This window comes from Streptomyces sp. NPDC000134, from assembly GCF_042899225.1.
In the GTDB taxonomy this organism is placed as follows: domain Bacteria; phylum Actinomycetota; class Actinomycetes; order Streptomycetales; family Streptomycetaceae; genus Streptomyces.
Genome location: NZ_JBIAZN010000030.1, coordinates 1 through 57671, shown reverse-complemented (window position 1 = coordinate 57671; position 57671 = coordinate 1). Strand labels below are relative to the sequence as shown.

General features: G+C 74.1%; 42 protein-coding genes and 1 other RNA gene (1 of these 43 running past the window's edge). 27 read left to right on the top strand and 16 right to left on the bottom strand.

The genetic code is table 11. The features are described 5' to 3' along the window. The 3 genes from galE to ACFY32_RS31850 all read right to left on the bottom strand — a co-directional run. Positions 1-804, bottom strand: the 5' portion of a protein-coding gene (gene galE, locus ACFY32_RS31860; protein ID WP_359202912.1) for a UDP-glucose 4-epimerase GalE. The gene continues 177 nt to the left of window position 1, outside the view; 804 of the gene's 981 nt are visible here — the first part of the coding sequence; the start codon lies at positions 802-804; the stop codon falls past the left edge of the window. A 119-nt stretch (positions 805-923) separates the two neighbouring features. Continuing rightward, the gene (locus tag ACFY32_RS31855; RefSeq protein WP_390676130.1) at positions 924-2567 is read right to left on the bottom strand and encodes a glycosyltransferase; all 1644 of its coding nucleotides are present in this window, start codon (positions 2565-2567) and stop codon (positions 924-926) included. A 111-nt stretch (positions 2568-2678) separates the two neighbouring features. Then, a complete protein-coding gene (locus tag ACFY32_RS31850; RefSeq protein WP_359202906.1) occupies positions 2679-3128 on the bottom strand; it encodes a MarR family transcriptional regulator in 450 nt (149 codons plus the stop codon). A 116-nt stretch (positions 3129-3244) separates the two neighbouring features. Between ACFY32_RS31850 and ACFY32_RS31845 the strand changes: the two genes are divergently transcribed. Continuing rightward, positions 3245-3658, top strand: coding sequence for an organic hydroperoxide resistance protein (locus tag ACFY32_RS31845; RefSeq protein ID WP_359202903.1), 414 nt, complete (start codon positions 3245-3247; stop codon positions 3656-3658). A gap of 74 nt (positions 3659-3732) precedes the next feature. On the opposite strand, the gene ACFY32_RS31840 is transcribed toward ACFY32_RS31845, so the two are convergent. From ACFY32_RS31840 to ACFY32_RS31800, 9 genes are all read right to left on the bottom strand, one after another. After that, a complete protein-coding gene (locus tag ACFY32_RS31840) occupies positions 3733-5304 on the bottom strand; it encodes a hypothetical protein (protein ID WP_390676129.1) in 1572 nt (523 codons plus the stop codon). 81 nt (positions 5305-5385) lie between these two features. Further along, on the bottom strand, positions 5386-6813 hold the full coding sequence (locus ACFY32_RS31835) for a hypothetical protein (RefSeq protein WP_390676128.1): 1428 nt from the start codon (positions 6811-6813) through the stop codon (positions 5386-5388). Further along, positions 6810-9029, bottom strand: a complete 2220-nt coding sequence (locus ACFY32_RS31830; RefSeq protein WP_390676127.1) for a CDP-glycerol glycerophosphotransferase family protein — start codon at positions 9027-9029, stop codon at positions 6810-6812. Before ACFY32_RS31830 ends, ACFY32_RS31835 begins: the two co-directional genes overlap by 4 nt. 7 nt (positions 9030-9036) lie before the next feature. After that, positions 9037-11247: a CDP-glycerol glycerophosphotransferase family protein gene (locus ACFY32_RS31825; RefSeq protein WP_390676126.1), complete on the bottom strand. Its 2211-nt coding sequence runs from the start codon at positions 11245-11247 to the stop codon at positions 9037-9039. Between the two features lie 161 nt (positions 11248-11408). Then, positions 11409-13925, bottom strand: a complete 2517-nt coding sequence (locus tag ACFY32_RS31820; protein WP_390676125.1) for a CDP-glycerol glycerophosphotransferase family protein — start codon at positions 13923-13925, stop codon at positions 11409-11411. Positions 13926-14070: 145 nt separating this feature from the next. Continuing rightward, positions 14071-14955, bottom strand: a complete 885-nt coding sequence (locus tag ACFY32_RS31815; RefSeq protein WP_390676124.1) for a carbohydrate ABC transporter permease — start codon at positions 14953-14955, stop codon at positions 14071-14073. Further along, the gene (locus ACFY32_RS31810) at positions 14952-16298 is read right to left on the bottom strand and encodes a carbohydrate ABC transporter permease (RefSeq protein WP_390676123.1); all 1347 of its coding nucleotides are present in this window, start codon (positions 16296-16298) and stop codon (positions 14952-14954) included. Before ACFY32_RS31810 ends, ACFY32_RS31815 begins: the two co-directional genes overlap by 4 nt. Before the next feature lie 4 nt (positions 16299-16302). Beyond that, positions 16303-17661, bottom strand: coding sequence for an ABC transporter substrate-binding protein (locus ACFY32_RS31805; RefSeq protein ID WP_390676122.1), 1359 nt, complete (start codon positions 17659-17661; stop codon positions 16303-16305). A 252-nt stretch (positions 17662-17913) separates the two neighbouring features. Continuing rightward, a complete protein-coding gene (locus tag ACFY32_RS31800) occupies positions 17914-21828 on the bottom strand; it encodes an FHA domain-containing protein (protein ID WP_390676135.1) in 3915 nt (1304 codons plus the stop codon). A 429-nt stretch (positions 21829-22257) separates the two neighbouring features. Between ACFY32_RS31800 and ACFY32_RS31795 the strand changes: the two genes are divergently transcribed. The 4 genes from ACFY32_RS31795 (at position 22258) to ACFY32_RS31780 (ending at position 27691) form a co-directional block, all read left to right on the top strand. Beyond that, a complete protein-coding gene (locus ACFY32_RS31795) occupies positions 22258-23928 on the top strand; it encodes a serine/threonine-protein kinase (RefSeq protein WP_359202879.1) in 1671 nt (556 codons plus the stop codon). Positions 23929-24123: 195 nt separating this feature from the next. Continuing rightward, a complete protein-coding gene (locus tag ACFY32_RS31790) occupies positions 24124-25368 on the top strand; it encodes a serine/threonine-protein kinase (protein ID WP_390676121.1) in 1245 nt (414 codons plus the stop codon). A 56-nt stretch (positions 25369-25424) separates the two neighbouring features. After that, a complete protein-coding gene (gene prfB, locus ACFY32_RS31785) occupies positions 25425-26531 on the top strand; it encodes a peptide chain release factor 2 (protein ID WP_359202873.1) in 1107 nt (368 codons plus the stop codon). Positions 26532-26806: 275 nt separating this feature from the next. Then, a complete protein-coding gene (locus ACFY32_RS31780; protein WP_390676120.1) occupies positions 26807-27691 on the top strand; it encodes a hypothetical protein in 885 nt (294 codons plus the stop codon). Positions 27692-27778: 87 nt separating this feature from the next. On the opposite strand, the gene ACFY32_RS31775 is transcribed toward ACFY32_RS31780, so the two are convergent. Beyond that, entirely contained in the window at positions 27779-27970 is a 192-nt protein-coding gene (locus ACFY32_RS31775; RefSeq protein ID WP_359202867.1) for a hypothetical protein, read from the bottom strand. 224 nt (positions 27971-28194) lie between these two features. Here ACFY32_RS31775 and ftsE point away from each other — a divergent pair, with 224 nt between their 5' ends. The 5 genes from ftsE (at position 28195) to ssrA (ending at position 32253) form a co-directional block, all read left to right on the top strand. Then, positions 28195-28884, top strand: a complete 690-nt coding sequence (gene ftsE / locus ACFY32_RS31770; RefSeq protein ID WP_359202864.1) for a cell division ATP-binding protein FtsE — start codon at positions 28195-28197, stop codon at positions 28882-28884. A gap of 45 nt (positions 28885-28929) precedes the next feature. Continuing rightward, a complete protein-coding gene (gene ftsX, locus ACFY32_RS31765; RefSeq protein WP_359202861.1) occupies positions 28930-29847 on the top strand; it encodes a permease-like cell division protein FtsX in 918 nt (305 codons plus the stop codon). A gap of 68 nt (positions 29848-29915) precedes the next feature. Next, positions 29916-31100, top strand: coding sequence for a S41 family peptidase (locus tag ACFY32_RS31760; protein WP_359202858.1), 1185 nt, complete (start codon positions 29916-29918; stop codon positions 31098-31100). A gap of 113 nt (positions 31101-31213) precedes the next feature. Beyond that, entirely contained in the window at positions 31214-31753 is a 540-nt protein-coding gene (gene smpB / locus ACFY32_RS31755; RefSeq protein WP_359202855.1) for an SsrA-binding protein SmpB, read from the top strand. A gap of 100 nt (positions 31754-31853) precedes the next feature. Continuing rightward, positions 31854-32253, top strand: a transfer-messenger RNA (tmRNA) gene (gene ssrA, locus ACFY32_RS31750). Between the two features lie 46 nt (positions 32254-32299). On the opposite strand, the gene ACFY32_RS31745 is transcribed toward ssrA, so the two are convergent. Both ACFY32_RS31745 and ACFY32_RS31740 read right to left on the bottom strand, forming a co-directional pair. Further along, a complete protein-coding gene (locus ACFY32_RS31745; RefSeq protein WP_359202852.1) occupies positions 32300-33331 on the bottom strand; it encodes a LacI family DNA-binding transcriptional regulator in 1032 nt (343 codons plus the stop codon). Between the two features lie 102 nt (positions 33332-33433). Continuing rightward, positions 33434-34786 carry an MFS transporter gene (locus tag ACFY32_RS31740; protein ID WP_390676119.1) on the bottom strand — a complete coding sequence of 451 codons (1353 nt, stop codon included), beginning with the start codon at positions 34784-34786 and terminating at the stop codon, positions 33434-33436. 83 nt (positions 34787-34869) lie between these two features. Between ACFY32_RS31740 and ACFY32_RS31735 the strand changes: the two genes are divergently transcribed. From ACFY32_RS31735 to ACFY32_RS31700, 8 genes are all read left to right on the top strand, one after another. After that, the gene (locus ACFY32_RS31735) at positions 34870-35835 is read left to right on the top strand and encodes a LysR family transcriptional regulator (protein ID WP_359202846.1); all 966 of its coding nucleotides are present in this window, start codon (positions 34870-34872) and stop codon (positions 35833-35835) included. A 43-nt stretch (positions 35836-35878) separates the two neighbouring features. After that, on the top strand, positions 35879-36040 hold the full coding sequence (locus ACFY32_RS31730; protein ID WP_359202958.1) for a hypothetical protein: 162 nt from the start codon (positions 35879-35881) through the stop codon (positions 36038-36040). Between the two features lie 135 nt (positions 36041-36175). Further along, positions 36176-37561, top strand: coding sequence for a nitrate/nitrite transporter (locus ACFY32_RS31725; RefSeq protein WP_359202843.1), 1386 nt, complete (start codon positions 36176-36178; stop codon positions 37559-37561). Between the two features lie 98 nt (positions 37562-37659). Beyond that, a complete protein-coding gene (locus ACFY32_RS31720; RefSeq protein WP_359202840.1) occupies positions 37660-38811 on the top strand; it encodes a uroporphyrinogen-III synthase in 1152 nt (383 codons plus the stop codon). A gap of 118 nt (positions 38812-38929) precedes the next feature. After that, complete coding sequence (locus ACFY32_RS31715) at positions 38930-39523, top strand: CGNR zinc finger domain-containing protein (RefSeq protein ID WP_359202837.1); 594 nt, start codon at positions 38930-38932, stop codon at positions 39521-39523. Between the two features lie 107 nt (positions 39524-39630). Next, the gene (locus tag ACFY32_RS31710) at positions 39631-41943 is read left to right on the top strand and encodes a HelD family protein (protein ID WP_390676118.1); all 2313 of its coding nucleotides are present in this window, start codon (positions 39631-39633) and stop codon (positions 41941-41943) included. 404 nt (positions 41944-42347) lie between these two features. Then, positions 42348-43766, top strand: a complete 1419-nt coding sequence (locus tag ACFY32_RS31705) for an NAD-dependent malic enzyme (RefSeq protein WP_359202831.1) — start codon at positions 42348-42350, stop codon at positions 43764-43766. A 349-nt stretch (positions 43767-44115) separates the two neighbouring features. After that, positions 44116-44397 (top strand): HU family DNA-binding protein, encoded by a 282-nt coding sequence (locus ACFY32_RS31700; RefSeq protein ID WP_004987462.1) that lies wholly within the window; start codon positions 44116-44118, stop codon positions 44395-44397. A 151-nt stretch (positions 44398-44548) separates the two neighbouring features. Here the strand turns inward: ACFY32_RS31700 and murA are convergent, their stop codons facing one another. Next, positions 44549-45895, bottom strand: coding sequence for a UDP-N-acetylglucosamine 1-carboxyvinyltransferase (gene murA, locus ACFY32_RS31695; RefSeq protein ID WP_359202827.1), 1347 nt, complete (start codon positions 45893-45895; stop codon positions 44549-44551). Positions 45896-46148: 253 nt separating this feature from the next. Here murA and ACFY32_RS31690 point away from each other — a divergent pair, with 253 nt between their 5' ends. From ACFY32_RS31690 to ACFY32_RS31650, 9 genes are all read left to right on the top strand, one after another. Then, positions 46149-46721, top strand: a complete 573-nt coding sequence (locus tag ACFY32_RS31690) for a YqgE/AlgH family protein (RefSeq protein WP_359202824.1) — start codon at positions 46149-46151, stop codon at positions 46719-46721. 30 nt (positions 46722-46751) lie between these two features. Next, entirely contained in the window at positions 46752-47036 is a 285-nt protein-coding gene (locus ACFY32_RS31685) for a DUF3039 domain-containing protein (RefSeq protein ID WP_359202821.1), read from the top strand. Positions 47037-47218: 182 nt separating this feature from the next. Beyond that, positions 47219-48517: an extracellular solute-binding protein gene (locus ACFY32_RS31680; RefSeq protein ID WP_359202818.1), complete on the top strand. Its 1299-nt coding sequence runs from the start codon at positions 47219-47221 to the stop codon at positions 48515-48517. Next, positions 48514-49404 carry a carbohydrate ABC transporter permease gene (locus ACFY32_RS31675; protein ID WP_390676117.1) on the top strand — a complete coding sequence of 297 codons (891 nt, stop codon included), beginning with the start codon at positions 48514-48516 and terminating at the stop codon, positions 49402-49404. Before ACFY32_RS31680 ends, ACFY32_RS31675 begins: the two co-directional genes overlap by 4 nt. Further along, the gene (locus ACFY32_RS31670) at positions 49401-50225 is read left to right on the top strand and encodes a carbohydrate ABC transporter permease (RefSeq protein ID WP_359202812.1); all 825 of its coding nucleotides are present in this window, start codon (positions 49401-49403) and stop codon (positions 50223-50225) included. Before ACFY32_RS31675 ends, ACFY32_RS31670 begins: the two co-directional genes overlap by 4 nt. A 1-nt stretch (position 50226) precedes the next feature. Beyond that, entirely contained in the window at positions 50227-51855 is a 1629-nt protein-coding gene (locus ACFY32_RS31665; RefSeq protein WP_390676116.1) for a beta-N-acetylhexosaminidase, read from the top strand. Between the two features lie 259 nt (positions 51856-52114). Next, a complete protein-coding gene (locus tag ACFY32_RS31660) occupies positions 52115-53008 on the top strand; it encodes an FAD binding domain-containing protein (RefSeq protein WP_359202806.1) in 894 nt (297 codons plus the stop codon). Next, positions 53005-55194: a 2Fe-2S iron-sulfur cluster-binding protein gene (locus ACFY32_RS31655; protein WP_390676115.1), complete on the top strand. Its 2190-nt coding sequence runs from the start codon at positions 53005-53007 to the stop codon at positions 55192-55194. The genes ACFY32_RS31660 and ACFY32_RS31655 overlap by 4 nt, the downstream gene beginning before the upstream one ends. After that, a complete protein-coding gene (locus tag ACFY32_RS31650) occupies positions 55191-57500 on the top strand; it encodes a xanthine dehydrogenase family protein molybdopterin-binding subunit (protein ID WP_390676114.1) in 2310 nt (769 codons plus the stop codon). The genes ACFY32_RS31655 and ACFY32_RS31650 overlap by 4 nt, the downstream gene beginning before the upstream one ends. Positions 57501-57671: the final 171 nt, after the last annotated feature.

Here is a 57671-nt window from a genome sequence, read left to right as displayed (position 1 = left end):
GCCGGTGACGGCGTTGACGAGGTCGATCATCTCGCGGACGGAGACGCCCTCGCCGCGCCCGATGTTGAGGGTGAGGGCGGCACCCGGCGAGGAGCGCAGCGCGCGGGCGGCGGCGACATGGGCGTCGGCCAGGTCCAGGACGTGGATGTAGTCCCGTACGCAGGTGCCGTCGGGGGTCGGGTAGTCGTCGCCGAAGACGCGCGGGGGAGCGCCCGCCGTCAGGGACGCGAAGACCATGGGGACCAGGTTGGAGACGCCGGTGTCGGCCAGTTCGGGGGCGCCCGCGCCGGCCACGTTGAAGTAGCGCAGCGACGCCGTGGACAGTCCCGTCGCCCGGCCGGTGGCGCGGACCAGCCACTCGCCGGCGAGCTTGGTCTCGCCGTAGGGCGACAGCGGGACGCAGGGCGTCTCCTCGGTGACCGGGTCCGCGTCCGGCGTCCCGTACACCGCCGCCGAGGACGAGAAGACGAACGAGGGCACCCCGGCCGCCGTGACGGCCTCCAGCAGGACGCGCAGGCCCTCGACGTTCTCCCGGTAGTAGTGCAGCGGCAGCTCGACCGACTCGCCGACCTGCTTCTTCGCCGCCAGGTGGACGACGCCGGTGACGCCGTGGCCGGTGAGGGCGCGCCGGACCCGTTCGCCGTCCAGGGTGGAGCCCACCACCAGGGGGACGCCGTCGGGCACGCGCTCGGCGACGCCGGTGGACAGGTCGTCGTACACCACCGCCTGCTCGCCCGCCTCGGTCATCGCCCGTACGACGTGCGCTCCGATGTAACCGGCGCCGCCGGTGATCAGCCAGGTCATGGTGGCCGTCCCCTCGTCAGTTGCCCAGGACCTCGGTGCGGTGACGGTCCCTGTGGTCCTGGTGGTGCGGTGGTGGTCCAGTGGTCCCGGTGGTGCGGTGGTGGTGCGGTGGTCGGCCTTCAGTGAAGCAGGCGCCGGAGTCTGCCGCGGACGACGGAGGCGACGCCCCGCGGGCCGGGCGCGAGCCGCAGCGCCAGTGCGCCGGAGTGCGTGGCGTAGGGCTGTACCAGCAGTACGCCGTGCCGGACGCTCGGCAGGGCGCGGCGGCGCGGCGGTGCGCCGTCCATGCGGGCGTGCGCCGTGACCTCGCGGCGCCCGCCGTCCCGGAAGAGCAGCCGGAGGCGCAGGTCCCAGGTGCCGGGGCCCAGGGCGGCGAGGGCGGTCAGGTCGACGGCGACCTCGGCGCACCACACGGGCGGAGCGCCCGGTGCCGGGCCTCGCACGGGCGGGCAGCCCGGTGCCGGACCCCGGAGCACCGCCTCGCACCCGTCCCCGCGGCGGCCGTCCTCCCGCCGCAGCCACTCCGTCTCCACCGCCCGCGGGCCGGCCGCGGCCACCCGGCCGTACAGCTCGTGCAGGCGCAGCCGGAGGCGGGTGCCGCCCGCGCGGGGGCGCAGCTCCGCGTCGACGGCGAGCGGGAGCAGATGCACCGGCCGGGTCAGCAGCGGTTCCAGGGTGACCTGCGGAAGGTCGTCCGACCAGACGGGCGTGCCGTCGGGCGCGCGGGCGTACGGCGGCAGGAGGCGGGCCGGTCGGGCCGCCAGTTCCCGCAGCCGGGGCAGGTCGCGCGGCTCGGCGGCGGCCAGGACGACGCGGCCGATCAGCCGGCCCGGCGCGGCCGGTGAGCGCGCCCAGTCGGCGGCGTCGTACCCGGCGAGGTACGCCCGCGTGTGCGCCCACCACGCGCGCCGGTGGTGCGGGTCCCGCAGCCCCAGCTCGCGGACGTACATGCGCAGCTCGTGGTCGAGGAACTTGGCGCGCGCCTCCCGGGCCAGCCTCTTCTGCCCGGCGGCCAGGAGGATGTCGTGGGCGGTCCGGCACGCGTGCGTGCGGGCCCGCCAGTTGTCGAGTCCGGCCCGGTCCAGGGAGATCGACAGCTTCCCGGCGGTCCGGCGCACGTGCCAGACGTAGACCGGGTCCGGTACGAGGGCGATGCGCGGGCCGGCCGCGAGGACCAGCGCGGTGAACACGAAGTCCTCGTAGGGGAAGCGGCCCTCGGGGAAGCGGATGCCGTGGGCGCGCAGGAAGCCGGTGCGGTAGAGCTTGTTGACGCACAGGGTGTCGTGCACCAGGCGCGGGCGCCGCGCGGGGTGCGGGACGACGGCGCGCGCCGCGTAGAGGGGCGCCTGCCATGGGACCTCCCGGCCCGAGGGCAGCTCACGGCGTACGCACAGGCCGCCCGCGACCTCCGCGCGCTCCCCGGTCGCCGCCGCCAGCAGCGCGTCCACCGCGCCCGGCGGCAGCACGTCGTCGCTGTCCAGGAACATCACGTACGGCGAGGTCACCGCGTCCAGGCCGGTGTTGCGCGGGGTGCCGCAGCCGCCGCTGTTGGCCGTGCGCCGGAGCACCGTCAGCCGGGGTTCCCGGGCGGCGAGGCGGTCGAGGAGGTCCGCGCTGCCGTCGCCCGAGCAGTCGTCCACGGCGACCACCTCGCGGACGGCGGGACCCTGGGCCAGCGCCGAGCGCACGGCCTCGGTCACATGGGCCGCGTCCTCGTACCCGATCACGACGATGCCGACCTGGGGTGCGCGGTGACGGTTCATCACGCGGGATCGTAAGCCGTACGAATGCCGCATCACACGATGAACGCGCACGGTGTCGATAAAAACCCGTACATCACACGAATCGGCGCCCCGGCGGGGCGGCCGGGAGGCTCAAGGGGTCGCCGAGTCCAGCGCGGTGGTGAGCCGGTCCAGGCGGGCGCGCAGGTCCTGGATCTCGTCCAGGTCGAAGCCGGTCGCGGCGGCGATCCGGCGGGGCACCTCCGCCGCCCGCTCGCGCAGCGCGAGTCCCTCCCCGGTGGGCCGCACCCGCACCGACCGCTCGTCGTGCGCGCTGCGCTCCCGGCTGACCAGGCCGGCCGCCTCCAGCCGCTTGAGCAGCGGCGACAGCGTGCCGGAGTCCAGCCGCAGATGCTCGCCGAGCCGCTTCACCGGCAGCTCGCCGTGCTCCCAGAGCACCAGCATCACCAGGTACTGCGGGTAGGTCAGCCCGAGGTCCTTGAGGATCACGCGGTAGACGCCGCCGAAGGCGCGCGAGGCGGCGTTCAGCGAGAAGCAGATCTGCTGGTCGAGGCGGAGCCAGTCCGCTGCGGGCGTGGTCATGGCTCCAGGGTAGCCGCAGACGCGCCGAGGCAATTCAATTGCGCGCAACTCAATTGCGTGCTCTACTGGAGTCCGTCAGGTCGTCAGGACACTCCTCCCCACCAGGACGGTTTCCCATGAACCCGCTCTACACCGCCGCAGCCACCGCCACCCACGGCCGCGAGGGCCGTGCCGTCACCTCCGACGGCAAGCTGGACCTGGAACTCAGCGCCCCCGTCGAGCTGGGCGGCAATGGGCAGGGCACCAACCCCGAGCAGTTGTTCGCCGCCGGGTACGCGGCCTGCTTCGGCAGCGCCCTCGGTGTCGTCGGCCGGCAGGCCAAGGTCGACGTCAGCGATGCCGCGGTGACCGCCGAGGTCGTCCTCGGCAAGGAGGGCGAGGGCTTCGCGCTCGCCGTCACGCTCCGCGTCGAGCTGCCCGACGGCCTCGACGCGGAGACCGGCCGCAAGCTGGTCGAGCAGGCCCACCAGGTCTGCCCGTACTCCAACGCCACCCGGGGCAACATCCCGGTCGACCTCGTCATCGAGTGACCGCGGCCCGGCGGTCGGGCGACCGCGACCCGGCGTCCGGGTAACGCCGGCCCGGCACCGCCGGACGGAACCGGTCACCGCCGGTTCCGGCTCCCCACCCGCGCCAGCACCTCCCCCGTCCGCCTGCTCCACGCCACCACCACCGCCTCCTCGGGCACCGGGTGCCAGCGCGTCAGCAGCAGCCAGCGCACGTCGTAGCGGCGGGCGATCGCGGCGCGCTCGGCGCGGGTGGAGTCACGGGCCAGATAGGCGGCGACGTCGGCCACCCGCCGCAGGCGCTCCCGCTCGTCGAGGGACGGGTCGGGCCAGGCGGGCGCGGCCAGGTTCGGCCCGTACCCGGCGATGGCGTGCACGGCGTAGTAGCCGTCGGTGATCACCACCTCGCCCGGCGCCATGTGCCGGGCCGCCCAGGTGTACGTCGGCCAGCGCGGCGGCTGCGCGAAGCCGACCGGGTCCAGGGCGCGCGGCACCACCGCCCCCGCGTGCACGGCGAGGAACCCGAGGCAGGCCCCGGCCGCCGCCGCCCAGCCGAGCACCCGGCGGCCCGCGCGCCACGGCCGGGGCGCCGCCAGCTCCACCGCGAGGGCGAACTGGAGCGGCACCAGCGTCAGCCCGAGGATGCGGCCGTAGGTGTAGTGGCCGCTGACCCAGCCGTACGCCACCACCAGGCAGTCGAGGGCGAACATCAGCACGAGCGGGTCCCGGGCCGAGCGGCGCCCGCGCAGCCACAGCGCCGGCAGCCCCACCGCCACGGCCAGCCAGAACTGTCCGGCCAGCCGCAGGTACAGCACCCGGTGCATGCCGTCCACGCTGTCGTTCCCGGCCAGCGCGAGGACGTCGGACCAGGGCCAGCACACCGCGACCGCCAGGGCCGTCGCCGCGGTCACCGTCCAGCGGCCCAGCACCGCCCGGTCCCAGCGCCGCTGCCACCCGGCGACCAGCGCCACCGCGCCCAGCACCGCCGCCACCGCCGTGATCGGGTGGATCAGCAGGACCAGCCCGTACAGCCCGCCCACCCCGGCGTACCCCGCGAAGCCGCGCAGGCCGCTGGGGCCCACGTAGCGCACCCGGCGGGTGTCGCGGGCCCGTTGGCCGGTCAGGGACCAGGCCCAGAAGGTCAGGCCGATCGCACAGGTGGACGGATAGCCGAGGTTGCCGGTCAGGGACATCAGGCCCAGGTAGCCGCTCCACCAGGCCCGTTCGGTGCCCCACAGCAGCGTCATCGCCGCCAGCGCCAGCACCGGCGCCCACGGCCGGGGCGTCAGCACCCTGACGAACCGGGCGATGCCGGTGAGCAGCACCACCAGGTTCACCGGACCGGCCAGCCGCACCACCTCCCAGCCGCCCAGCCCGGTCAGCCGGGCGAGCGCGCCCTCGGCGAGCGCGTACGGGGAGTAGTACGCGCTGCCCGCGCCGGGCAGGTCGGCCATCGGGTGGCGGGGGCGCAGCAGATGCGCCTTGAGGCGTTCGACCACGGCCGCGTGCTGCCCGGCGTCGCAGCACAGCGGCACCCGCCAGTACGCCAGCGTCATCACCAGGAAGAACAGGAAGCCGAACGCCTGGTACGGGGTCGGGCGCCAGGTGCGGCCGCCGCGCAGCGCCGTCACGCCGCGCACGGTCCGCCGGACGAGGACTCCGGCGCTCACCGGACTGATCGGAGGGGGAGCGTCTGGGGCATTTGCGGTATGTTCCCGGCCCGGTCAGCCGCATGACCCCTTGTCACTCCTTCAGGTGATCGCGCGGGTCGTCCGGTCGGCGTGCCCCTGGGCCGGCAGCGGCACCCGGCCGCGTCCCGCCGGCTCCAGCAGCAACGGGAGTCCCACCACCGGCAGCAGCCAGGCCAGGACGATCAGCCGCTCGCCCCAGATGTTGATGTCGGGGTGCCCTGCCTGGGTGAGGAGGCCGGTGCCGGCCGCCGCGACCAGGAACGCGCCGAAAGCGGGCCGCCGCAGCGCGCCCCATCCGCCCGCCAGCAGGGCCGCGGCGAACAGCGGCTCCCGCGACTGCCGGCGGGACCACTCCTGCCAGAAGTTGCCCTGCAACTGGAGGAACTCCGGCCAGGGGTCCGCCCGGTCGGGCCGGGCGAAGTGGCCGGTGAGCAGGTCCTGGAGGCTCTCCGATCCGGAGGGGTAGTGCAGAAGCCGGGCCAGGGCCGTGGTGAGCAGGGCGGCGCCCAGGCCCGTCGCCGCCAGCGCCAGGACGTCCCGGCCGGGCGGCCGGCCCCGCCGCAGGCGCCACAGGGCGACCGCCGCGCCCGCCGCCGCCAGGCACCCGCCGAGGAACAGCGCCTGGGAGTGCTTGACCGTGAACAGCAGCACCAGCGACCCGCCGACCAGCGCGTACCCGGCCCGCACGCCCGCACCCCGCGCCTGCCCGGCCCGCGCGCCCGCACCCCGCGCCTGCCCCGCCCGCTCAAGCCCCGCCTGCCTGCCCCGCGCGCCCGCGCCCCGCGCCTGCTCGGGCCCGGCGCCCCCGGCCCGCGCGCCCGCGCCTCCCGCGTCCCGGCGCCCGGCGCGCAGTACCAGCGCGCACCCCCACACCGCCGCCAGTGTCAGCGCCAGCAGCAGCCCCTCCGTCATGGGACGCATCGCCGTCGTCCCGCACGGCAGCGCGTAGTACAGCGCCTGACCGGTCAGGGCGAGCGGTACGGAGACCGCCAGGGTGCGCAGGACCAGGAAGACCAGCACCCCGCCCGCGACCGCCACCACCACGCTCGCCGCCCACACCCCCCAGGTCACGCCGAGAGCGGTGAGGAACGGCACCAGGTACAGCGGATAGCCCGGCCGCACCTCGAAGATCCGCATGAAGCGCTCCGGCATGAACGGCACCGTGTGCCCGCCGCGCTGCCCGTCCGCGAGCCGCCGCTCCACGTTGCGCCACTCCCGGGCCCGGCAGTCGGCCGTCACGGCGGCGGTGGGGTCGGCGCGGTGGAAGCGCACCACGTGCACGCTCTGCTCCCGCTTCGCGCCGGACGCCAGGCTGGCGCAGTAGTGCTCGATGGCGCCCGCCGCCGCGCCCCGCTTGCCCTCGCCGGACAGGCTCAGGGCGTACGAGAGGTAGTTCTTGGTGTCGGGGGTGTCCCGGCCGGTGACGTCGGCCAGTTGCAGCACGGCGAAGACGGCGGCCAGCAGCAGTACCCGGGTGCGCGGCCTCACGACGGGGTCAGCAGGTCGCGGCCGGCGGTGCCGGTCCGGGCGCCCGGGACGGACGCCGGCTCGGGCATCGGCTCGCCCAGCATCAGGGTGCGCACCACCCGCTCGGCGGCCCGCCCGTCGTCGAACTGGCAGAACCGCTCCCGGAACGCCGCCCGCCGCCGCGCCGACTCCTCGTCCCGCCACCCCTCCGAGCTCAGCAGCCGGGCCAGTTCGCGGTAGGAGCGCGTCACCTGGCCCGGCGGCTCGGCGGTGATGTCGAAGTAGGCGCCCCGGCTGGCCGTGTACGCCGCCCAGTCGTCGGCGTGGACCACGATCGGCCGGTCCAGGTTGGCGTAGTCGAACATCAGGGCGGAGTAGTCGGTGATCAGGACGTCGGAGGCGAGCATGACCTCCTCGACGTGCGGTTCGCCGGTGGCGTCGACCAGGACGCCGCGCCGGTGCAGTTCGGCCAGGCCCAGGCCGCGCGCCGGGCCGGTGGCCAGGGACGGGTGGAGGCGGACCACGAGGGTGCGGCCCGCGCCGAGGTCGGCGGCGAGCCGGGCCGGGTCGAAGCGGTCGACGTGGCCGCCGCGCCGGTAGTCGCGGCGGGTCGGCGCGTACAGCACGACGGTGTGCTCCGCCGGGATGCCGTGCCGCTGCCGGAAGGCGGACCCGTCCCCCGGGCGGGCCCGGACCAGGACGTCGTTGCGGGGGCTGCCGGTGCGCGCCGAGGCGAAGTGGCAGGGGTAGGCCCGCTCCCAGACGCGCTCGGAGTGCAGGTTGGCGACCAGGCTGTGGTCCCAGCGGTCGGCGCGGCGCAGCATCTGCGGTACGTCGACGCCGTACCGGGCGCCGGGCTTGTCCAGCAGGTCGGCGCCCATGTACTTCAAAGGGGTGCCCTGGTGGGTGTGGATGTGGACGCTGCCGGGCCGTTTGGGCACCGTCCCGGGCCAGTTGACGTTGTTGACGAAGTACGTGGCCCGCTCGGTGACCCGGCGGTAGGCCGCGCTGCCGAGGAGGACGTGCTCCACGCCCGCCGGGAGCAGCGGCACCTGCTCCTCGTCCTTGAGCACCCACACCCCGCGCAGCCCGGGGGCGATCCGGCGGGCCGCGTGGTAGATCGCCGCGGGGTCGCCGAGGACGCCCCGGTGGGAGAAGGCCGAGTACACGGCGAGGTCCGGGTCGAGCGGCCGGTGCGCCCGCACCGCCGACCGGGCGCGGCCGAGGCGGCCGGCCGCCGCCGCCCGGACCGGCCGCGCCCGGCGCCCCAGCTCGCGCACGGCCCGGCCGGTCCCCCGCCGGGCCTGGTAGACGGCGTACCCCTGCTCCAGGACGCGCAGCTCGGCCGGGACCCGGACGCCCGCCGGTTTGTGCCGGGCGAACAGTTCGGCGGTACGGCGGAAGAACTCGGCCTTGTCGGACGGGGGCAGCCGGTCCGGCTTGGCGAGGATGTCCAGACAGTGCTCGCCCATCTTGGCGTGCAGGAACGGCCGCCAGGACGCCAGCTCGGGCCGGTCCTCGACGAACGCGAAGACCCGCTCGTACTGCTGGTGGACGTCGAAGTGCTTGCGGCTGGTGGTGGACAGGATGTTGCCCTGGCGGCGCTGCCGGTAGTTCAGGCAGATCCGGTCCAGGACGGCGATCCGCCCGGCGCTGAGCAGCACCGGGAAGGTCCAGGGGGTGTCCTCGTAGTAGCCGGGCGGGAAGGTGAAGCCGCCGGCCTCCACGAAGCCGCGCCGGTAGACCTTGTTCCACACCACCATCAGCAGGTCGAGGATCGCGGGGTGCTCGGCGGCCGTGAAGGTGCCGTCCCCGGCCTCGGTCAGGATGTGCGCGAGGACGTTGCGCCGGGTGCCGCCCCACCAGTAGGTGCGGGCGTAGTCGAAGACCAGCACGTCCGGGTCGTCGGTCTCCGCGAGCCGGTCGGCCAGGGCGCGCAGCGCGCCCGGGGTGAGCGTGTCGTCGCTGTCCAGGAAGAACAGGTAGTCGCCCCTCGCGTGCGGCAGCCCGGCGTTGCGGGCCCGGCCGAGGCCGACGTTCTCCGCCAGGTGCAGCACCCGCACCCGGTCGTCGCGGGCCGCGTACTCGTCGAGGATCGCGCCGGAGCCGTCCGGCGAGCAGTCGTCCACGGCGACCACCTCGATGTCCCGGTAGCACTGCTCCAGGACCGAGTCGAGGCACTCGCGCAGGAAGCCCTGCACCTTGAAGCAGGGGATGATGACGGTGAAGCGGGGCACTTCGGGTTCAGCTCCTTACCAGGGTGACGGCGGCGGGGGCCGGGACGCGCTCCGCGAGCGGCGTCACGGGCGGCAGCGCGTCCGGGGACTCGCCGAGCAGGACCCGGCGGACGACGCGCTCGGCGGCCCGGCCGTCGTCGAACTCGCAGAACCGCTCCCGGAACGCGGCCCGCCGCGCCGCCGACTCCGCCCCCGCGTACGTCCCGTCGCGGAAGAGGCAGGCCAGTTCCCCGGGCGTCCGGGCGACCGGGCCGGGGGGCGCCGCCATCAGGTCGAAGTACACGCCCCGGGTCTCCCGGTAGACGTCCCAGTCGTCGGCGTACACGACGATCGGCCGGTCCAGGTTGGCGTAGTCGAACATGATCGAGGAGTAGTCGGTGACCAGCGCGTCGGCGGCCAGGCAGACGTCCTCCGAGGAGCGGTGCCCGGTCACGTCGATGATCCGGCCGCTGCCGCGCCGCCCGCCCCGGTCGTAGAAGTAGTGGGCGCGCAGCAGCACCACCACGTCCTCGCCGGCCGCCTCGCAGAACGCCTCCAGGTCCAGGCCGCCCGTGTCGAACCCGGTCGCGTGGTCGCGGTGCGTCGGCGCGTACAGCACCGCCGTCCTGCCCTCGGGGACGCCCAGTTCGCGCCGCACGCGGGCCACGTCCTCGGCGGTCGCCCGGTAGTAGACGTCGTTGCGCGGATAGCCGTACTCCAGGTGCTCGTAGGAGCCGGGGAAGGCGCGCTCCCACATCTGGGTGGAGTGCCGGTTGGACGAGAGGTTGTAGTCCCAGCGGTCCACCCGGCCCAGCAGCTTGGCGAAGCTGCCGGTGGCCGCGGCCACCACCGGGTACGTCGACTGGTCGACGCCCATCGTCTTCAACGGGGTGCCGTGCTGGGTCTGTACGTGCACGCTGCCGGGGCGTTTGACCACGCCCTCGGCGAAGTTGGCGTTGTTGACCAGGTACTTCGCGCGGGCCAGCACCTCCCAGGAGCGGAAGCTGCCGATCACCGCGTGGTCGACGCCCTCGGGCATCGCGTGCGCCTGGTCGGCCTCGACCAGGAACACCGAGCGGATGTGCGGGGCGAGTTCGCGGGCCTTGGCGTGGATCGCGGCCGGGTTGCAGGCGTAACCGCGGCCCCAGTAGGCGCAGTACACCGCCAGATGGGGGTCCAGCGGGCGGCGCAGATGCCAGTGGTACAGCAGACGGGTGCGCAGACCGCGCGGGACCGGGAGCGTGCGCAGCGCGCCGGTCGCCGCCCGGTTGGCGCCCCGCAGCGCGCGGAAGGCCGCGTACGCCCCCCGTTCCAGCAGCCGGTGCTGCACTCCGAGGCTGCCGCCCGGCGGCCGGAACCCGGCGGGGCGGTGCCGCCGGTACAGCAGGCTCGCCCGGCGGAAGAAGGCCCGCCGCCCGGACGGCAGGCGCCGCGGATGCGCGGCCGTCTTCAGCGCCGCCGCCATCAGATGGCCGAACAGCGCACCGCGCCGCTGCTCGGACAGTCCCAGCTCGGCGGCCCGGGTGAGCACCAGCTCCGCCTGGTCCAGCAGTTCGGCGTGGTGCGCGCCCGGCAGGTTCAGCCGGTTGCCCTGCCGCCGCACCAGATGCCGTACGACCACCTGGCGCAGCACCGCCATCCGCTCGGCGGCCGCCGCGGCGGTGCCGCCGAAGCCGATGTCGGTGAAGTGACCGTCGGGGAAGGCCAGACGCCGCCCCGGCCCGGTGAGGAAGGCACGGCGGTAGGCGGCGCTCCAGGCCGGCAGCCGGACGCCCGTCAGATGCGGGGCCCGGTCGGGCGCGAAGGCGCCGTCGGGGGCGCCGGCCAGCAGCGGGGCGGCCGGGTTGGCGGGCTCGCCCTCCCACCAGGGGACGCGCTCGTGCTCGAAGTACAGGACGTCCACGTCACCGGTGCCGGCCAGGCGCGCGTCCAGCGCCGCCAGCGCGCCCGGGACGAGGACGTCGTCGCCGTCCAGGAACAGCAGGTAGGTGCCGGTCGCCGCCCGGACGCCGGCGTTGCGCGCCCCGGCGAGCCCGGCCGCCGGCGGCGAGTGCACGGGCACCACCCGGGTATCCCGGGCGGCCGGCGCCGCGGCGGCGTCGGCCGCGGCGCGGTCCGGCGCGTCACAGACCGGGATCAGCTCGAAGTCGCCGAAGGACTGGGTGAGGACGGAGTCCAGGGCCTGGGACAGCCTGCCCGCGACCCCATGGGACGGGACGATGATGCTGAAGCGGGGCATACTGCTCTTTCTGTCGTCGTGCGGTCGGCACTCTGCCGACGTCTGTCCGGCGGCGGCCCGGCCGCCCGGTGGGCCGCTGGACCGGGGGTCCGCCGGGCGGCCGGGTCGGAACGGGCCGCGACGGGCTGTGGGGCATGGCGGACTCCCGGTACGAGCGACGGTCAGAGGCGGTCGGAGACGACGCGGGAGCCTGCCGCCGGGCCGGGCGCGGTCGTGAGCGGCGGCCCCGCCGGGGAGCCTGCCGCCGGGCCGGGCGCCTTCGTCAGCGGCGGCCCCGCCGGGGGGCCTGCCGCCGGGGCGGGCACCCTCGTCAGCGGCGTGTCCGTCGGTGAGCCCGCCGTCGGTGAGCCCGCCGTCGGTGAGCCCGCCGTAGGTGAGCCCGCCGTAGGGGCGGGCGCCGTCGTGAGCGGTGTTCCCGTCGGGGAACCGGTGGCCGGGCCTGGCACTGTCGGCGGCGGTGTATCCGTCGGTGAACCCGCCGCGCCCGGCGCCGGGTGGCGCTCGTGCGGGGGTACCACCGGCGGCAGCTCGCTCTCGTCGTCGCCGAACACGATCCGGCGCACCACCCGCTCGGCGGCCCGCCCGTCGTCGTACGGGCAGAACCGCTCCCGGAACGCCGCCCTGAGCCGGGTGGCGCGCGCCCCCCGCCAGTGCCCGCTGGCGAAGATGTCGATCAGCTCGTCCTCGCTGCGCGCGATCGCGCCCGGCGGACAGGCCCGCAGGTCGACGTAGGTGCCGCGGGCCGCCTCGTACGCCTCGTGGTCGGCGGTGTGCAGCACGATCGGGCGGTCCAGGCCCGCGTAGTCGAACATCAGGGGCGCGTAGTCGGTGAGCAGCACGTCCGAGGCGAGGCAGAGCGAGGTCAGGCCCGGGTGGCCGGTGACGTCCACGATCCGGCCCGCCGCCGAGGCCAGCGGGTGGACGGGCCGGGCCTGCTCGCCGCGGACCAGCACCAGGAAGCGGGGGCCCAGGCGGCGCAGGACGCGCTCCAGGTCCAGGGCCGGAAGCTGGGTGCGCCGGTAGTCGCGGGGGGCGGGCGCGTACAGGATGGCGACCGTGCCCTCGGGGACGCCGAGCAGCTCGCGCGACCGGGTCACGTCGTCGGGCGTCGCCCGCTGGAGGGCGTCGGTGCGCGGCTGGCCGTACTCCAGCACGGTGTAGCGGCCGGGGAAGACCCGCTGCCAGGTCAGGGTGGAGTGGCGGTTGGCGGACAGGACGTAGTCCCAGGTGCCGGCGTCCCGCAGCAGGTCAGGGAAGTCCGTGGCACCGGCGGCGGCCGGGCGTTCCAGGAGGTCCAGGCCCATGTGCCCGAGCGGGGTCCCGGCCTGCGTCTGTACCAGCACCTGGCCGCGCCGCTTGACCAGCCGGCGGTCGAAGGGCGCGTTGTGCACCACGTACTTGGCGCGGGCCAGCTCGGTGAAGTACCGGGCGGTGCCCGGGGTGACGCGGCGGGTGCCGGGCGGGACCGTGTGGTGCAGCGCCGGGCCGGTGGCCCACGCGGTGCGGATGTGCGGGGCGGCCTCGCGGAACGCGCCCTCCAGCGCCCCCGGGTTGCAGCCGTACCCGGCGCCCGCGTCGGCGGCGAACACCGCGCGGTCGGCGCGCAGCGGGAGCAGCCGCTGGAGGCGGTAGTGCGCGCGCAGGGCGAGGGTCCGCGCGGCACGCGGCGCCCGGACGGCGGCCCTGGCCGTACGGCGGCGCAGCGCGGCGGCGAGCCGCAGCACCCGGTAGGTGCGGTGCAGGCCCAGCTTGACCAGGGCGTGCCGCAGCCGCACCGGGAGCGGGGCGGGGGCGCCCGGGACGCGGTGGCGGCGGCAGTGGGCGCGCGCCCGGCGCAGGAACTCGGCGCGCGAGCCGCGCGGCAGGCGGTCGCGCCGGGAGTACACCACCGTCAGATGGTCGAGCATCCGCCGGTACAGCACCGGCCGCCAGCGGTCCGCCTCCACCGGCTCCGGTGCCGACTCCAGGAACGCGAACACCCGGTCGTACTGGGCGAACACGTCGAAGTGCCGCCGGTCGGGGGTGCCCAGGATGCTGCCCCGGCGCTGCCGGTAGTGCACGCAGACGTGGTCGAGGGTGGCGATCGACCCGGCGCTCATCAGCACCGGGTAGGTCCACGGGGTGTCCTCGTAGTAGCCCGGCGGGAAGGTGAGGCCCGCACGCTCGACGAACTCGCGGCGGCAGGTCTTGTTCCACGCCACCATCAGCAGGTTCAGCAGGCCGGGGCGGTCGGCGAGCCGGAACGGGGCCGGGCCGTCCTCGGTGAGCCGGGCCGCCGCCCGGTTGCGGACGGCCTCGCCGGTCCAGTCGGTGCGCGCGTAGTCGTACACCAGGACGTCCGGCTCGCCGGTCTCCTCCAGCCGGTCCGCGATCAGCCGCAGCGCCTGCGGGGTCAGGGTGTCGTCGCCGTCCAGGAAGACCAGGTAGTCGCCGGTCGCCTCGCGCATCCCGGCGTTGCGGGCGGGGCCGAGGCCCTGGTTCTCGGGCAGGTGCACGGCCCGCACCCGCGGGTCGCGGGCCGCGAACTCGTCGATGATCTCGCCGCAGGCGTCCGGGGAGGCGTCGTCGACCGCGAGGAGTTCGAGATCCGGATACGACTGCGACAGCACCGACTCCAGGCAGGCGGGCAGGTACGCCTGGACCTGGTGGGCGGGGACGATGACACTGAACCGGGGCACGGGGACATCCATGGGTCGGCGCGGGCGTTCGGCCCGGGAACGGCCGATGGAGTGACTTGGTTACGGCGGCTACGGCATTCGGGGGACGCCCGGAAACGGCAAGGGGCGGACCGTGAGGTCCGCCCCAACGATCCGCGCCGTCCGCTTATTTGACCGCGCCCGCCATCACCCCGGACACGAACTGCCGCTGGAACGCGAAGAACACCACCAGCGGCACCACCATGGAGATGAACGCCCCGGGCGCCAGCACGTCGACGTTGTTGCCGAACTGCCGTACCTGGGTCTGCAGGGCGACCGTGATCGGCTGGTTCCCGGAGTCCGCGAAGATCAGCGCGACCAGCATGTCGTTCCACACCCACAGGAACTGGAAGATGCCCAGGCTCGCGATCGCCGGCCCGCCCAGCGGCATCACCACCCGGGCGAACAGCCGCAGTTCGCCGGCGCCGTCCAGCCGGGCCGCCTCCAGCAGTTCGCGGGGGATCTCGGCGAAGAAGTTCCGCAGCAGGAACACCGCGAACGGCAGTCCGAAGCCGACGTGGAACAGGATCACGCCCAGCAGCGAGCCGAACAGGCCGATCTTGCCGAAGAGTTCGGCGATCGGGATGAGCGCCACCTGAACCGGCACCACCAGCAGCCCCACCACGCCCAGGAACCACCAGTCGCGGCCCGGGAACTCCATCCACGCGAACGCGTAACCGGCCAGTGAGCCGATCACGACGACGAGGACCGTCGCCGGGACCGTGATCAGCACGGTGTTGACCAGGGAGTCGGTGATGTCGCCGTTCTCCAGCAGGTCCGCGTAGCTGGCGAAGGTGAGTTCGGAGGGCTTGCTGAACACGTGCCACCAGCCGTCGGCGCCGATGGCGTCCGGGGTGCGCAGCGAGGACAGCAGCACCCCGATCGTCGGGACCAGCCAGAACAGGCCCACCACGATCAGGAACACCCGCACCAGACCGCCGCTGACGCCCTCGGCCAGGCGGGACCCCAGCGAGCGCCGGGCCTTGGTCGCGGTACTCGTGTCCGCGGTCATCGCCGCACCTCCCGCCGCAGCCGCCGCACGTTGAACCACATCACCGGGATCACCAGGAGCAGCAGGAACACCGAGATCGCGCTCGCGACGCCCGGCTGGTCCTCGGAGAAGCCCTTGCGGTACAGCTCCAGCGCCAGGACGTTCGCGTCGTCCTGGGAGGAGCCGGGGGCGATGATGAACACCAGGTCGAAGATCTTCAGTACGTTGATCATCAGGGTGACGGCGACGACCGCGAGGACCGGCGCCAGCATCGGCACGGTGATCCGGCGGAAGACCTGCCACTCGTTCGCCCCGTCGACCCGGGCCGCCTCCAGCAGCTCCCGGGGCACGCCCGCGAGCCCGGCCGCGATCAGCACCATCGCGAAACCGGCCCACATCCACACGTACGAGCCGATGATCGCCGGGGTGACCAGGGACGGGCCGAGCCAGTCCAGGCCGTTGTACGCCTCCTTGAAGTTGTCGGCGGGCAGCCGCAGTTGTGCCCTGTCGGCGGCGGCGGGCAGTGTGAACGCGCCGTCGTCGCCGGCCGTCGTCGACGCCACCACCTTGCCGTCCTTGACGGCCTCGATCCGCATCCCGGGGTAGCCCAGCTCGCTCGCGTCGACGCCGCCGAGCTTGCCGACGCCCTTGCCGCGGGTGAAGTCCTGCCAGGTGGTGCCGGTCACCTTGCCCGGCTCGGCCTTCGGCGCGGCGGCCTTCCCGGCGTTGCCGGGCATCTGGTCGGGGGCGACACCGACGAGGGGCAGGGCGACCGGAGTGCCGGCCCGGACCGGCTCCTTGGTGATGAACGCCCCGCCGCCCGCCGCCCGCAGCGGCGACTGCCGGCCCGGGTGCGCCTTCGGGAACGCCGAGGACTCGGCGAAGGTGTCGTGCACCCCGACCCAGACCGCGTTGGCGACGCCCTTGTCCGGGTCCTGGTCGTACACCAGCCGGAAGATGATGCCCGCGGCCAGCATCGAGATCGCCATCGGCATGAAGACGACCAGCTTGAACGCCGTGCCCCAGCGCACCCGTTCGGTCAGCACCGCGAAGACGAGGCCGAGCGCGGTGGCGACCGTCGGCGCGAACACCACCCAGATGATGTTGTTCTTCAGCGCGGTGCGGATGCCGTCGTCGGTGAACAGCGCCCGGTAGTTGTCGAATCCGGCGAAACCGTCGCCGGACTGGTCGTAGAAGCTGCGGAACAGCGAGTACCCGATCGGGTAGACCACGAGCGCGCCGAGCAGCACGAACGCGGGCAGCAGGAACAGGGCCGCCACCGTTCTGCGCGTGCCGGTCACGCTCTTGCGCGCCTTGGGGGCGACGGGGCCCGGCGGGGCCCCGGTCGCCGCGGTCGACGCCATCGCGTCAGTCTCCGTAGGCGGCGGAGGCGTCCGCCTCCAGCTTCGCCTGGGTACCCGCGATGTCCTTCGGGTTCTTCAGGAAGTCCTGGAGGGCCTTCCACTCGCCCTTGCCGGGCGTGCCGCCGAAGGCCTGCGGGGCCTGGTCGGACATGTCGAAGCGGAAGTCGTCGCCGGCCGCGATCAGTGCCTGGGCCATCTTGCGCTGCACGTCGTTGGGGTACGCCGAGGCGTCCACGCTCTTGTTCGGCGACAGGTACCCGCCGAGCTCGGCCTGGATGGTCGCCGCGTCCGGCGAGGCCAGGAAGGTCGCCAGCGCCTGCGCCGCCTCGGAGTCCTTCAGGATCACCGCCGCGTCGCCGCCGGAGACCACCGGCGCGTCGCCGCCGACCGCCGGGAACGGGAACACCTTGGCGTCCGTGCCGACCTTCGCCTTGGTCTCGCCGATGTTGACCTGCACGAAGTCGCCCTCGTAGACCATGCCCGCCTTCGGCTGGTCGCCGCCGGTGAAGGTCTGCGTCACCGACGCCGGGAACTCCGTCTGCAGCGCGCCCTTCGCGCCGCCCGCGATGTAGTCCTTCTTGCCCCAGATCTGCGCGAGCGTGGTCAGGGCCTCCTTCACGGAGGGGTCCGTCCACTTGATCTCGTGCGCGGCCAACTGGTCGTACTTCTCCGGGCCCGCCTGCGAGAGGTACACGTTCTCGAACCAGTCGGTCAGGGTCCAGCCGTCGGCGCCGCCCACCGAGAACGGCGTCACACCGGAGTCGTAGACGGTCTGCGCGGCCGTGAGCAACTCGTCCCAGGTCTTCGGCTCCGACGCGCCCGCGTTCTCGAAGACCTGGGCGTTGTACCAGATCAGCGACTTGTTCGCGGCCTTGTAGTACACGCCGTACTGCTTGCCGCCGACCTTGCCGATGTCCTGCCAGCCCTGCGAGTAGTTCTCGCTCAGCTCCTTGGTGGCCTCGGCGCCCAGCGGCTTGGCCCAGCCCTTGTCGACGGCCTGCTTGATGGCGCCGGGCTGCGGGAGCATCGCCACGTCCGGCGGGGCGCCGCCCGCCACCTTCGAACCGAGGAAGTTGATGATCGGGTCCTGCGCGGGCACGAAGGTCACCTTCGCGCCGGTGCGCTTCTCGAACTCCGCGAGGACCGCCTTGAAGTTCTTCTGCTCGGCGCCGGTCCAGACGGCCGCGACCTGGAGGCTCTCGCCGTCCAGCTTGGGCAGGGTGACGGTGCTCGCCGTCTCCTCGCCGGTGCCGCCGCCCTTGTCGTCCCCGTCGTCGCCGTCGCCACCGCAGGCGGTGAGCGAGAGCGCGAGCGCTCCCGTCACCACCGCCGCCGCGGCCCTTGCGGTCCTGCTTGTCCGCATGGTGTTGCTCGTCCGCATCACTGCCCCGTTCTTCGTTCCTCATCGAACGTTCGGCGCTCTCCCGTGCGCTCTGGTGTACGCCCGGTCACTCGGGGGCGGCAAGAGCGCATCCCTTGTCAACCCGTAGATCGTGATTGCCTCGTGACCAGGGACGTGGGTGAGGAGGTGGGTGCGGAGCGGGGGTGCGGTGGGGTGGCGGGGCGGTGCGCGCGGGCCTGGGCCGGCACGGGGCGGGCGGCCCCCTGCCCGGTGTCACAGCAGGGAGGGCACCTCCGCCGCCGACACCTCGCGGGCCGCCCGCTCCAGCGCGCTGGCGAGGAGGGCCAGGTCGGTGGGGCCGTTGCCGAGTTCGCGGACCGGGCGGCGGGCCGGGGGGTCGCCCATGCGGTGCCACTCCAGGGGGAGGACCGTCGGACGCAGGGTCGCCGTCCGGGGGATGCGGCCCGTGACCCGGCCGCCCTGGAACGGCGTGACCCGCCCGTCCGGGGAGGCCAGCCGCCCGCGCCCCGGCGCCGGTTCGTCCGGCCCCGGCACCGGCGCGTCCAGCGTCACCCGCAGCGTGGCCCGGCGCACCGGTTCCGTCTGTGCCGTACGGCCGCCCGGGGCGGTGGCCGCCACCAGGTGCACGCCGAGCCGCTCGCCCTCCCGGGCCACGGCCTCCAGGGCCCGCATCACCGACCCCGCCGCGGGCCGCCCCGGCGACCCCAGCGGGGGCGTGACCAGCGCGTCCAGGTCGTCCACGACCACCACCAGACGGGGCAGCGGCGGCGCGGCCTGCGCCCGCCGCCGGGCCGCCCCCGGCCGCAGCTTCAGCGTCGAACTCGGCGGAGAGTCCAGGTCCCCCGCCCCGCCCCCGCCCCCGCTGCCCGGCGCCGGCGTCCGCTGGGCGACCATCCGCCCGGACACCGCGCGCCCGGTGTGCCACTCGGCGAAGTCCGACCGCCCCAGCAGCTCCGCGCGCCGCTTCAGCTCGGCGCTCAGGGACTGCGCGAACTCCCGCATCCGCACCGGGTCGTTGGCGGCCAGGTGCGTCGTCACATGCGGGACGTCCAGACAGACCCGCAGGTCCTCGCCGGGGCCGCCGCCCGCGCCCGCGCCCGTGCCGTCCCGGCCGTCGATCAGGACGACGCCCAGCCGGTCCGGGCGCTCGGCGGAGGCGAGCGAGGCGACCAGCGCCCGCAGCAGCTCGGTACGGCCGCTGCCCGGCGGTCCCTCGATCAGCAGGTGCGGCCCCTCGGCCGCGAGGTCCACGCCGACCGGGCCGCGCGGTCCGGCGCCCAGCACCGCCTCGGCCCGCCCGCCGAGCGCCTGGGGGTCGTCGGCGGCGTCCGCCCACCGGGCCATCAGGGACGCCGGGGTGGCCCGCGCCAGCCCCAACTCGTCCAGCAGCCGCGCCGCCTGGGGCAACGACGCGGACACCCGCGTGTGCCGCTCGCCCGCGCCGCCTTCCGGGCGCAACGGCGCCAGCGCCCGCGCGAACCGCTCCGCCCACGCCGCCGACACGGCGTCCACCGTGCCGAGCGTGCCGTGGCCGACCGGCCCGGCCGGGGCCGCGCCGGTCCGCGCGACGCGCAGCAGCCGCAGCGCCGTCGCCACGTCCCCGCTGAGCAGCGCGACGGCACCGCACTCCCGGAACACCGGGTTCGCCGCGCAGGCCGCCTCGTAGGTCTCCGTGACCGGCGACGCCGGGGAGGCGGCGGCCGTCTCGGCGAGGCACACCACGTGCATCCCGGCGCGCGGCCCCTCCAGGGCCAGCCTCGCCACCGTCTCCCTGAGGTCCGCGCCGCCCGGGTCCCCGTCCACGACGACCACGGTGTACGGCCCCGGGTGGCCTCCCCCGATCGGCCCGGTGCCGTCGTCCGCCCGCGCCCACGAGGGGCGGGGGGCGGAGTCCGCGGGCGCGGGGGGCCGCTCGGCGGACGGCGTCCGGGCGCTGCCGGTCCGGGCGTCGGTGAGGTGGTCGTCCAGGCGGCGGAGCAGCTCCTGGCCGCGGGCCGCGGCCTGTTCGCGGTCGAAGGCGAGCAGCAGGCGGCAGTCCTGGCCGTGCCCGGGACGCAGATGCGGCAGCCAGCCCAGCCAGGACCACTCGGCGCTCCGCTCCGCCGCCGGACGCGCACGGTCCGCGCTGATCAGAACGATCTCCAGCAGGTCGGGGGAGTGCAGCGCGGCGAGCTGCGCCAGCACCGAGCGGGCCAGCCCGGCGAGCCGCTCGCGCGGGCCCGCGAGCCCGAGCGCCCCGGACTCGCGCAGCCCGGCGGTCACCGGGACCGCGGGCAGCGGGGCGCCGCCGGGCGCCACCCGGTCGGCCGTACCGAGCCGCACGGCGAGCAGCTCCGGATGCGCCGGGCCGCGCTCCCACAGCCGGGGGCCCGGTCCCAGCGCGGTCAGCAGCAGCGCGGCCGCGTCCGGCCAGGTCTCCGGCACGGGGGAGGGGTCGGCCGGGGGCGGCCCTTCGGCGCCGTACTCCCCCTCTTCCGGGAGCGGCGCCTGCTCGGCCCGGCCGCCGGTCAGCTTCCGCGCCCACGCCGACAGTCCGCCGCGCCGCCGCACGCCCGGCGGCACGTCGGTGCCGCGCAGCGGGGTACCTTTCCGGCCGCCGGCCGCGGGCGGCGGAGAAGAAGAGGAGGAGGAAGTTCCGTTCCTGTCGGGGGAGGGCCCCGGGGCGTGGGGGCCGGGGCCGCGCCCGGCCGCGCCGCCGCCGTCCGGGGCCGCCGGACGCGGCGCGGGCGGCAGCCCGGAGGTGCCGTACGGGTCCCCGGTGCCGAGGAGGTGGTCCGCGTCGAAGCCGACCGCCCCCGACCGCCCCCCGTGCGTGTCTCCGGACGCGCCCGTGCCGTGGCTCTCGATGCGGGGAGCGCCGCCCTGGCCCGGCACGAGCGGCTCCGCGGGCCCGTGCCCGCGCGCCCCCGGGGTCTCGGCGGCGGCACCCCACCCGGCCGTACCGTACGCGTGCCCGGTCGCCCGCCGGGGCGCACCGGCCTCCTGCGCGCTCCCTTCGCCCTCACGCACCGCCCCGGCAGCCCACTCCGGCCTCCCGGCAGCCCGCGCGGACCCCGCGGCACCCCACGCCGGACCACCGCCGTCCCGTACGTCGCCGGACTCCCGTACGTCGCCGGGCTCCCGTACGTCGCCGGGCTCCCGTACGTCGCCGGGCTCCCGTACGTCGCCGCGCCCCCGTACGTCGCCGGGCTCCCGTACGTCACCCTCGTCCCGTACGTCGCCGGAGTCCCGCGGGTCACCGCCGCCCCATACGTCACCGCCGTCCCGTAGGCCGCCGGACTCCCGCACGTCACCGCCAGCCCGTACGTTCCCGGGCTCCCGTACCTCCCCGCTGCCCCGTAGGCCGCCGGACTCCCGTAGGTCACCGCCAGCCCGTAGGCCGCCGGACTCCCGTACGTCCCCGGACTCGCGTGAGTCACCGCCAGTCCGTACGTCCCCGGACTCCCGTACCTCCCCGCCCGCCCGTCCGGGACCGGCCCCCTCACCCGCACGGCCCCCCGCCACCGGGACCCGCACGAACCCCTCGCCGTCCGGCGTGGTCGCCGCGCGGGCGCCCGCGTGGGTGCCCCGCGCCGGGACCAGCCGCAGCGCCGACTCCCCGATCCGCAGCAGCGCCCCCGGAGGGAACCGCACCGGACGGTTGCCCACGCGCGTGCCGTCCAGCGTCGTGCCGTTGGTGGAGCCGAGGTCGGCGACCGCCACCCGGCCGTCGGCGGCGACGGTGACCGCGCAGTGCGCCCGGGAGACGTCGGGGTCGTCGAGCGGGACGTCGGCGTCGGCGGAGCGGCCGATGCGGATCTGGCCGCCGTGCAGCAGGTGGACGCCGCCCGCGTCCGGGCCCGCGACCACGTGGAGCCGGGTCGGGGCGTCGGCGGACTCGGGGTGGGGCTCGGGGTCGCCGGGGGCGCCGAGGTACAGCACGGCGCCGTCGATCAGGGGCGGCTCGCCCAGGGTGCACCGCTGCGCGTCCAGGCGCCGCTCGCCCGCGTACAGCACCACCGGACCCGAACCGTCACCGCCCGGGACCGCCGCGGCGAGGGCGGACGCCACACCGGCCAGGGCCGTGCCGACGGGCGCCGTGACCAGCACGTCGCAGCTCGCGGCGCGGCCCGGCGCCGGCGAGGAGGACGGGCCCAGCGGGTCTACGACGGTCAGCCGGATCTGCATCGCCGTCAGCGGTCCCTTCTGCACGGGCGCCCGCGCGTCCGGGGACGAAGCCGTCCCGCGGTCCCCCCGCCACGGACTTCCCCCACCGCCACACGAGCACGTCGGCCAGTACTGCACGCATCCTCGCACCTGCCACTGACAACGCGCCCGCCACCGGCCGTCAAATGATCTTGAATGGTCGGCTCTGCCCGCAAAAATGCCTGACCAGTGCGGCCCGGATGATCGTTCGAGCACCGGTTGAGATCGGTCACGCGCGCCGGCGGCAACCAAGGGACCGGACCGCGCGTCTTTTCCTCGGACATGTTCCGGAACCGGCGGGCGCGGGCCGTGCCGCACCCGGCCGGAGCACAGCCGGACGACAGCCCGCTACCACGGGCGGCGGCACTACAGTGGGTCGGAACAGCCAGCAAGCAACAGGGAGCGCATGACGTGCGGCCGGTAGGCAGCAAGTACCTCCTCGAGGAGCCGCTCGGACGCGGTGCCACGGGGACCGTCTGGCGAGCCCGCCAGCGCGAGACCGCGGGCGCCGAGGCGGCCGTGGCCGGACAGCCCGGCGAGACCGTCGCGATCAAGGTCCTCAAGGAGGAGCTGGCGAACGACGCCGACGTCGTGATGCGCTTCCTCAGGGAGCGCTCCGTCCTGCTCCGGCTCACCCACCCGAACATCGTCCGGGTCCGTGACCTGGTGGTCGAGGGCGATCTGCTGGCGCTGGTCATGGACCTCGTCGACGGCCCCGACCTGCACCGCTACCTGCGCGAGAACGGCCCTTTCAGCCCCGTCGCCGCCGCGCTGCTCACCGCGCAGATCGCCGACGCGCTCGCCGCCAGCCACGCCGACGGCGTGGTCCACCGCGACCTGAAACCGGCCAACGTCCTGCTCAAACAGGACGACGGCCGGATGCACCCGATGCTGACCGACTTCGGCATCGCCCGCCTCGCCGACTCGCCCGGCCTCACCCGCACCCACGAGTTCGTCGGCACGCCCGCGTACGTGGCGCCGGAGTCCGCCGAGGGCCGCCCGCAGACCTCCGCCGTCGACATCTACGGCGCCGGCATCCTGCTGTACGAGCTGGTCACCGGCCGCCCGCCGTTCTCCGGCGGCTCCGCCCTGGAAGTCCTCCACCAGCACCTCAGCGCCGAGCCGCGCCGCCCCTCCACGGTCCCCGACCCCCTGTGGACGGTCATCGAGCGCTGCCTGCGCAAGAACCCCGACGAGCGCCCCAGCGCCGAGAACCTGGCGCGCGGCCTGCGCGTCGTCGCCGAGGGCATCGGCGTGCACGCCGGCTCCGCGCAGATCGGCGCCGCCGAGAACGTCGGCGCGCTGCTCGCCCCCGACCCGGCCCCCGCGCCGGTGCCGGACACCCCCGGCGCCGCCGACCCGACCCAGGTCCTCCCGCAGCACGGCGCTTACGACCCCAACGCCGCGACCAGCGTGCTCCCGCACACCGGCGGCCCGGCCGGCGCCGCCGACCCCACCGCCGTCCTGCCGAACCGGGGCGCGGCCGACCCGACCGCCGTGCTGCCGCCCGTACCGCCGGGACAGCAGGGCGGACCCGGGCAGCCCGGCGGGCCCGAGGACCCGCACCCCTGGCAGAACCAGTTGCGCGCCGCCCGCGACCGCAACGAGCAGACGCAGATCCAGTACCTCGACCCCGACGAGGACCCGCTGCGCCGCCGCCCCCAGCGCCAGGTCGCCCGCCCGCAGCAGCCGCCCCGCCGGCAGCCCCAGCAGCCCCAGCAGCCCCCGCAGGGCTACGGCGGCCCGCAGCAGCAGCCGCGCCGGTACGCCACCCCCCAGCCCCAGCAGCCGCCGCACCACCAGCCGCAGCGGTACGCCCCGCCGCCCGCGCCGGAGCCGCAGCGTCCCCGGCGCGAGCCCCGGCGGCGCAGCGCCAACCCGGTGCACATCCCCGGCCTCGGCTGCCTCAAGGGCTGCCTGGTCACCGTCGTCGTGCTGTTCGTGGCCGGCTGGCTGGTGTGGGAGCTGAGCCCGCTCCAGGAGTGGATCGGCACCACCAAGGGCTACTGGGACCAGCTCACCACCTGGATCGGCGACATCACGGGGTGGATCGAGGACCTGGGCGGCTCCGGCTCCAACTGACCGGCTCCCGCCCGCCCGCGAGCGGCCGGGCGGGAGACATGTCGACATCCCAGGGGTGATTTCCCCCTCCGCCGTGAAGGGCGGCTCCCCGGACGCGTAGTTTTGTCGACCGAGGGCCGGGTCTGTGGACCGGGGGTCCGGGGGACGGCCCCCGGACCGGCGCAGCGTCGGCAACACGCGTCGGTAGGAGCAGTCTTGGCACGGAAGATCGGCAGCCGGTACACCGCCCACCAGATCCTCGGGCGGGGCAGCGCCGGCACGGTGTGGCTGGGCGAGGGACCCGAGGGCCCCGTCGCGATCAAGCTGCTGCGCGAGGACCTCGCGTCCGACCAGGAGCTGGTCGGCCGCTTCGTCCAGGAGCGCACCGCCCTGCTCGGCCTGGAGCACCCCCACATCGTCTCCGTACGCGACCTCGTGGTCGACGGCAACGACCTCGCGCTCGTCATGGACCTGGTCCGCGGCACCGACCTGCGCACCCGCCTGGACCGCGAACGCCGCCTGGCCCCCGAGGCCGCCGTCGCGGTCGTCGCCGACGTCGCCGACGCGCTGGCCGCCGCGCACGCCGCCGGGGTCGTCCACCGCGACGTCAAGCCCGAGAACATCCTGCTCGACATGCAGGGCCCGCTCGGCCCCGGCGGCTCGCACCGCGCGCTGCTCACCGACTTCGGTGTGGCCAAACTCATCGACACCCCGCGCCGCACCCGCGCCACGAAGATCATCGGCACCCCCGACTACCTCGCCCCGGAGATCGTCGAGGGCCTCCCGCCGCGCGCCTCGGTCGACATCTACGCCCTGGCCACCGTCCTGTACGAGCTGCTGGCGGGCTTCACGCCGTTCGGCGGCGGCCACCCCGGAGCCGTCCTGCGCCGCCACGTCACCGAGTCCGTCGTCCCGCTGCCCGGCATCCCGGACGAGCTGTGGCAACTCCTCGTCCAGTGCCTCGCCAAGGCCCCCGCCTCCCGGCTGCGCGCCTCCGAGCTGGGCGCCGAGCTGCGCGAGCTGCTGCCGCTGCTCAGCGGCATGCCGCCCCTCGACGTGGACGAACCCGGCGCCGAACAGGCCGACGAGGCCACCGGCGCCCCCGAGGGCCCCGCCGAACCGGCCGGGGGCGGCGTCCGGCGGCGCGGCGCGGTCCCCCTCGTGCCGGGCGCCAAGCCCGCGGACTCCAACCGGGACACCCACACCTCGATGCGCGTCCCCGCTCCCGACGAACTGGCCGGCGGCGCCCTCGGCACCGCCCGCGCCCCCCGCGCGGCCGGCGCCCCCCGCCCCGGCTCCGCCCGCAACCGGGCCACCGCCCGGCGCCGCCGGATCGCCCTCGGCGCGGGCGCGGCCGCCCTGGTCGCGGCGGTCGGCGTCGGCACCTGGCTGGCCACCGGCGGCGACGACGGGGGCCCGGACCCGCAGGACACCCGGAACTCGGCGCCCGCCGCTCCCTGACCCGGCGCCCGCGCCACCCGGCGTGGACCGCCCGGCGGAGCCGTTACGCTGGAGGCGTGGCAGTCGTCGATGTATCCGAAGAGCTGAAGTCCCTCTCCTCGACCATGGAGTCGATCGAGGCCGTCCTGGACCTCGACAAGCTGAGGGCAGACATCGCCGTGCTCGAGGAGCAGGCGGCCGCGCCGTCCCTGTGGGACAACCCGGACGAGGCGCAGAAGATCACCAGCAAGCTCTCCCACCTCCAGGCCGAGGTCAGGAAGGCGGAGGCGCTGCGCGGGCGGATCGACGATCTCGCCGTGCTCTTCGAGATGGCCGAGGAGGAGGACGACCCGGACACCCGCGCCGAGGCCGAGTCCGAGCTGACGGCCGTGAAGAAGGCGCTGGACGAGATGGAGGTCCGCACCCTGCTCTCCGGCGAGTACGACTCCCGTGAGGCGCTGGTCAACATCCGCGCCGAGGCGGGCGGCGTCGACGCCGCCGACTTCGCCGAGAAGCTCCAGCGGATGTACCTGCGCTGGGCCGAGCAGCACGGCTACAAGACCGAGATCTACGAGACGTCGTACGCGGAGGAGGCCGGCATCAAGTCGACCACCTTCGCCGTGCAGGTGCCGTACGCCTACGGCACCCTCTCCGTCGAGCAGGGCACGCACCGCCTGGTGCGCATCTCGCCGTTCGACAACCAGGGCCGCCGGCAGACCTCCTTCGCGGGCGTCGAGGTGCTCCCCGTGGTCGAGCAGACCGACCACATCGAGATCGACGAGTCCGAGCTGCGGGTGGACGTCTACCGTTCCTCCGGCCCCGGCGGCCAGGGCGTGAACACCACGGACTCCGCGGTGCGCCTGACCCACCTCCCCACCGGCATCGTCGTCTCCTGCCAGAACGAGCGGTCGCAGATCCAGAACAAGGCGACCGCGATGAACGTCCTCCAGGCCAAGCTTCTTGAGCGCCGCCGCCAGGAGGAGCAGGCCAAGATGGACGCCCTCAAGGGCGACGGCGGCAACTCCTGGGGCAACCAGATGCGTTCGTACGTCCTGCACCCGTACCAGATGGTCAAGGACCTGCGCACCGAGCACGAGGTCGGCAATCCCGAGGCCGTTTTCAATGGCGAGATCGACGGCTTCCTGGAGGCCGGAATTCGCTGGCGCAAGCAGCAGGAGAAGTAACTTTGTCGACACGACAACTGCCGTCCTCCGGGCGGCAGTTGTCGTTTGTCCGCCTTTTGCAGCACGGTCACACTCTTTGTGTCCGGCATACGCCCCGCAACCGGACATCGCGTACGCAACGGCCTTGACGCGCCCTTGAAAAATGGGAATGGTGAGTGCTCGGCATGCGTATTTCCGGGGCGCATGTGAACCGGGGGACTTCTTCTCAGCTACTCCCGTCGATCACGGCCCCGAGCGCGCCGCATCGACTATTGGCTACTGGGGGTAGCAACTACATGACGAAGAAGACGCGGGTCCGTGTCGCGCGCATCGCCGCGGGCGCGGTGATCGCCGCCGGCGCTTCCCTGACCGCGGCGGGCGCGGCCTCCGCCCTCGACATCGGCGTGACCGCCGCGAACGACGGCACGACCTTCTCCGCGAAGTCGGACGGCGGCACCACGGAGGGCACCACCGAGGGCGGCAGCGCCTCGGTGGGCGTGACCGAGGGCACCTCGACGGGCACCTCCGCCGGCACCGACGGCGGTGCGACGGACGGCGGCGCGACCGACGGTGGTGCCACGGACGGTGGCGCGACGGACGGCGGCGCGACCGACGGTGGTGCCACGGACGGTGGCGCGACCGATGGTGGCGCGACGGACGGTGGCGCGACCGATGGTGGTGCCACCGACGGCGGCGCGACCGACGGCGGTGCGACCGATGGTGGTGCCACGGACGGCGGCGCGACCGATGGTGGTGCGACCGACGGCGGCGCGACGGACGGCGGTGCCACCGACGGCGGCACCAGCGGCGGCAGCACCTCCGGTGGGAGCACGTCCGGCGGTTCGACCGGCGGCTCGTCCGGCGGTTCCGGCGGCAGCACCGGTGGCGGCTCGACCGGCGGCGGCACCGGCGGGTCCACCGGAGGTTCCGGCGGCAGCGTCGGCGGCCCCGGCCCCGACGGCGGCAACGCCCCGCAGAACCAGGGCACCTCCGCCCTCACCGACACCGGCGAGGACACGTCCGCCGACACCACCGCGCAGGGCGGCGGGGACGAACTGGCCGAGACCGGTGCCGCGGAGACCACCTTCCTGGTGATCGGCGCGGCCACGATGATCGCCGGCGGCATCGGCTTCCGCGTGCTGCCGCGGCTCATGAGCGGCCGGGGTGGCACCGCCGCCTGACGGTGACGGACCGCCCACGCACGGCACATGCCGAGGGGCCCGGAGCGCACGCCGCTCCGGGCCCCTCGCCCGTCTCCGGAACCCGCGCTACACGGCCTGGTGGGCCAGCAGCGCCACCGCCGCCACCAGCACCGCGAGCAGCGCTATCAGCGCCATCGGGTTCAGGCCCGTTGAAAAGTCCTCGCGCTGCATCCGCTCGCGGTTCGCCCGGCAGACCGGGCACCGGCCCTCGCTCACGGGCGCCGCGCAGTTCGCGCACACCAGCCGGTCGTACGTCATGCGCTCGCCCTCCTCGCGGCCGTTCCACCTACACAACGCTCGCTTCTGCGCGAACGTTCCCCTTCCACTGTGCCAGGTTCCGCGAGTCGCTGCGCGCGATCCCCCCGGCAGCGGTGTAAGGACAAAACACGCAAGCGGCGACCAACCCCGACCGGTGACTGCGGTCCCATACCCATTTCGCGTATGGTCACGCACATCTACCCCCGGCTACCCGTGGTGCATCCGTGATCCGATTCGACAACGTGTCCAAGGTCTACCCCAAGCAGAACCGCCCGGCCCTCAGAGACGTCTCCCTGGAGGTCGAGAAGGGCGAGTTCGTCTTCCTCGTGGGGTCCTCCGGCTCCGGAAAGTCCACCTTCCTGCGGCTCATCCTCCGCGAGGAGCGGGCCAGCCACGGACAGGTGCACGTTCTGGGCAAGGACCTCGCCCGCCTGTCCAACTGGAAGGTCCCGCACATGCGGCGCCAGCTCGGCACCGTCTTCCAGGACTTCCGGCTGCTGCCCAACAAGACGGTCGCCGAGAACGTCGCCTTCGCGCAGGAGGTCATCGGCAAGTCCCGCGGCGAGATCCGCAAGTCCGTGCCGCAGGTCCTGGACCTGGTCGGGCTCGGCGGCAAGGAGGACCGCAGACCGGGCGAGCTGTCCGGCGGTGAACAGCAGCGCGTGGCCATCGCGCGGGCCTTCGTCAACCGGCCCAAACTGCTGATCGCCGACGAGCCCACCGGCAACCTCGACCCGCAGACCTCGGTCGGCATCATGAAACTGCTCGACCGGATCAACCGGACCGGCACCACCGTGGTGATGGCCACCCACGACCAGAACATCGTGGACCAGATGCGCAAGCGCGTCATCGAGCTGGAGAAGGGGCGCCTCGTCCGCGACCAGGCGCGCGGTGTCTACGGCTACCAGCACTGAGACCGCACCACGCCCGGTATCCACGGAAAGGCTTGATCAGACGCCATGCGCGCCCAGTTCGTCCTCTCGGAGATCGGTGTCGGTCTCCGCCGCAACCTGACCATGACCTTCGCGGTCATCGTCTCCGTAGCCCTCTCCCTGGCCCTGTTCGGCGGTTCGCTGCTGATGAGCGACCAGGTCAGCACCATGAAGGGCTACTGGTACGACAAGGTCAACGTCTCGGTCTTCCTCTGCAACAAGAGCGACGCCGAGTCCGACCCCAACTGTGCCAAGGGCGCGGTGACCGAGGACCAGAAGAAGCAGATCATGGCCGACCTCGACGAGATGTCGGTCGTGGAGAAGGTGACGTACGAGTCGCAGGACGAGGCGTACAAGCACTACAAGGAGCAGTTCGGGGACTCGCCGCTGGCCAGCTCCCTGACGCCGGACCAGATGCAGGAGTCGTACCGGATCAAGCTGAAGGACCCGGAGAAGTACCAGGTCATCGCGACCGCCTTCGACGGGCGGGACGGCGTGCAGTCCGTGCAGGACCAGAAGGGCATCCTGGACAACCTCTTCGGCCTGCTCAACGGCATGAACTGGGCCGCCCGCGCGATCATGGCGCTGATGCTGGTGGTGGCGCTGATGCTGATCGTCAACACGGTGCGCGTCTCGGCGTTCAGCCGCCGCCGCGAGACCGGCATCATGCGGCTGGTCGGTGCCTCCGGCTTCTACATCCAGGCGCCGTTCATCATGGAGGCCGCGGTCGCCGGGCTCATCGGCGGCGGCGTGGCCTGCGCCTTCCTGGTGGCCGCCCGGTATCTGATTATCGATCACGGACTGGCGCTCTCCGAGAAGCTGACGCTCATCAACTTCATCGGCTGGGACGCGGTCCTGACGAAGCTGCCGCTCATCCTGGCCACCAGCCTGCTGATGCCCGCACTTGCGGCGTTCTTCGCCCTCCGCAAGTACCTGAAGGTGTGACACATACCAAGAGGGCCGTACGGCCGAGCGGCCGTGCGGCCCTCGCGGGGTGTCCTAGACTCACCGGCATGTCAGGTCGTGACCTGTTCTGTCAGCCCCGCCGCCTGCGCCACGGGGCCGCCCTGACCTTGGTGTTCGCCGGCGTCCTGGTCGCCGGCGCGGCCACCGGCTCGCTGCCCGGCGGCGACCGGAACGCGACCGCCGACCCGGCCGGTTCCCCCGTTTCCGCCGCGGCCCCGGTGGGAACCGGCGCCGATGTCACCCGGGCGGCGGCCGAGGCCCTCGCCGACGGCAAGTCCCCCGTGGAGGCCGCCGAGCGCGCGGTCAGCCGCAGCGGCGACCGCTGGGGCGCCGTCTACTCCCGCGGCGAGTACCAGGAGTTGGCGGACGCCCTCGACGGCCGGTACACCGGCGTCGGCATCTCCGCGCGGCGTACGCGCGACGGCGGCATCGAGGTGACGCGGGTGCGGCCCGGCTCGCCCGCCGCCGACGCCGGCATCCGCGCGGGCGACACGCTGCGCAGCGTCGACGGCGAGCGGGTCGACGGGCGCCCCGTCACCGAGGTCGTCGCCCTGCTGCGCGGCGACGCCGCCGACGCCCCCGCCGGCACCACCGTCCGGCTCGGCGTCCAGCGCGGCACTCGCGCGTGGACGCGGACCGTGCGCCGGGCCGAGCTGCGCACCGAGCCGGTGACCGTACGCCGGCTCCCCGGCGGCGCCACCGTCGTCGGGGTCACCTCCTTCACCAAGGGCGCCGGCGACCGCGTCCGCGGTGCCGTACGGGACTCCCCGGCCGGTTCCGGCATCGTCCTGGACCTGCGCGGCAACTCCGGCGGCCTGGTCGCCGAGGCGGTCACCGCGGCCGGCGCCTTCCTGGACGGCGGCCTGGTCGCCACCTACGACGTCGACGGCGCCCAGCGCGCCCTGCACGCCCCGGCCGGCGGCGACACCGACCGCCCCCTGGTCGCCCTCGTCGACGGCGGCACCATGAGCGCGGCGGAACTGCTCACCGGCGCCCTCCAGGACCGCGGCCGCGCGGTCGTCGTCGGCTCCCGCACCTTCGGCAAGGGCTCGGTGCAGATGCCGAGCAGGCTGCCCGGCGGCTCGGTCGCCGAGCTGACCGTCGGCCATTACCGCACCCCGTCCGGCCGGGGCGTCGACGGCACCGGCATCACCCCGGACCTGGAGACCGACCCGGCCCTCCCGTCGGCCCTCACCCGGGCCGAGCGGGTCCTCGACGGCCTGGGCCGCTAGGGCCTGTCGTCCGGAGCGGCCTGATCCGAACGACAGGCCCTGGCCGGACCCGGTAATCGGCTTTCCGCCACCCCCCTCCGTAGTGCGAAAATGGCGGGACTATGAGCAAGGGAATGTACGTACCGAAAGAGCTCCAGCCCAAGCAGGGCGGCGGGGGCGGCAAGGCCCGGGACGGGGAGAAGGGCGGCAAGCGCAAGATCGTCGCCCAGAACAAGAAGGCCCGGCACGACTACGCGATCATCGACACCTACGAGGCCGGACTGGTCCTGACCGGCACCGAGGTCAAGTCGCTGCGCGAGGGGCGGACCTCGCTGGCCGACGGGTTCGTCCAGATCGACGGGGGCGAGGCGTGGCTGCACAACGCCCACATCCCGGAGTACCACCAGGGCAGTTGGACCAACCACTCCGCGCGCCGCAAGCGCAAGCTGCTGCTGCACCGCGAGGAGATCGACAAGCTGGCGGCCAAGTCGCAGGAGACGGGCCACACCATCGTGCCCCTCGCCCTGTACTTCAGGGACGGCCGGGCCAAGGCCGAGATCGCCCTCGCCCGCGGCAAGAAGGAGTACGACAAGCGCCAGACGCTGCGCGAGAAGCAGGACCGGCGCGAGGCGGAGCGGACCATCTCGGCGATCAAGCGCCGGGAGCGGGGCTGACCCCCGGCGGGGCGCCGGGAATAGGCTGGCACGGTCGTGCGTTGGTCACGTACGATGGTTGCTGCACCGCTCGACGGTGCGGCGTTTGAAAAATCAACATGGGGATGATCGGTTTCGACAGCGGCTGTCGAAGCAGGGGAAGCGTGTCGAGGAAGCGGCCATGATCTCGTAAACCACAGGCCGAAAAAAATAATCGCCAACACCAAGCGCGATTCCTCCCAGCAGGCCTTCGCCCTCGCTGCCTGACCTCAGGTAGCGAAGCGAGCCTCCTACTAAGGGAGTGTCAGCCCGGGGCTGTTCCCGACCCGGAACCTGGCATCAGCTAGGGGACTAAACCTTGATCCCGGTCACGGGGTGAAGAGGGAAACCACACAGTGACTGGGCCCGTCGGCGACTTGTTCGCGTGATCGCCGGGGCCGAGAAAAGCGAAGCGAACTGCACACGGAGAAGCCCTGGTTCCGCACCGTTGGACGCGGGTTCGATTCCCGCCATCTCCACCACCCCATGTGGGCCGAGGCCCCGTCGCGTACAGCGGCGGGGCCTTCGTCATGCCCGGGGCTCCCCGGGCGGCGGCGGCGCGGTGCTCGCGCGCACCGTGAGCCGGGCCGGGAGCAGGGTCCGGGCGGGGCCGGGCGCCCCGGCCAGGGCCCGCATCGCCAGGTCCACCGCCTGGCTGCCCAGCTCCGCGCACGGCACGGTGACCGACGTGACCGGCACCCGGGCCGCCACGGCGTCCTCGTCCGGGCAGATCGCGGTGACCGAGAGATCGCCGGGCACCCGCCGCCCGAGCCGCTCGAAGGACTCGATCAGCGGGGCCAGCAGCGGTTCGTTGTGGACGACGACACCGGTGGGCACCGGCCGCAGCCGCAGCAGTCGCTCGGCGATCCGCACGGCCGCGTCGGGCGTCGCGGCGCACGGGTGCACCGAGGAGACCAGCCCGGCCCGGTCCGCGGCGGCGGTGAACCCCCGGACCACCCGCTGGGCGAACGCGGTCCCCCGGACGTACACCTCCGGCGCCGACCCCACCAGCGCCACCGCCCGGTGCCCGAGCCCCGCCAGATGCTCCACACACCGCTCACCGGCCGCCCGGAAGTCCAGATCGACGCAGGTCAGCCCGTCCGGCTCGGCCGGCAGCCCGATCAGTACGGCGGGCCGGCCCGGTCCCCGCAGCAGCGGCAGCCGGGCATCGCGTATCTGCACGTCCATCACGATCAGCGCGTCCGCCAGCGCCGGGTCGGCCACGCGCCTGAGGCCCAGCTCACCGTCCTCCCGGGTGACCAGCAGCACGTCGTGGTCGGCCGCGCGGGCGGCGGTCACCACCGACGCCACCGACCGCATCACCACCGGCACCTGCACGCCGGTGCGCAGCGGCAGCAGCAGCGCCAGCACCCCGGACCGGCCGCCGGCCGGGGCCCGCGCCGCCGCGTGCGGACGGTAGCCCAGCTCACGGACGGCCTCCTCGACGCGCCGCCGGGTCTCCGCCGAGATCGGACGCTTGCCGCTCAGGGCGTACGAGACGGTGCTGGGGGAGACCCCGGCACGCCGCGCCACATCGGTGATCCTGGGTGCCGTCGTCATGGTCGGCTCCTGGCGGACTGGACGGGCGGAACGGGCGGGCGGAACGGGCGGGCGGGGGCGAAGCGCTTCGACGCAGGAACGTATGGGCGTCAAGCGGAAGCGTCAATGGGTCCGGCGCGACCGGTGGGACGGACGGGACCGGGCCGTCGCCGCGAGGGCCAGCAGCAGAGCCAGGGCCGCGGTGGTGACGGGGACGGCGTAACCCGCCGTCGGGGAGACGTGCTCGACCGTCCAGCCGCCGAGCGCGCTGCCGCCGGCGATGCCGCCGAGCAGACCGGTCACCGCGAGGGTCATGCCCTCGTTCAGCCGCCCCTCGGGGGTGCGCCGCTGGACCAGCGTCATGGTGGTGACCATCGTCGGGGCGGTCGCCATCCCGGCCAGCAGCAGCGTGCCCGCCAGCAGCGGCAGCGAACCCGGCCCGGCCGCCGCCAGCAGCGGCAGCGTCAGCAGACCCGCCATCGCCGCCACGCACCACGGCAGCCGGGACTCGGCGGACCCGGCCGGCCGCCAGGCGCCGTAGAGCAGGCCCGCCCCGCAGGAACCGGCCGCCTGGAGCGCCAGCACCGCGCCGGCCGCCGTGCGGTGCCCCTGCGTGTCCGCGAACGCGATCGTCACCACCTCCATCGACCCGAACACCCCGCCGGTGGCCAGGCACACCGCCAGCAGCGGAGGCATCCCGGGCGCGCGCAGCGGTGCCTTCCCCGACGTCCGGGGCCGGGCGGGCGGCTCGGTGGCGCGCTGGGCGGTGAACAGCACCATGCCGGTCAGCAGCAGCGCCGCCGCGACCAGCGTGCCCGCCTCCGGGAAGAACGTCCCGCACAGGAAGGCCGCCAGCACCGGGCCGAGCATGTAGCACAGCTCGTCGGCGGCCTGTTCGAAGGAGTTCGCCGTGTGCAGGGCGTCGCTGTCGCCGCCCAGCAGGTGGTTCCAGCGGGCGCGGGCCATGCCGCCGGTGTTGGGCGTGGTCGCGGTGGCGGCGTACGCGGCGAACAGCGCCCAGTCGGGGGCGCCCCGGCGCACGCAGAGCACCAGCGCGAGCGAGCCGAGGACGGCGATCAGCGTGGCGGGCAGGGCGACCCGGGCCTGGCCGTACCGGTCGACGAGCCGCGCGGTCCAGGGGGCGACCACGGCGGTGGCGGCGAGTCCGGTGGCCACGACGGCGCCGGCGAGGGCGTAGGAGTCCCGGGTGGCGGCGATCATCACCACCGCGCCGATGCTGAACATGCCCTGCGGGAGGCGGGCGACGAGGTTGCCGGCGGTGAACGCCCGCGCACCGGGCACGGCGAGCAGCCGGCGGTAGGGGCCGGGCGGGCGGGTGCGGTCTTCTCCGGTACGGGGCCGGGGCCGGGGGCGGGGGCCGTCGCGGTCGCCGAGGTCGGCGACGACGAGGGCGTCGGCGGTGACGGCGGGCAGGACGGTGCGGCCGCCGGGGCGCGGCGGGGTCGGAAGCGGCATGCGCCCACCGTCGCCCGGCGCCCACCGGGCGGTCCAACACCTGCTCCGTACCGATTCACGCACCCCTGTTGTAAGTTCACCGGATGCCCGCCCCCAGCCACCTCGACCCCCGCCTCCTGCGCGCCTTCGTCACCGTCGCCGAGGAACTCCACTTCACCCGCGCGGCCAACCGCCTGTACGTCGCCCAGCAGGCGCTCAGCCGGGACGTACGCCGGCTCGAACGGGAGCTGGGCGCCGAGCTGTTCGTGCGCACCACCCGGCAGGTCACGCTCACCGCCGACGGCGAGAAGCTGCTGCCGTACGCGCGCCGCGCGCTCCAGGCGCAGGAGGACCTGCTCGCGGCGTTCGGTCACGCCCGCCCCCTGCTGGTCGACCTCAACTCGCCGGGGCTGGCCACCGGCCGCCGGGTCCTGCACCGGGCCCGCGCGCTCGTCCCCGACCTGGAGCTGATGGCCCGCTACGAGAGCGGCCTGACCTGGGCCGCGTCCGAGCTGCTCGCGGGCCGCCTCGACGCCTCCTTCGGGCGGTTCGCGGGGCTGGCGCCGGCGCTGCGGGCGGGCCTCGCCCACCAGCCCGTCCGGTACGAGCCCATGGCGGTGCTGCTGCCCGAGGACCACCCGCTGGCACCGCTGCCCGAGGTACCGCTCGCCGCGCTGGCGGGGGAGACCGTGTACGCCGGGGCCGGCAATCCGCGCACCCCGGAGTGGACCGACCTCGCCCGCGAACTGTTCGAGGGGCGCGGCATACGCCTGGCGCCGCCCGCTCCCCTCGCGGTGGGGGAGGAGGAATTCGAACGTCTGATGGCGAAGACCCGGCATCCGGTGCTCGCCGTGATCGACTTCCCGGCGATGCCCTCGACGGTGGTGCGTCCGCTGACCGATCCGGTGCCGCTGTCGCCGGTCTCGCTGGTCTGGCGCAAGGGGCTGGTCCATCCGGCGCTCGACGCGCTGCGCTCGGCCGCCGCGCGGCTCGCGGCCGAGGAGGGGTGGCTCGACCGAAGCTTTGGGGGATGGATTCCGGACAGTGACGAAGGTGTGATGTCGCCCTGAACAATGGGCACTGCGGCATCGCGTGGTCCCCCTGGCGCGGCGGATGATCTCGTCGACGCCGGGCTTCTTCCAGTCCTCGCTGTCGGTGCATCCGGCGTTCGGCTGGGCGGAGGACCTGGCCGCGAAGCGGAGGCCCCGGCTGTGGCCGGACGGCAGCCGGGCGGAGCGGACGGCCCCGCCGCGCACGGGCACGCACCGGGGCTGACCGGGCGCCGGGATCTCTCATCCCGCCCCCGGGCGGGGTGAGAGCATCGTTCCTTTCCGGTCACCCGTGGCCACAGCGCCGAAACGCGGCCTCCCTACCTTCGGAATTCCTAGTCCGGAGCACCGTGGAGGCGTCATGACAGCCCCGAGCAAGGCCCCCGCATCCCCGAGCAGGGGCGGCCGCTGGATCGAGCACTGGGACCCCGAGGACGAGACGTTCTGGCGGGAGACCGGCGAGCGGACCGCCAACCGGAACCTGTTCTTCTCCGTGCTCTGCGAGCACATCGGGTTCTCGGTGTGGACGCTGTGGTCCGTGCTCGTGCTCTTCATGGGGCCGGAGTACGGGCTCACCCCCGCCGACAAGTTCCTGCTGACGTCCGTGGTCACCCTGGTCGGCGCCGTCGTCCGCGTCCCCTACACCTTCGCCGTCGCCCTGTTCGGCGGGCGCAACTGGACGATCGTCTCCGCCAGTCTGCTGCTGGTGCCGACCGTCGCCGCGTTCGCGGTGATGGAACCGGGGACCTCCTTCTCCACGTTCCTCCTGATCGGGCTGCTGGCCGGCATCGGCGGCGGCAACTTCGCCTCCTCCATGACCAACATCAACGCCTTCTTCCCGCTCAGGAAGAAGGGCTGGGCCCTCGGCATGAACGCGGGCGGCGGCAACATCGGCGTCCCCGTCATCCAACTGGCCGCCCTCGCCGTCATCGGCGCCGGTGGCGGGCCGAGGGTGCTGCTGGGCGTCTACATCCCGCTGATCGTCGTCGCCGCCGTCCTCTCCGCGCTCTACATGGACAACATCGCGTCCGTGAAGAACGACACCGGCGCGGCCAAGGACGCCGCCCGCGACCGCCACACCTGGATCATGGCCTTCCTGTACGTGGGGACGTTCGGCTCGTTCATCGGGTACTCCTTCGCCTTCGGCCAGGTCCTGCAGAACGGCTTCGGACGCACCCCGCTCCAGGCCGCGTACGTCACCTTCATCGGCCCGCTGCTCGGCTCCCTGATCCGCCCCGTCGGCGGCCGGCTCGCCGACAAGTACGGCGGCGCGCGGATCACGCTGTGGAACTACGTCGCGATGGGCGCCGCCACCGCCGTACTGATCGTCGCCAGCATGCGGCAGTCGCTCGGCCTGTTCGTCGCCGCGTTCGTCGTGCTGTTCGTGCTCAGCGGGCTCGGCAACGGCTCGACCTTCAAGATGATCCCCGGCATCTTCCAGGCCAAGGCCCGCGCCAAGGGCCTCACCGGCGAGGCGGCGGCCTCCTACGGGCGGCGGCTGTCCGGCGCCTCCATGGGCCTGATCGGCGCGGTCGGCGCGCTCGGCGGCGTCGGCATCAACCTCGCCTTCCGGCAGTCCTTCCTCTCCTACGGCTCCGGCACCGGCGCGTTCGTCGCCTTCCTCGCCTTCTACGCCGCCTGCTTCGCCGTCACCTGGGCGGTATACCTTCGCCGCCCGGCCGCCACCACGGCCGGTCCGGCGGCCCCCACCGAGCGGACGTCGCAGCTCAGCTACGCCGAGGTGTGACGTAACACTGGTGACATGCATACGATCCGAGCCTGTCACGAGCCGTTGACAGGCTCGATCGGCACGACGGGTGGAAAGATCCGAGCGGGACGAGGGCGATGGACGACGAACAGCAGCGACCCGACCACGGCCCCCTGGCCGGCTTCACCGTGGGCGTCACCGCCGCCCGCCGGGCCGACGAGCTGGGGGCGCTCCTGACCAGGCGCGGCGCCGCCGTGCTGCACGCCCCCGCGCTGCGGATCGTGCCGCTCGCCGACGACAGCGAACTCCTCGCGGCGACCAAGCAGTTGATCGACCAGGCACCCGACGTCGTGATCGCCACCACCGCCATCGGCTTCCGCGGCTGGGTCGAGGCGGCCGAGGGCTGGGGCCTCGGCGAGGCCCTGCTCGGCCGGCTCCGCACGGTGGAACTGCTGGCCCGGGGCCCCAAGGTCAAGGGCGCGGTGCGCGCCGCCGGGCTGACCGAGGAGTGGTCGCCGTCGTCCGAGTCGATGGCCGAGGTGCTGGACAGGCTGCTGGAGGAGGGCGTCGACGGCCGCCGTATCGCCGTCCAACTGCACGGCGAGCCGCTACCCGGGTTCGTGGAGGCGCTGCGGGCCGGGGGCGCCGAGGTGGTCGGCGTGCCGGTGTACCGGTGGATGCCGCCGGAGGACATCGGCCCCGTCGACCGGCTGCTGGACGCCACCGTCACCCGGGGCCTGGACGCCCTCACCTTCACCAGCGCGCCCGCCGCCGCGTCGCTGCTCTCCCGCGCCGAGGACCGCGGTCTGCTCGCCGAGCTGCTCGCCGCCCTCGGCCACGACGTGCTCCCGGCCTGCGTCGGCCCGGTCACCGCGCTGCCGCTGCAGGCCCGCGGCGTGGACACGGTCCAGCCCGAGCGGTTCCGGCTCGGCCCGCTGGTCCAGTTGCTCTGCCAGGAACTGCCGTCCCGGGCCCGGTCGTTCCCGGTCGCCGGGCACCGCATGGAGATCCGCGGCCACGCCGTCCTGGTCGACGGCGACCTCAGGCCCGTACCGCCCGCCGGGATGGCCCTGCTGCGCGCCCTCGCCCGGCGCCCCGGCTGGGTCGTGCCCCGCGCGGACCTGCTGCGCGCCCTGCCCGGCGCCGGCCGCGACGAACACGCCGTGGAGACGGCGATGGCCCGCCTGCGCACCGCCCTGGGCGCCCCCAAGCTCATCCAGACGGTGGTCAAACGCGGCTACCGCCTGGCCCTGGACCCCGCGGCCGACACGAAGTACGCCGACGGCTGACGCCCGGCCGGCGGCGCCGCGGACCGCCCCCGGGCGCCGGGGGGTTCCGGCCGCCCCGCCATGGGGGCACTGTGGGAGGCGACCCCCGTTCGCGGCACCCCGAGGCGGTGACAGCCACATGGCACTGGGTACGGTCACGGGCCCCCACGAGCTGCGCTTCGACACCGGACGACTCTGCCTGGACCTCCTCACCACCACCCACCCCACCGAACGGCTCGGCTCCGTGGCGGTGCTGCGCGCCTGGATCACCGGCGCCGCGCTGGTCCCGCCCGGCACCCCCCTGGCCCACGCCGACGGCGACTGGCTGGCGGCCTTCCGCGACCTGCGCGCCCAGACCGCGCGGCTGGTCCGCGACCGCCACACCCCCGGCACCCGCCCGTACGCCCTCGCGCTCGCCCGGGTCAACGACACCGCCCGTGCCGCGCCCCCGGCCCCCCGCGCCGTACCCGGCGAGGACGGCTCGCTGGTGCGGGAACTGACCGGCCCGCCGGAGTGCGCCGCGCTGCTGGGCGCGGTCGCCCGGGACGCCGTGGAACTGCTGACCGACCCCGTCGCCCGCGCGGCCCTGCGCCAGTGCGAGGGCGACAACTGCCCCATCGTCTACCTGGACACCTCCCGGGGGCGCCGCCGCCGCTGGTGCTCCAGCGAGGTCTGCGGCAACCGCGAACGCGTCGCCCGCCACCGCCGCCGCGCCGCCCTCACCCGCCCCTAGCAGGCCATGACCTTCGACGGCGGACGCCCGGTGGAGGCCGGCGCGTAGCTTCACCGGCCCCCTTCGCGTACGGTTGACGGCTGCCCAGCACGTCAGAAGGGGGCCCGGTGGCCGCACAGGCTCAACAGGATTCAGCGGTCGGCTCGGTGCACGACCCCGTACAGGACTCCGTACGGGACCGAGAGATCAGCGGGGAACAGGAACACCTGGACCGGGTGTACCGCCGCCTGGAGGAGAAGATCCACGAGGCGGAGTTCCTCATGCACGACGCGGCCCGCCGCGGCCAGGTCGGCACGCCCGGCGCACTGGCCGAGCGCGACGCCCAGGTGTTCCGGGCGGGCGTCCACCTCAACCGGCTGAACAACGAGTTCGAGGACTTCCTCTTCGGCCGGATCGACCTGCTGCCCGGCAAGGACGGCAAGAAGGGCCCCGACGGCGCGTACACCGCCGTGGAGCCCGCCGAGGGCGCGGTCCGGCCGGACCGCACCGCCGACATCGCCGAGACCCTGCACATCGGCCGGATCGGCGTCCTGGACGCCGACTACGCCCCGCTGGTCATCGACTGGCGGGCGCCGGCCGCCGCGCCCTTCTACCGCTCCACCCCGGTCGATCCGGGCCGCGTGGTGCGCCGCCGCGTCATCCGCTCCAAGGGCCGCCGGGTGCTCGGCGTCGAGGACGACCTGATGCGCCCGGAGATCACGGCCCACCTGGACGGCGAGGAACTCGCCGTCATCGGCGACGGCGCCCTGATGGCCGCCCTCGGCCAGGCCCGCACCCACTCCATGCGGGACATCGTCGCCTCCATCCAGGCCGAGCAGGACCTGGTCATCCGCGCCCCCGCCGCCTCCGTGACGTACGTCGAGGGCGGCCCCGGCACCGGCAAGACCGCCGTCGCCCTGCACCGGGCGGCGTACCTGCTCTACCAGGACCGGCGCCGGTACGCGGGCGGCATCCTCATCGTCTCGCCGACCCCGCTGCTGGTGGCGTACACCGAGGGCGTGCTGCCCTCGCTCGGCGAGGAGGGCCAGGTCGCGATCCGCGCGATGGGCGCCCTGGTCGACGGCGTGGAGGCCACGCTGTACGACAGCCCGGCCGCCGCCCGCGCCAAGGGCTCCGCCCGGATGCTGAAGGTGCTGCGCAAGGCGGCGCGCGGAGCGCTGGAGGGGAACGATTCACCGGCCCTGCTGCGGGTCGTCGCCTTCGGCCGCCGCCTCGAACTGGAGGCCGAGGAACTGGCGGAGATCCGGCGCACCGCCCTCGGCGGCACCGCCCCGGTCAACCTGCTGCGCCCGCGCGCCCGCAAGCTGCTGCTGGACGCCCTGTGGGCGAGATCCGGCGCCGCCGGCCGCCACACCGACCCGGAGCTGGCCGCCGAGCTGCGCTCCTCCTTCGACGAGGACGTCGCCTCGGAGGACGCCTTCACCGCCTTCCTGGACGCCTGGTGGCCCGAGCTGACCCCGCGGTCGGTGCTCGCCGCCATGGCCGACGAGAAGCGGCTGGGCCGCTGGGCGCGCCGGGTGCTGAACCCGGGGGAGGTGCGCAAGGTGGCCCGTTCGCTGCGCCGCGAGGGCCTCTCCGTGCACGACGTCGCCCTGCTCGACGAACTCCAGGCGATCCTCGGCGCCCCGGCCCGCCCCCGCCGCAAGCGCGAGATGGACCCGCTGGACCAGCTCACCGGCCTGGAGGAGCTGATGCCGCAGCGCGAGGAGAGCCGCCGCGAGCGGGCCGAGCGCCTCGCCCAGGAACGCACCGAGTACGCCCATGTCATCGTCGACGAGGCGCAGGACCTCACGCCGATGCAGTGGCGCATGGTCGGCCGCCGCGGCCGGCACGCCACCTGGACGATCGTCGGCGACCCGGCCCAGTCCTCCTGGTCCGACCCGGACGAGGCGGCGGCGGCCCGGGACGAGGCCCTGGGCTCCCGCCCGCGCCGCCGCTTCCGGCTCACCGTCAACTACCGCAACCCGGCCGAGATCGCCGACCTGGCGGCCAAGGTGCTGGCGCTGGCCATGCCGGGCTCCGAGTCGCCGTCGGCGGTGCGCTCCACGGGCGTCGAGCCGCGTTTCGCGGTCGTCCGGGACGGCTCGCTGCCCGACACCGTGCGCGCGGAGGCCGAGCACCTGCTGGCGCGGGTGGACGGCACGGTCGGCGTGGTCGTCGCCATGAACCGGCGCGAGGAGGCCCGGCGCTGGCTGGCCGGGCTCGGCGACCGGGTGGTGGCCCTCGGCAGCCTGGAGGCCAAGGGCCTGGAGTACGACGCGACGGTGGTCGTCTCGCCCGCCGAGATCGCGGACGAGTCCCCGGCCGGCCTGCGGGTGCTCTACGTCGCCCTGACCCGGGCCACCCAGCAGCTCACGGTCGTCTCCGGCGACCGGGACGAGCCGGACGCGGACGGGGTCCCGGACCTGCTGCGCGACTGAGGGCACCGCACGCACGAGGCCCGCGCCGTCGGGGACGGCGCGGGCCTCACGCATGTCTTGAGTGGCACCGACCCGCCATGCTCGCCTCGCGGCAAGTGGTCGCTCGTAGCGACGAAGGTTGGGCCCGGGGGCTTGGATCGGGCCGGTGCCACGTCCAAGGTAACAAACGATTCCCGTAAGACAATTCCCGTCCCGTGGGTTATTTGCGGTGAGTCCGGGAACCCCTTCCCCCTCCGCGCGACTTCTCGTATGGTGGAAGTAGTTTTCCGAAACCGTCGGCCCGTCATCTGTACGGCGCGCGAACACAACGTTCGCAATCCGGGGCGACTACCACGTACCCAGGGGTAGGTGCGACGATCGGACGGCACAAACAAGCGACACGGTGAAAGCAGAGGAAGTCGGCCATGGCAACGGCGCCCAGCGTCTCCTACTCGATGACCATCAGGCTGGAGGTGCCCGCGAGCGGGACGGCGGTCTCGCAGCTCACCACGGCCGTGGAGTCCTCCGGAGGCTCGGTGACCGGCCTCGACGTCACGGCGTCCGGCCACGAGAAGCTCCGCATCGACGTCACCATCGCCGCCACCTCCACCGCCCACGCCGACCAGATCGTGCAGCAGCTCAAGGGCATCGAGGGCGTCACGCTGGGCAAGGTCTCCGACCGTACCTTCCTGATGCACCTCGGCGGCAAGATCGAGATGGCGTCGAAGCACCCCATCCGCAACCGCGACGACCTCTCCATGGTCTACACGCCCGGCGTGGCCCGGGTGTGCATGGCGATCGCCGAGAACCCCGAGGACGCCCGCCGCCTGACCATCAAGCGCAACTCCGTCGCGGTCGTCACCGACGGCTCCGCGGTGCTGGGCCTGGGCAACATCGGCCCGAAGGCCGCGCTGCCGGTGATGGAGGGCAAGGCGGCCCTGTTCAAGCGGTTCGCCGGGATCGACGCCTGGCCGATCTGCCTGGACACCCAGGACACCGACGCGATCGTCGAGATCGTCAAGGCCATCGCCCCGGGCTTCGCCGGCATCAACCTGGAGGACATCTCCGCGCCCCGCTGCTTCGAGATCGAGGCCCGGCTGCGCGAGGCCCTGGACATCCCGGTCTTCCACGACGACCAGCACGGCACCGCCATCGTCGTCCTCGCCGCCCTCACCAACGCCCTGCGGGTGGTCGGGAAGGGCATCGACAGCGTCCGGGTCGTCATGTCCGGCGCCGGCGCGGCCGGCACGGCCATCCTCAAGCTGCTGCTCGCCGCGGGCGTGAAGAACGCCGTGGTCGCCGACATCCACGGCGTGGTGCACGCCGGCCGCGAGGACCTCGTCGACGCCGCCCCCGGGTCCGCGCTGCGCTGGATCGCCGACAACACCAACCCCGAGAACCTCACCGGCACCCTCAAGGAGGCCGTGCGCGGCGCCGACGTCTTCATCGGCGTCTCCGCGCCCAATGTGCTGGACGGCGAGGACGTGGCCGCCATGGCCGACGGGGCGATCGTGTTCGCGCTCGCGAACCCCGACCCCGAGGTCGACCCGGCGATCGCCCGCCAGACCGCCGCGGTGGTGGCCACCGGCCGCTCCGACTTCCCGAACCAGATCAACAACGTGCTGGTCTTCCCGGGTGTCTTCCGCGGCCTGCTGGACGCCCAGTCCCGCACGGTCAACACCGAGATGATGCTCGCGGCCGCGAAGGCGCTGGCCGACGTGGTGACCGAGGACGAGCTGAACCCGAACTACATCGTGCCGAGCGTCTTCAACGACAAGGTCGCCGGGGCCGTCGCCGGCGCGGTGCGGGAGGCCGCCAAGGCCGCCGGGGCCACCGCCCCCTGATCCGGGACCGGGCCGGGACCCCTCCGGGCCCGCCGGGCTGTGAGGATCGCCACGGATCGGACCCGGCGCGTCGGGGAACCCGGTCCGGGGAGACGCACTCTAGGGTGGCGGCCGGGCGCAACCGCCTCATCGTGTGACTCCCAAGGGTGTTCTCACGACTCCTGCGGGTGCCGGATTGGCTTTACCGCCGCAGGTGGAGGCAGGATGCCTCCCTGGGCGCGTGGGTCCGGCGACGGACCCGGGTCCGGGGACTGTCCGAGGACCCTGGCAGCATCGGCTTCGCTGTGCCCATCATGCGGCTCCGCCGCGTGGCACGCCTCAACGGCAAGAAGAACACGGGAGTAACAACATGAACCGCAGTGAGCTGGTGGCCGCGCTGGCCGACCGCGCCGAGGTGACCCGCAAGGACGCCGACGCCGTGCTGGCCGCGTTCGCCGAGGTCGTCGGCGACATCGTCTCCAAGGGGGACGAGAAGGTCACCGTCCCCGGCTTCCTGACCTTCGAGCGCACCCACCGTGCCGCTCGCACCGCCCGCAACCCGCAGACCGGCGAGCCGATCCAGATCCCGGCCGGCTACAGCGTGAAGGTCTCCGCGGGCTCCAAGCTCAAGGAAGCCGCCAAGGGCAAGTGAGCGTTCACGTGTGAGCGCCGCGGGGATCTGCCGGCGGGCCCGTCGTGGCCGGCCGCGCGGCTCCCCGCGCCCCTTCCAGGGGTGCTTCAGGAAAACGCCGATGGGGCGGTCACCCGGGTCCGGGTGACCGCCCCATCGGCGTACGTCCGTATCAGCCGAGCGCCTTGCCCGGCAGCTCGACCTTCGCGCCGAGTTCCACGAGCTTCTCCATGAAGTTCTCGTAGCCCCGGTTGATCAGGTCGATGCCGTGCACCCGGGAGGTGCCCTGGGCCGCGAGGGCGGCGATCAGGTACGAGAAGCCGCCGCGCAGGTCGGGGATGACCAGGTCGGCGCCCTCCAGCTTGGTCGGGCCGGAGACGACCGCCGAGTGCAGGAAGTTGCGCTGGCCGAAGCGGCAGTCGGAGCCGCCCAGGCACTCGCGGTAGAGCTGGATGTGGGCGCCCATCTGGTTGAGCGCGGAGGTGAAGCCCAGCCGGGACTCGTAGACCGTCTCGTGGACGATGGACAGGCCCGTGGCCTGCGTCAGCGCCACCACCAGCGGCTGCTGCCAGTCCGTCTGGAAACCGGGGTGCACGTCCGTCTCCAGCGCGATGGACTTCAGCCGGCCGCCCGGGTGCCAGAAGCGGATGCCCTGGTCGTCGATGTCGAAGGCGCCGCCCACCTTGCGGTAGGTGTTCAGGAACGTCATCATCGAGCGCTGCTGGGCGCCGCGGACGTAGATGTTCCCCTCGGTCGCCAGCGCCGCCGACGCCCAGGAGGCGGCCTCCAGGCGGTCGGGCAGGGCCTGGTGGTTGTAGCCGCCCAGGATGTCCACGCCGGTGATCCGGATCGTCCGGTCGGTGTCCATCGCGATGATCGCGCCCATCTTCTGCAGGACGCAGATGAGGTCCTCGATCTCGGGCTCGACGGCCGCGTTGGAGAGTACCGTCACGCCCTCGGCGAGCACCGCCGTCAGCAGCACCTGCTCGGTCGCGCCGACCGAGGGGTAGGGCAGCCGGATCTTGGTGCCGCGCAGCCGCTGCGGGGCCTCCAGGTACTGGCCGTCCGCCCGCTTCTCGATGGTCGCGCCGAACTGCCGCAGCACGTCGAAGTGGAAGTCGATGGGCCGGCCGCCGATGTCGCAGCCGCCCAGCCCCGGGATGAAGGCGTGGCCGAGGCGGTGCAGCAGCGGCCCGCAGAACAGGATCGGGATGCGCGAGGAACCCGCGTGGGCATCGATGTCGGCGACGTTCGCGCTCTCCACGCGGGTCGGATCGAGCACCAGCTCGCCCGGCTCCTCGCCGGGACGGACGGTCACCCCGTGCAGTTGCAGCAGCCCGCGTACGACCCGCACGTCGCGGATGTCCGGCACGTTGCGCAGTCGGCTCGGCGCGCTGCCGAGCAGCGCGGCGACCATGGCCTTCGGTACGAGGTTCTTCGCACCGCGGACACGGATCTCGCCCTCCAGCGGGGTTCCGCCGTGGACAAGCAGTACGTCATCAGCGCCGTTGACGGTCATGAATCTCGCGTTCCGTGGAGTGGGGCAGGGGCCAGAAGGGAAAGGGTAATCGTCCGCGAGCCCCCTTCCGTATGCCCGCGGACCGCCCGCACGGTCATGGGTCTGTCACAACACGGACCGTTCCCCGGCGGGCACTTTCGGTGACCGGAGCGGGCGGATGCCGGGGGCGTACCGGTGCCCGCCTGAGCTGCGTTCACTCCCGTGCCCCCGATTGCCTCCCCACGGGAAGACAAGATGCGGGATCATGTCAGGCATGACGGAGGTGTCCTCGCTCACAGGGCGGCTGCTCGTGGCCACGCCGGCCCTGGCGGACCCCAATTTCGACCGCGCGGTGGTGCTCCTCCTCGACCACGACGAGGAGGGCTCCCTCGGCGTCGTCCTCAACCGCCCCACCCCCGTGGACGTCGGCGACATCCTGGAGGACTGGGCGGAACTGGCCGGCGAGCCCGGCGTGGTCTTCCAGGGCGGCCCGGTCTCCCTGGACTCGGCCCTCGGCGTCGCGGTCGTCCCCGGCGAGACGGACGGCGCGAGCGCCCCGCTGGGCTGGCGCCGGGTGCACGGCGCGATCGGCCTGGTCGACCTGGAGGCCCCGCCGGAGCTGCTGGCCTCCGCCGTCGGCTCGCTGCGGATCTTCGCCGGGTACGCCGGCTGGGGCCCGGGGCAACTGGAGGACGAACTGGTCGAGGGCGCCTGGTACGTCGTGGAGTCCGAGCCCGGCGACGTCTCCTCGCCGTCCCCGGAGCGCCTGTGGCGCGAGGTGCTGCGCCGCCAGCGCAACGAGCTGGCGATGGTGGCCACGTACCCGGACGACCCTTCGCTCAACTGAAGCGCGGGTGCTTTCAGTACCCTGGCTTGCATGAGCACTCTCGAGCCCGAGCGCGGGACTGGTACGGGGACCCTCGTAGAGCCGACGCCACAGGTGTCCCACGGCGACGGTGACCACGAGCGCTTCGCCCACTACGTCCAGAAGGACAAGATCATGGCGAGCGCCCTCGACGGCACCCCCGTCGTGGCGCTGTGCGGCAAGGTGTGGGTACCGGGCCGCGATCCGAAGAAGTACCCCGTGTGCCCCATGTGCAAGGAGATCTACGAGTCCATGAGCGCCGGCGGCGACGAGGGCAAGGGCGGCGACAAGAAGTAAGAGGTCCGGTGAGGCCCCCGCAGCGCGTTCCGCACGCGCTGCGGGGGCCTTTGTGCGTCTCGGGGTCACGAAGTGGTGGAGACCTCTTGTGGAGGTGTTCACCGACTCCCTAGCCTCCGGAGTGTTGTGCAGAGCGAAACCGTCATTGCATATGTTGCAACGCACGTCCGGAGGAACTCTCCATGAAGCTCGCCCCCCGACTGGCCGTATTCCTGGCCGCCGTCACCCTCGGCGCCGCCGCCTGCGCCCCGCAGACCTCCGGCAACTCCTCCTCCGGCAAGGACGAGAAGACCGGCACCCTGCGCGTCTGGCTGTTCCAGGAGGTCAACAACAAGCCCAAGGAACAGGCCGTCGACGCCGTCCTCGCCGGCTTCCGCGAGGCCCACGAGGACGCCGAGGTCGACGTCGAGTACATCCCCGTCGAGACCCGCGCCCAGCGCATCAAGGCCGCCTTCAACGACCCCGCCTCCGCCCCCGACGTCATCGAGTACGGCAACACCGACACCGCCGGATACGTCGCGGACGGCGGACTCGCCGACGTCACCGCCGAGTTCGGCGCCTGGGACGAGGCGAAGGACACCGACCCCACCGCCCGCCGCTCGGTCACCGTCGGCGGCAAGGTCTACGGGGCGCCGTACTTCGTGGGCGTACGGGCCCTGTACTACCGCACCGACCTCTTCGAGAAGCACGGCCTCGAAGTCCCCCGCTCGCTGGCCGAACTGGCGTCCACCGCCCGGGAGCTGCGCGCCGCCGAGCCCGGTCTGTACGGCCTCGCCGTGGGCGGCGCCTACACCTACGGCGCGCTGCCCTTCCTGTGGGCGCACGGCGGCGAACTGACCACCGGCGAGGACGGCAGGTACACCGCCGCCGTGGACAGCGCCGCCGCGCGCAAGGGCATCGAGGCGTACACCTCCCTCTTCGGCGACGACAACTGCCCCACCGCCAAGTGCGCGGGCATGGGCGGCAACGACACGGTCACCGCGTTCGCCTCCGGGAAGGCGGGCATGGCCATCGGCGGCGACTTCAGCCACCAGGCCGTGGAGGCGGGCGTGGTCAAGGGCAAGTACGCGGTCGTGCCGCTGCCCGGCGTGCAGCCGGGCTCGGTCGCCCCGGCCTTCGCGGGCGGCAACAACATCGGCGTCCTGAAGTCCACCGCGCACCGGTCCCTCGCCGTCGACCTGATGAAGAGGCTGGCGTCCAAGCAGGCGCAGGAGAAGCTGTTCGAGGCGATGGGCTTCCTGCCGACCTTCACGGACGTACGCGAGCGGGCGGCCGAGTCCGAGCCGTTCGTCGAGCCGTTCGTCGACACGCTCGCGGCCGGGACCCGGTTCGTGCCCGCCTCCCCGGCCTGGGCGCAGATCGACTCCTCGCTGGTGCTGCCGACCATGTTCCAGGAGATCGTCAGCGGCAAGAAGGACGTGGCGGGCGCCGCGGGCGACGCGGCGCGGAAGATGGACGACGCCTTCGGGGCCGCCGGATGACGGCGACCCCCCGGGCCCGGACCACCACCCCCTGGATCTACCTCGCGCCCGCCCTGGTCGTCCTCGCCGGGCTGCTCGTCTACCCCATCTACCAGCTCGGCCTGATCTCCTTCCTGGAGTACACCCAGGCCCAGGTCAGCGGCGGGCAGGCCACCTCCTTCCGGGGCCTGGGCAACTACGCCGAACTGTTCGGGGACGCGGAGTTCTGGCGGGTGCTGGTCGCCACCGTCGTCTTCGCCGCCGTCTGCGTGGTCAGCACCCTGGCCGTCGGCTGCGCGCTCGCCGTGCTGCTCACCCGGGTGCGGGCCGTGCCCCGGCTGGTGCTGATGCTGGCCGCGCTGGGCGCCTGGGCGACCCCCGCGGTCACCGGATCGACGGTGTGGCTGCTGCTGTTCGACCCGGACTTCGGGCCGGTCAACCGCGTCCTCGGACTCGGCGACCACTCCTGGACGTACGGGCGCTACAGCGCGTTCGCGCTGGTCCTGCTCGAAGTGGTGTGGTGCTCCTTCCCGTTCGTGATGGTCACCGTCTACGCGGGCATCCGCGCCGTCCCCGCCGAGGTGCTGGAGGCCGCCGCCCTGGACGGCGCCTCGCAGTGGCGGATCTGGCGCTCGGTGCTGGCCCCGATGCTCCGCCCGATCCTGGTCGTCGTCACCGTCCAGTCGGTGATCTGGGACTTCAAGGTCTTCACCCAGATCTACGTCATGACGGGCGGCGGCGGCATCGCCGGCCAGAACCTCGTGCTCAACGTCTACGCCTACCAGAAGGCGTTCGCGTCCTCGCAGTACAGCCTCGGTTCGGCGATCGGCGTGGTGATGCTGCTGATCCTGCTCGCCGTGACCCTCGGCTATCTGCGGCTGCTGCGCCGCCAGGGGGAGGAACTGTGAGGCGTCCGTGGAGGTTCGCCGCCGAGGCGTCGGCGCTGCTGGTCGCGGCCGTGGTCGCGTTCCCCCTGTACTGGATGGTGCTCAGCGCCTTCAAACCGGCCGGGGAGATCGAGTCGGACACCCCCCGGCCGTGGACGCTGACGCCCTCCCTCGACTCGTTCCGGCGGGTCTTCGGACAGCAGGAATTCGGCCGGTACTTTCTCAACAGCCTGTTCGTCGCGGGCACCGTGGTGATCGCCTCGGCGCTGATCGCGTTTCTCGCCGCGACGGCCGTGACGCGTTTCCGCTTCCGTTTCCGCACCACCTTGCTGATCATGTTCCTGGTGGCCCAGATGGTGCCCGTGGAAGCGCTCACCATCCCGCTGTTCTTCCTCATGCGCGACCTCGGGCAGTTGAACACCCTGGGATCGCTGATCCTGCCCCACATCGCCTTCTCGCTGCCCTTCGCGATCTGGATGCTGAGGGGGTTCGTGAAAGCCGTGCCGGAGGCCCTGGAGGAGGCCGCCTACCTGGACGGGGCGAGCCGCGCCCGATTCCTCTGGCAGGTCCTTTTCCCGCTGGTCTTCCCCGGCCTGGTGGCCACCAGCGTGTTCTCGTTCATCTCCACCTGGAACGACTTCCTGTTCGCCAAGTCGTTCATCATCAGCGACACCTCCCAGTCGACCCTGCCGATGGCCCTGCTGGTGTTCTACAAACCCGACGACCCCGACTGGGGCGGTGTGATGGCCGCGTCCACGGTGATGACCGTCCCCGTACTGGTCTTCTTCGTCCTCGTACAACGACGACTCGTCTCCGGCCTCGGCGGAGCGGTGAAGGACTGACATGAGTGAACTCACGCACCTCGTCCCGGCGGCCCGGACCGCCGCCCCGGCCCCCGGCGCGGGCGTCCCGCTGACGGCGTCCACCACCCTGTGGGCCGCGCCCGGCACCGGCACCGCCGAACGCTGGCTGCGCACCGCCCTCGGCCCCGCCCTCGGCCTGCCGCTGCACCCCGGCCCCGAGGACGCCGACGGGGCCGTACGGCTGCGGCTGGACGGCTCCCTGGCGCCCGAGGCGTACCGGCTGGCGGCCGACGGGCACGGCGTCACCCTCACCGGCGGCGGACCGGCCGGCGTGTTCTGGGCCGCCCAGACCCTGCGTCAGCTCCTCGGCCCCGACGCCTTCCGCCGCGCGCCCCTCGACCCCGGCCGGACCTGGACGGTGCCCGCCGGGACCGTCGAGGACGGGCCCCGGTTCCGCTGGCGCGGACTGATGCTGGACGTCGCCCGGCACTTCATGCCCAAGGACGGCGTGCTGCGCTATCTCGATCTGATGGCCGCGCACAAACTCAACGTCTTCCACTTCCACCTGACCGACGACCAGGGCTGGCGCGTGGAGATCAAGCGCTACCCGAAGCTCACGGAGACCGGTTCCTGGCGGCCCCGGACGAAATTCGGCCACCGCGCCTCCCCGCACTGGGAGGAGAAGCCGCACGGCGGTTTCTACACCCAGGACGACATCCGCGAGATCGTCGCCTACGCCGCCGAACGGCACATCACCGTCGTCCCCGAAATCGACGTCCCCGGCCACTCCCAGGCCGCCATCGCCGCCTATCCCGAACTCGGCAACACCGATGTCGTCGACACCGCCGCGCTCGGCGTCTGGGACACCTGGGGGATCTCCCCGAACGTCCTCGCCCCCACCGAGCACACCCTGCGCTTCTACGAGGGCGTGTTCGAAGAACTCCTCGGCCTCTTCCCGTCCGAGTTCATTCACGTCGGCGGCGACGAATGCCCCAAGGAGCAGTGGCGGCGCTCGGCGACCGCGAAGGCCCGCATGGAGGACCTCCGGCTCGCGGGCGAGGACGAACTGCAGGCGTGGTTCATCGGGCACTTCGACGCCTGGCTCGCCGAGCGCGGACGCCGGCTCATCGGCTGGGACGAGATCCTGGAGGGCGGCCTCGCCCCCCGCGCGGCGGTCTCCTCCTGGCGCGGCTACCAGGGCGGTATCGCCGCCGCCCGCGCCGGACACGACGTCGTCATGTGCCCCGAGCAGCACGTCTACCTCGACCACCGGCAGGACGGCGGCCCCGACGAACCCGTGCCGATCGGATACGTGCGCACCCTGGAGGACGTCTACCGGTTCGAGCCGGTGCCGTCCGAGCTGACGGCCGAGGAGAGCCGGCGCGTCCTCGGCACCCAGGCCAACCTCTGGACCGAGGTGATGGAGAGCCCGGCGCGGGTGGACTACCAGGCGTTCCCCAGGCTCGCCGCCTTCGCCGAGGTCGCCTGGAGCGCCCTGCCCGCCCCGGCGGAACGGGACTTCGCGGACTTCGCGCGCCGGATGGGCGAGCACTACCGCAGGCTCGACGCGCTCGGCGTCTCCTACCGGCCGCCCACCGGACCCCGGCCCTGGCAGCGCCGGCCCGGAGTGCCGGGCCGGCCGATCGACGGCCGGCCGCCGCGGCGCTGACGCCGCCCGCCTCGAACACGTACCGCGAACAAGTACGGGAGAACACGCCCGCCTTCACCGGAGAGTGGCAATTCGCGCACACCGGTGATGCCGTGTGAAAACGGACCATCTCCCCGGTGAGGTGGGCGAATGCCTCCTAGCGGACCCCCGCGTCCGGGGGCTGCGATGATGTGCCAGAGTTGCCACGTCCGCCCTGTCAGCACGTACCGTACGGCAACACAGGCGGGACCAGGTGGGACAGCGGGAAGGGGCAGCCGGGTTGAGCACGCACGCACCGCAGGCGGCGCAGGCCGTCACGCTGCCCACAACACTGGACGAGGCCGTGGCGGCGCTCGCCGCCCTGCCCACCGCCGTACCGGTCGCCGGCGGCACCGACCTGATGACGGCCGTCAACTCCGGACAGCTCCGGCCCGCCGCCCTCGTCGGCCTCGGCCGGATCAGCGAGATCCGCGGCTGGCAGTACCAGGACGGCCACGCGCTGCTCGGCGCCGGACTCACCCACGCGCGCATGGGACGCCCCGACTTCGCCGCCCTCATCCCGGCGCTGGCCGCCGCCGCGCGGGCCGCGGGCCCGCCGCACATCCGCAACGCGGGCACCCTGGGCGGCAACATCGCCACCGCCGCGCCCACCGGGGACGCGCTGCCCGTCCTGGCCGCCCTGGAGGCGACGCTGATCATCGCGGGCCCGAGCGGAGCCCGCCGGGAGATCCCGGTGTCGCACCTGCTGGCGGGAGTGGAGATGCTCCGCGCGGGCGAACTCATCGGCTACGTGCGCGTGCCGCTGCTGCACGCCCCGCAGGTCTTCCTCAAGGCCACCGGCCGCACCGGCCCCGGCCGCGCGGTCGCCTCCGTGGCCCTGGTCCTCGACCCGGCCCGGCGCGGGGTGCGGTGCGCGGTCGGCGCCATAGCGCCCATGCCGCTCAGGCCCCTGGAGGCCGAGCACTGGGTCGCCCAGCTCATCGACTGGGACAACAACCGCGCGATCGTCCCCGAGGCGCTCACCGCCTTCGGCGAGTACGTCGCCGCAGCCTGCATCCCGGACCCCGCCCCCGCCGAGGACGGGTCCGTGCCGCAGCTTCCGCCCGCCGTACTGCACCTGCGGCGCACCGTCGCCGCGCTGGCCCGACGAGCACTGGGGAGGGCGCTGACGTGAGCGACGACCAGCACGGACAGGGCGTGCCCGAGGGCGGCGGACGCTGGGACCCGCTGCCCCAGGGCGACTACGACGACGGCGCCACCGCCTTCGTGAAACTCCCCGAGGGCGGCATCGACGCGCTCCTCGACTCCGTCGACAGCCCCCTCGCGGCCCCCGGCCACGGCTACGTGCCCCCGCCGATAACGGTCACCCCCGCGACCACCGCGGGCACCGACCCGGCGGCGACCGGCACCTGGGCGATGCCGTCCGCGCCGGTCGACGGCGCGCAGTGGCAGGCCCCGGAGACCGGGCCGCGGCAGCCGTACGGGGAGCCGGAGCGGGGCGGGGAACAGCCGTACGGGCAGCACGAACAGCGGTTCTACGGGCAGCCGGACGAGGCCGGGCAGCGGCCGTACGAGCAGCAGGACCACGGTGGGGAGCGGCCGTACGGGCAGTACGGCGACGGTGGGCAGCAGCCCTACGGGCAGCACGACCAGCAGCCCTACGGCCGGCCGGACGAGGCCGGGCAGGACGACCAGTTCGTGTACCGCCCGGGTGCCACCGGGCACTGGGACTTCTCGCAGGCCGCCGCGGAGGAGTCGGCGGCGCCGCCCGCGCCCGGTCACGACGTCACCGGGCAGTGGTCCATCCCCGTCGCCGGGGGCGACCTGCCGGACGAGTCCGGTGAGTTCACCACGTCCGCCCTGGTCGAGCAGTGGGGCGGCACCCCGCCGGCCACCCTCCCGGGCGGCGCGCCCGCGCCCTGGGCGACCCAGGCGACGGGACAGCCGTGGGGACAGCCGCCGGCCGCCGATGACACCCACGGGGGCGTTGAGGCCCCTGAGGGCCCCGCTGAGCCCCCGGAGCAGCCCGCCCCCGCCGCCGAGCCGGAGACGGCACCGGAGGCGGCACAGGAAGCGCTGACGCCCGCCGGGGCCGAGCCTCAGGCGGCGGACGAGCCCGAGCCGGGCGCGGCACCCGGCCCCGACGCGGAGCCCGCACCCGGCGACGCCCCGGAGGACACCGCCCCCGAACCGGAGGAGCGGGCGGAGCGGGAGGAGCGGGCGGAGCCTGAGGGCACCGCCGCCCCGGCGGACGATGCCACGCGCGCTCCGGAGGCGGAGGCCGAACGCGAGGCCGAGGCCGAGGGCGCGAGCGAGGCCGAAAACGAGAGCGAGTCCCAGGCCGAGGCGCAGACCGATTCCCAGGCCGAGGCGCAGGCCGAGGCGCAGGCCGAGCCCCAGGTCGAGGCGCAGGCCGAGCCTCAGGCCGAGGCCGAGGGCGACTCGCCCGAGGCCCCCGCCCCCGTCGTCGAGGCCCCCGCCCCCGAGGTCGCCGCCGTCCTCCACGAGGAGCACCCCCTCGCCTCGTACGTCCTCCGCGTCAACGGCACCGACCGGCCCGTCACCGACGCCTGGATCGGGGAGTCGCTGCTCTACGTGCTGCGGGAGCGGCTCGGCCTCGCGGGCGCCAAGGACGGCTGCTCGCAGGGCGAGTGCGGCGCCTGCAACGTGCAGGTCGACGGCCGCCTGGTCGCCTCCTGCCTGGTCCCGGCCGTGACCGCGGCGGGCAGCGAGGTCCGTACGGTCGAGGGCCTGGCCGCCGGCGGGCAGTCGTCGGACGTGCAGCGGGCGCTCGCCAGGTGCGGCGCGGTGCAGTGCGGTTTCTGCGTGCCCGGCATGGCGATGACCGTGCACGACCTGCTGGAGGGCAACCCGGCGCCGACCGCCCTGGAGACCCGCCAGGCGCTCTGCGGCAACCTGTGCCGCTGCTCGGGCTACCGGGGCGTCCTGCGGGCCGTCGAGGAGGTCGTCGCCGAGCGCGAGGCGCACGCGGCGGCCGACGCGGCTGAACAGGACACCGGCGAGGCGCGTATCCCGCACCAGGCGGGCCCCGGCGCCGGCGGCGTCAACGCGTCGGCCTTCGAGGCGCCGTCCGTGTTCGAGTCGCCGACGGCCTTCGACCCGCCGCACCCGCCCGGCGCGCCCGCCGGTCCGCAGCCCCCGGCACCGCACGCGCCGCACGACCAGCACCCACCGCATGACCAGCACGCGCCGCACGACCGGCACGCGCCGCATGACCAGCACGCGCCGCACGACCGGCACGCGCCGCATGACCGGCACGCGCCGCACGACCAGCACCCACCGCACGACCAGCACCCACCGCACGACCGGCACGACGGCCAGGACGGAGGCCACGCGTGACCCACGAAGCAGCCACCGCGGAGGCCGCGGCGACCGCGGAGGCGGCCCCCGCCCCCGAACCGATCCCGCACGGCCTCGGCGCGTCCCTGCCGCCCGCCGACGCCCGCGCCAAGACGGAGGGCACCTTCCCGTACGCCGCCGACCTGTGGGCCGAGGGCCTGCTCTGGGCGGCCGTGCTGCGCTCGCCGCACCCGCACGCGCGCATCGTGTCCATCGACACCACCCACGCACGCGAGATGCCCGGCGTACGGGCGGTCGTCACGCACGCGGACGTGACCGGCGCCCCCATGGTCGGACGCGGCCGGGCCGACCGGCCGGTGTTCGCCTCCGAGGTCGTACGCCACCACGGGGAGCCCATCGCCGCCGTCGCCGCCGACCACCCGGACACCGCGCGGATGGCCGCCGCCGCCGTCATCGTCGAGTACGAGGTGCTGGACCCGGTCACCGACCCCGAGCAGGCGTTCGAGGCCGAGCCGTTGCACCCCGACGGCAACCTGATCCGGCACATCCCGCTGCGCCACGGCGACCCGGAGGCGCACGGCGAGGTCGTCGTCGAGGGCCTGTACCGGATCGGCCGCCAGGACCCGGCGCCGATCGGTGCCGAGGCCGGGCTGGCCGTGCCCCGCCCGGACGGCGGCGTGGAGCTGTACCTCGCCTCCACCGACCCGCACACCGACCGCGACCTGGCCGCCGCCGCCTTCGGCCTGCCGCCCGAACAGGTGAAGATCGTCGTCACCGGTGTGCCCGGCGCCACCGCCGACCGCGAGGACCAGGGCTTCCAGCTCCCGCTCGGCCTGCTCGCGCTGAGGACCGGCTGCCCGGTCAAACTGACCGCCACGCGTGAGGAGTCCTTCCTCGGCCACGCCCACCGCCACCCCACCCTGCTGCGCTACCGCCACCACGCGGACGCCGAGGGCCGCCTGGTGAAGGTCGAGGCGCAGATCCTGCTGGACGCGGGCGCGTACGCCGACACCTCCTCCGACGCCCTGGCCGCCGCCGTCGCCTTCGCCTGCGGCCCGTACGTCGTCCCGAACGCGTTCATCGAGGGCTGGGCGGTCCGTACCAACAACCCGCCCTCCGGGCATGTGCGCGGCGAGGGCGCGATGCAGGTGTGCGCCGCGTACGAGGCGCAGATGGACAAGATCGCCAAGAAGCTGGGCCTGGACCCGGCCGAGGTGCGGCTGCGCAACGTCCTGGCCACCGGGGACGTCCTGCCGACCGGCCAGACCGTCACCTGCCCGGCGCCGGTCGCCGAACTCCTCCAGGCGGTACGCGACTTCCCGCTCCCGGCGCTGCCCAAGGACACGCCCGAGGAGGAGTGGCTGCTGCCCGGCGGCCCCGAGGGCGCGGGCGAACCGGGCGCGGTGCGCCGGGGCGTGGGCTACGGCATCGGCATGGTGCACATGCTCGGCGCGGAGGGCGCCGACGAGGTGTCCACGGCGACGGTCAAGGTCCAGGACGGCGTGGCCACCGTGCTCTGCGCGGCGGTGGAGACCGGCCAGGGCTTCAGCACGCTGGCCCGGCAGATCGTGCAGGAGACCCTCGGCGTGGACGAGGTGCACGTCGCCCCGGTCGACACCGACCAGCCCCCGGCCGGCGCGGGCTGCCGGGGCCGGCACACCTGGGTGTCGGGCGGCGCGGTGGAGCGGGCGGCCAGGATGGTCCGCACCCAGCTCCTCCAGCCGCTCGCGCACAAGTTCGGGATGTCCACCGAACTCCTCCAGATCGCCGACGGCAAGATCACCTCGTACGACGGCGTCCTGTCGACCACGGTCGCCGAGGAACTGGCCGGCAAGGAACTGTGGGCCACCGCCCAGTGCCGCCCGCACCCCACCGAACCCCTGAACGAGTCCGGCCAGGGCGACGCCTTCGTCGGCATGGCCTTCTGCGCCATCCGCGCGGTGGTCGACGTCGACATCGAACTGGGCTCGGTACGGGTCGTGGAACTCGCCGTCGCCCAGGACGTCGGCCGGATTCTCAACCCCGGCCAGCTCGCCGCCCGCATCGAGGCCGGCGTCACCCAGGGCGTGGGCATCGCGCTCACCGAGAACCTGCGCACCCCGCGCGGCCTGATCCGCCACCCCGACCTGACCGGCTACGCCCTGCCCACGGCCCTGGACGCCCCCGACATTCGGATCGTCAAGCTCGTCGAGGAACGGGACGTGGTGGCCCCGTTCGGCGCCAAGGCGGTCAGCGCCGTCCCGGTGGTCGCCTCCCCGGCGGCCGTCGCCTCCGCGGTACGCGCCGCCACCGGCCGCCCGGTCAGCCGGCTGCCGATCCGCCCCCAGGCCGCGGTCGTCACCTGAGTTCCTCCCGGCCCCGAGGCAACGCGCCGGGGCGCGAGACGCGTCCTACCCGGTGAACACGCCGTGGCCGAACCGGCGTTGATGCTCCTATTGCTGTCAAGCGGTTTGCAGCCAGTCGCGGTAGGCGTAGGTGAGGTCGTCGTCTCTGCTGAGACCTCGTTCGAGTCTGGA

Coding starts and splice junctions, on each gene's coding strand:
- ACFY32_RS31725 (WP_359202843.1), top strand. CDS start 36,176: ATGACAGCCCCGAGCAAGGCCCCCGCATCCCCGAGCAGGGGCGGCCGC.
- ACFY32_RS31705 (WP_359202831.1), top strand. CDS start 42,348: ATGGCAACGGCGCCCAGCGTCTCCTACTCGATGACCATCAGGCTGGAG.
- ACFY32_RS31690 (WP_359202824.1), top strand. CDS start 46,149: ATGACGGAGGTGTCCTCGCTCACAGGGCGGCTGCTCGTGGCCACGCCG.
- ACFY32_RS31685 (WP_359202821.1), top strand. CDS start 46,752: ATGAGCACTCTCGAGCCCGAGCGCGGGACTGGTACGGGGACCCTCGTA.
- ACFY32_RS31730 (WP_359202958.1), top strand. CDS start 35,879: ATGATCTCGTCGACGCCGGGCTTCTTCCAGTCCTCGCTGTCGGTGCAT.
- ACFY32_RS31735 (WP_359202846.1), top strand. CDS start 34,870: ATGCCCGCCCCCAGCCACCTCGACCCCCGCCTCCTGCGCGCCTTCGTC.
- ACFY32_RS31780 (WP_390676120.1), top strand. CDS start 26,807: ATGACGAAGAAGACGCGGGTCCGTGTCGCGCGCATCGCCGCGGGCGCG.
- ACFY32_RS31825 (WP_390676126.1), bottom strand. CDS start 11,247: ATGCCCCGCTTCAGCATCATCGTCCCGTCCCATGGGGTCGCGGGCAGG.
- ACFY32_RS31810 (WP_390676123.1), bottom strand. CDS start 16,298: ATGGCGTCGACCGCGGCGACCGGGGCCCCGCCGGGCCCCGTCGCCCCC.
- ACFY32_RS31805 (WP_390676122.1), bottom strand. CDS start 17,661: ATGCGGACAAGCAGGACCGCAAGGGCCGCGGCGGCGGTGGTGACGGGA.
- ACFY32_RS31815 (WP_390676124.1), bottom strand. CDS start 14,955: ATGACCGCGGACACGAGTACCGCGACCAAGGCCCGGCGCTCGCTGGGG.
- ftsX (WP_359202861.1), top strand. CDS start 28,930: ATGCGCGCCCAGTTCGTCCTCTCGGAGATCGGTGTCGGTCTCCGCCGC.
- ACFY32_RS31855 (WP_390676130.1), bottom strand. CDS start 2,567: ATGAACCGTCACCGCGCACCCCAGGTCGGCATCGTCGTGATCGGGTAC.
- smpB (WP_359202855.1), top strand. CDS start 31,214: ATGTACGTACCGAAAGAGCTCCAGCCCAAGCAGGGCGGCGGGGGCGGC.
- ACFY32_RS31775 (WP_359202867.1), bottom strand. CDS start 27,970: ATGACGTACGACCGGCTGGTGTGCGCGAACTGCGCGGCGCCCGTGAGC.
- ACFY32_RS31720 (WP_359202840.1), top strand. CDS start 37,660: ATGGACGACGAACAGCAGCGACCCGACCACGGCCCCCTGGCCGGCTTC.
- ACFY32_RS31715 (WP_359202837.1), top strand. CDS start 38,930: ATGGCACTGGGTACGGTCACGGGCCCCCACGAGCTGCGCTTCGACACC.
- ACFY32_RS31800 (WP_390676135.1), bottom strand. CDS start 21,828: ATGCAGATCCGGCTGACCGTCGTAGACCCGCTGGGCCCGTCCTCCTCG.
- ACFY32_RS31675 (WP_390676117.1), top strand. CDS start 48,514: ATGACGGCGACCCCCCGGGCCCGGACCACCACCCCCTGGATCTACCTC.
- ACFY32_RS31745 (WP_359202852.1), bottom strand. CDS start 33,331: ATGACGACGGCACCCAGGATCACCGATGTGGCGCGGCGTGCCGGGGTC.
- ACFY32_RS31680 (WP_359202818.1), top strand. CDS start 47,219: ATGAAGCTCGCCCCCCGACTGGCCGTATTCCTGGCCGCCGTCACCCTC.
- ACFY32_RS31700 (WP_004987462.1), top strand. CDS start 44,116: ATGAACCGCAGTGAGCTGGTGGCCGCGCTGGCCGACCGCGCCGAGGTG.
- ACFY32_RS31760 (WP_359202858.1), top strand. CDS start 29,916: ATGTCAGGTCGTGACCTGTTCTGTCAGCCCCGCCGCCTGCGCCACGGG.
- murA (WP_359202827.1), bottom strand. CDS start 45,895: ATGACCGTCAACGGCGCTGATGACGTACTGCTTGTCCACGGCGGAACC.
- ACFY32_RS31665 (WP_390676116.1), top strand. CDS start 50,227: ATGAGTGAACTCACGCACCTCGTCCCGGCGGCCCGGACCGCCGCCCCG.
- ACFY32_RS31850 (WP_359202906.1), bottom strand. CDS start 3,128: ATGACCACGCCCGCAGCGGACTGGCTCCGCCTCGACCAGCAGATCTGC.
- ACFY32_RS31740 (WP_390676119.1), bottom strand. CDS start 34,786: ATGCCGCTTCCGACCCCGCCGCGCCCCGGCGGCCGCACCGTCCTGCCC.
- ACFY32_RS31845 (WP_359202903.1), top strand. CDS start 3,245: ATGAACCCGCTCTACACCGCCGCAGCCACCGCCACCCACGGCCGCGAG.